Source organism: Psychrobacillus sp. FSL K6-1415 (assembly GCF_038003185.1).
Lineage (GTDB): Bacteria > Bacillota > Bacilli > Bacillales_A > Planococcaceae > Psychrobacillus > Psychrobacillus psychrodurans.
This window is the reverse complement of the sequence record NZ_JBBOOQ010000001.1, coordinates 4,106,040-4,163,710: the sequence shown is the minus strand read 5'-3', so window position 1 is coordinate 4,163,710 and position 57,671 is coordinate 4,106,040. Positions and strand designations below refer to the sequence as shown.

Below are 57,671 nucleotides of genomic sequence, written 5' to 3'. Positions count from 1 at the left end.
TTTAACAGTTCTATCTACCAATCTATACTATTTAACTCTAATTCAAACAACTTCCGGGTTTTTCTTATCTGGTACTGTCCTACTATTATTTAACTTGTTGTTGGAGCAATCACCTGAAAGGTATCGTACGTACTGTATTACAACGTATAATGTGCTTCTAGCCTTCGTAGCGTTTATTGCGCCACAGATTGGGATCTGGTCCTTAGATCTTATTGGCATGAATTCTTCTATGTATATTAGCTCTGGATTGAGATTACTAGGAGCGGGTGCATTTTTGTATGTGTTTTTACTGAATCGTCGATCACAATCAAAAAAAGAAAAGCATGCTTAGCAAATGCTTTTCTTTTTTGTGTTGTAGTTTCATTGCATATGTAAATAGAAAAAAGTATGAGTAGCCATACTCATATCTTCTTTTCTATTTTATTTAATAAGGTGCCTATTTGTTTTGCTGAGGTTCCGTCTCCGTAAGGATTAAGAGTATTGGCCATTTTTGAGTATTCACTTGGATATTTAAGTAGTTTCCTGGTAGCTGATAAAATTTTTTCTTTGTCTGTCCCTACCAATTGTAACGTTCCGGTTTCCACTCCTTCGATACGTTCTGTGCTTTCCCTGACAACTAGCACTGGAACATTAAGTGCTGGAGCTTCTTCCTGTATACCTCCAGAATCTGTAATTATGAGATAGGAATGCTTCATTAGGTGAGAGAAGCATTCGTAGTCCAATGGGTCAATTAAATGTATACGAGAGCTAATATTGTCTGTATATAAATGTTTCTGTACTTGTTTTCTTACATTTGGATTAGGATGGACCGGAAAGATAATTTCTATGTCATCGAAATCCTCTAATAACTGTTTGAGAGCTAGGTAGATACCTTCTAGTTTTATAAAATTTTCGCGTCGATGTGTAGTCACTAAAACAATGCGTCGATTATTATTTATTATTTTTTGTATGTTTGGTGGGAAGGTATATGGTCTACCAGTAACGTCAAGGAGTGCATCTATTACTGGATTCCCTACTACGAAGATTCTGTTCTCTGGAATACCTTCTTGTAAGAGGTTATTTTTGCTTTTTTCCGTTGGGGCAAAGTGATAGCTACTAAGACTAGTGACAAGTTTTCGATACATTTCCTCTGGAAAAGGAGAGTACATTTTAAATGTGCGCAAGCCAGCCTCAATATGACCGACTGGAATGCGGTGTAAGAAAGCTGTATAGGCACCTGTGAAAGTCGTTACAGTGTCACCAAGCACTAACACTAAATCGGGATTTTCCTTCTCATATACTTCTCCAATTTTTTTTATCATTTCCGATGTTATTTCTTCTAATGTTTGATTTGGTTTCATGAGGTTTAATTGGTAGTGGGGGGTAATTGAAAATAGTGATAATACTTGGTCGAGTATTTCTCGATGCTGTCCTGTATTTACCAAAACGCAATCCATTTCTTTCGTATTCGTTAGTTCCTGTATAATTGGTGCAAATTTTATACCCTCTGGACGAGTCCCAAATATAATTAATACCTTCATTGTTTAGTCATCTCTTTTCCAGTGGGAACTAAATTGATTTTCGTTATAGTACCATCAATTACTTCAAAATTTGCTTTATACAGATTCCCCCAACGTAGTAATGTTTCTTGAGCAAGTATACGGAATTGGTTATTTAATATTTCCTTTTCTTTTATAGTTATATTGGTGTTATGTCGACGCTGATGATATAAGTCTTTGTCAATCCAGTGTAGCTTGTAGTGCTCAGCAAGACGTAAGAACATTGCAAAATCATCTGCTAAAAGAGGTTCTCCTTGAATTGTAGACATCCAACCATTTAATTCTTTAAGTGCGGAGTAACGATACATTCTTGGGCAATGCGTTTGAAACTTTTCCAATACCTCATATTTGTCTGCATAGTTAAGTCCCTTGTGAATAGATCCCTCACGTAAAACACCGTTTTCTTCGAACCAAATCTTTCTGTTTGCAAAGACCAAACCTACATTTTCGGCAAGTGAATCCATTTCATTCACCATGGTCTCCAGTGTAGCGGGATCAATCCAATCATCTCCGTCTAATTCTAATACGTACTCTCCAAGAACATATTCCAATCCGATATTGAGAGCATCAGCTTTATGTCTTTTACTTATATGAATGGGAATGATTCGAGTATCGTGCATTGAATAGATTTTACTTAAAGTCGAATCGGTTGAACCTACATCTATTACGACAATGTGAAAATTAGAAAATGATTGGCTTAATACACTTTGTATACATTCTTTTATATACTTTTCGTGGTTACAGGCCGTAATAATAACAGTGACTTTAGGGTTATCACCATTTTTTCTTCTATGATCTACACTTGCGGACATACTTTGGAGAAATAAATCTTCAGAGGCCGTTATCGTCGTTAAAGAATGTTTACCATTTAGACGATAATCCATGAGAGGTTCTGGCAAGAATAAAAATTCACCGAGAGGCATTAATCTAATCCAAAATTCGTAGTCAGAAACTAGTCCATATTTAGGGTCATAGCCATCTGCTTGTTCATATGCTTCTCTAGTAAAGAGAAAGGAAGCACCAATAAAACAAGTTAACATAATTTCTTCTTTTGGCCGTTTCATCATCTCATTGAGTGCTTGATACCAAGTGTTATTTAAATCTCGAGAGAGTCCTTTTTCATCAATAGGATGGTAAAGCGAATATACTAAAACTGTTTCGGGAGTAGCGTTCTTCATCGTTTCTACTAATTTTTCAAGGTAGTTTGGCCATTGTTTATTATCACTAGATATCCAAGTCAAAAGGGGGCAATCAAGCAATTTTTCAAAGCCTTCATTTAAGGAGTAAGCTATGCCCTTATTGAAAACGCGATGAATAATGGAAAACTTACATGTTAAAAGCTTAGATGCTTCATATACTGCTTTTACAGTTTGAGCATTTGCCCCATCAATGACAATTACTAATTCAAAGTTTCGGTACGTTTGGTTCTCAATAGCCTGTACACATTCAAATAAATACTCCCTTTCTTGGTTATACACCGGGAGCACAACTCCTACTTTGTTGCTCGACTTTTGAGCATTACTTATAACTCCTTTTTTTCGTACTCGTAAAGGACGACCTCTCCTAGGCAGCCACTTGTACCATTTGCTATTTTCTAAGTTCATGTTTACCTTCCTTTGCTATTTTTCAGCAACATAATTGTATATAAGAAATGTTGTCTGTCTTGTATACTATGAAAGGGCCGAGAATAGACAGCGGCTATTATCCTTATAAGTATATAAAGATTATTTTGTATAAGTAACGCAATCGAAGTACATGATTGGAGTGGAGGTGTTATTTATCAAGGCTTTAGCTGCTTTTTTAGTCGTTGTTATTTCAGTATTGTTATACTTTAATCTACAAATAGAGAAACCTACTCAATTTAATAAAGAGTTCCACGGGAAACAATTTTCGACATTTTATATGAATTATGGGGAAGAAAAAATAGAGATTGCGATGATTGGAGATGTATTACTACATTTACCGCTTTATAATTATATGAGTTTTATTCCTTCTTTTTCTCCTGTGCTAGATGAATTGAAATCCATTGATTTGTTAATAGCAAATCAAGAATCCTTACCGGCAGGTGGAGCATTTGGAGTGTCTGGTTATCCTAACTTTTCTAGTCCTCCACATATTATTGGAGACTTAAAAGATGCTGGTGTAGACGTTTTATCGATAGCTAATAATCATACACTCGATCAAGGAGAAGAAGGTCTTCTAGAAGCAATTCAACAGATGGAGAAGGTAGAAATGCCGTATATTGGTGCTTATAAATCGATAGAGGATCAACAGGCCGATAGAATATTCCAAGTGGATAATATATCACTTGGACTTCTGGGATATACGTATGGAACAAATGGGCATGAAACTCCAGAAGGAAAGGGCTATTTAGTAAATCAGATAGATGAGAATCGAATTGTAGGGGATATTGAAGAGTTAAAAGCAAAAGTAGACTTTATTATTGTTAGCATCCATTGGGGGGCAGAATATAACCTTGAGGCTAATGATACGCAGAAAAAGCTGGCACAGTCGATTGCAGATGCAGGTGCAGATATTATATTTGGTCATCACCCTCATGTTATTCAACCTTATGAACTGATTATTTCAGAAAGTGGTCATCGGACACATGTGTTTTATTCGTTAGGAAATTTTTTCTCGGGTCAAAAAGATGAGTATACTAATATTGGTGGGATTGCTAAAATAGAAGTTTTAAAGAAAAATGTGAATGGTGAACAAGTAATGACTATAGAGAATCCTAGCTTCATATCGACAGCTGTTTTGATGGGTGAGACCTATACGGTTAACTTTTTAAAAGATGTTGAGGGTGAGATTGGGAAAACAGATGCGTGGGTTCAACAGCATGTATTTGGAGTAAAGTAAGCTGGAGGTAACATGTGAAAGAACAAGAACATGACAGATTATTACGTATTAAGACAGAGGGTGTAAAAGAGTGGCAGCATCAATCGTCTCATTACAATAGATATGAAGCAACACCGTATTCAGCTTTAGAGGTTCTTTTTGACGAATATGAGGAGTGGAAATCTACCGATCGTTTTGTGGATTTTGGATGTGGCAAGGGAAGATTCCCTTTTTACGTTTACCACCATTTACATGCCTCAGCGGTTGGGGTAGAAATGAGTGGGCAACTCTATCAGGAGGCTATGGAGAACTTAGCTAGATATATGGAGCGTGCCAAGAAATCGAGAGCTTCCATTCAGTTTGAACATATATTTGCAGAAGGATATGATATAGAGAAAGAGGATAATCGGTTTTATTTTTTTAATCCATTTTCTCTACAGATTTTTCAAAAGGTTATAGATAATATTCTAAGGTCGGTGGAAGATTTTCCACGTTCAGTGGATGTCATTCTCTATTATCCAACCACAGAATATAGTCATTTTCTTGAAATCCAAACAGTATTTGAATTATGCAAGGAGATTCGACTCCCTGGTTTATACGAAGAAAATAATAACGAACGGTTTTTAATCTACCGATTGGATTAAGTAAAGCACTCTGACAGCAAAAGGAGTGCTTTAGTAGTTTTGCAGAAGTTAAAAAGGCTTCTGTATTATCAATTATTTAGAAGCTCTTTATATTTCTGGAACCAGATTTTCCAATCATCTTCACGCTTAATCGAATTTCCATCTAGCAATGCTTTTATAACATCTAAACAAACATGCCAACCAGCTAAATCTTTCGGAGTATGTTCAGTTATAGTAGAAATTGTTTCTACAAATACTAATTTGCAACCATTGGATAAAGAGGATAATTCGAATCTTGCGATATCCTGGCCCCATTCAAACACTAAAGTCTTTAGTGGTTCATAATCCAGAATCTTCATATCCTCGTATGAACCGTCCTGCAGATCGAACTGAATTAACCCATCTTGGCGTAAATCGACAATCTCTAATTCATCAAACCATTGTTTCAATTTCTCATTATCCGTTAGCATTTCCCAAACAGTTTCCACTGAGTGATCGAACTGTCTTTCGAATCGTGCGAGATAGATTCCCTTTTCGTTATGAATTGTAGCGATCATGAACTATTCCTCCTTAAATTTATAGGCAGTGCATAGCTGCTTCGGCCTCATCCCAGTAGACGGGATATCCTTTTCCTTTAGCACAAAAAATAGAAGTAGATGTATATTCAGGGTCTGCTTCTTTAATGTAACCAAGTGCTTCAATGATTTCTTGTGTATTGTGACAACGATCATAACCACCAAACACTAAGCTAAGAGATCCTTTGCCGTGGGTGAATGAAGCAAAAATGGTGCTATATTTCATAAATGTAGCCACAGGTACTCTTCCTTTTACGAGAACTTTATCTCCAATATTTTCTGGAGGTTCAAAGGTTCCTGCTGCTTGTTGAATATCGGATAATACTCTGCCTATTAAGTCCATATGTACTTTAATCGTAAAGTCATAAAATGGCTCAAGTAAGATGTTTTCAGCTTTTTCTAATCCTTGTCGAAGTGCACGGTACGTGGCTTCTCTAAAGTCACCACCATGCGTATGCTCGTTATGTCCGCGACCAGTTAGCAAAGTAATTTTCACATCTGTTAAGGAGGATCCTGTTAGTAAACCATGATGTTCTCTTTCGAAAAGGTGATGGCTAACTAGATTTTGATGGCCTATGGATAAATCATTCGCATGACAAACATTTGCATAGGTAATTCCACTGTTTCTGGCAGCAGGCTCGATTAATAAGTGCACTTCAGCATAATGTTTTAAAGGTTCGAAATGACCATATCCTCGAACGGAGTTATCAATAGTCTCTTTATATAAAATTTTAGGCTCACCAAAAGATACGTGAAAACCAAATCGTTCCAAAACTATTTGTTCGAGTACTTCTAGCTGGATAACTCCCATTACATGGACATGTATTTCTTGAAAATACTCATCCCAAAATACACGTAGAGAGGGATCTTCTGCATCTAATAGTTTAAAGCTACGCAATACTTCCTTTACATGGATAGAAGTACCAAAGAGAACTTTAGATTTTAACGTGGGAATCATATCGAACGCAGTTTTCTGTGTAAGAGAGCCGAGTCCATCCCCAATGGAAGCGTTCGTTAAGCCTGTCACAGCAACTAGTTCACCTGCTATAGCCTGATCTATGGTTTTAAACTTATTGCCACTATATAACCGAATTTGTGTTATTTTTTCGGTTTGTTCGTTGTAGGTTACACTATCACGGACTTTTAACGTTCCATTAACTAATTTCAAAAAGGTAACACGGTTTCCACTTTCATCATGTCGAATTTTATACACTTGCGCTGCAAATGCATCGTCTGCTTTATAGGAGGTTGTAGTTAATAAATCTAGTTTCTCTAAAAACTCTATTATTCCAAAATCCTTTAATGCGGAGCCACTGGCACATGCGAAGACTTTATTTTCCTTTATCATTTGCTGAAGCGTTTTTGTCCATAAGTCCTTATCAAATCCGCTGTCCATATACGTTTCTAATAAGGTCTCATCTCTCTCAGCAATAAATTCAATTAGTTCTTCGTCGAAAGTATTTGTTATATCGCATACGTCGTCCGATAAGGTGTCACGTATTTCAGCAAGAATGCTTGCTGGGTCAGTCCCTTCATAGTCAGTTTTATTGATAAAGAAAAAAGTTGGTACTTTGTGTTTACGCAGTAATTGCCAGACAGTTTCTGTATGACCCTCAATGCCGTCTACTGCACTAATAAGAATAATGGCATAGTCCATTACTTGAATAGCACGCTCCATTTCTGGAGAAAAATCTACATGCCCGGGAGTATCGATAATATTGTATGTAGAATTATTGTGAGTAAAGATTCCTTGGTCAGCAAAGATAGTAATTCCTCTATTTTTTTCTATTGTATGGCTATCAAGAAACGAGTCTTGGTGGTCAACTCTTCCTCGTTGTCTTATTGTATTTGTATGGTAAAGCAGCTGCTCCGAAAAAGTAGTCTTTCCAGCATCTACATGTGCAAGAATTCCAATGGTTTTATGCATGTTCTCACCTCTGAACTTAATTATAACAAATTACGGTGAAACAACCTGTTCAGTGCTATACTAGGAAGACTAAACAACGAAGGAAGAAGGAATACAATATGCAATATTCGAAATCTAAAATGGAAGAGTTAGTAAAATATAGCCCAGAATTAAGCAAGCGGTTAAAAGAAGTTATGAAGGAGCATGATTTAGAGAAAAGCTTTGCTTTAAAGGCTCTATATCATTCAGAAGTAAAAGACGGCGGTAAATATCAAAGAGATTATCAAGATTTATAAGACATCAAAAAAGTGAACTGATGCAATTCGGTTCACTTTTTCTGTTTGTTGTAATATTCAAATAAATAACTGTGATCTATAATAAAACAAATTGATTTATTATAGGGGGATGGATTTTGGAGAAGCTTGTAAGTAGGATTGAGAAATTGATTGTACCGTCAAAAGGGACTTGGGGAATCGTTTTAGAGGACTTGAATTCAGGGGAGAAATGGGAGCATAACGAACAGGAGCTTTTTTATGCGGCAAGTGTTATTAAGTTACCTATCATGGCCTCGGTATATAGTGCAGTGGAACGGGGAGATTTGGCTCTCACCGATTTAATAATCCTTGATGAACAAGATTATGTGGGAGGCTCAGGTGTAATTCAACATTTTACTCCGGGCTCATCGTTACCTCTTAAAGACATTATTATGCTGATGATTATCCAAAGTGATAATACAGCAACAAATCTATTAATCGACCTGGTAGGAGTAGAAAGTATCCAAAATACGATGAAAGAAGTTGGTATGGTATATAGCACTTTTCTTAACAAGCTTATGTTAAGTAAGCCTAATCCGAAAGGTGCTAATTGCATAGCAGCTGTGGACATAAGTGTCCTTTTACATGAGATGGCTATAGGGGGATTAGTGAGTAATAAAGCTAGCGACCAAATGGTAGATGTCATGAAAAAACAACAAGTACGTGATTGTTTGCCAGAGAAATTACCTTCTCCATATTCTGATTTTGATCATGGAAAGGCACCATGGGAGTTAGCTAATAAGACAGGGTGGATTCCGGGAACTCGTCACGACGTTGGAATTTTTTATGTAGGTGACCGAGAGTTTATCGCAACGGTTTTATCAAAAGATGAAGACGATTTAATATCGAAGCGAATTCTTTCTCATATTGGGGAGGAAATATATAACTACTTACAGTGAGGAAGAGCAGTAATATATAAAAACAATAAAAGACGACATGACTATACTAATCATGTCGTCTTTTAAGTAATGAGTTTTGGAATCCTTCATACTTTTTTTGTATATATTTCAAATCCTCAATCAGAATAGTTTTCTTATTAATTTTGATTTAATCTGCGAACCAGTGCTCTTCCAGCTTCTCTTCCTGTAAAGATACATCCTCCTAAAAAGGTTCCTTCTAAAGAGCGATATCCATGAACTCCGCCTCCGCCAAACCCGGTTACTTCACCTGCTGCATAAAGACCAGGTATGGGAATTCCATTATCATTTAGTACTCGACCATCTAAGTCGGTTTGCAGTCCACCTAATGTTTTCCTAGTTACGATATTTAACCGAACCGCAATTAAAGGGCCGTTTTTAGGGTCTAATAGTTTATGGGGAGATGCTGCTCGTATTAATTTATCCCCTATATAGTTCCTAGCACCTCTAAGGGCAGTAATTTGAAGATCTTTTGTAAATTTATTATCGATTTCACGATCTCTAGCGACTAGTTGTCTCTCAATATGCTCCAAATTTAATAGATTGTCCCCGGTAATTTTATTCATCCCATCTACAAGGTTGGCTAAATTGTTGGATACGACGAAGTCTTCTCCTTTTTCCATGAAAGCTTTTACTGGGGAAGTAGGTCCTGGTAAAATTCGCTTCAGTACTTGTTTAATACTCTTTTCGGTTAAATCTGGATTTTGCTCTGATCCGGAAAGTGCAAATTCTTTTTCAATAATTTTCTCTGTAAGTATAAACCAAGAGTAATCATATCCAGTTTTTTGAATAGCCTCAAGTGTTCCCAATGTATCGAAACCAGGAAAGTTAGGAGCAGAAAAACGCTGTCCTGTGGCATCTAACCAAATAGAAGATGGACCTGGGAGTATACGTATCCCATGATGTGGCCAGATAGGATTCCAATTTTTAATACCTTCTGTATAGTGCCACATACGATCTTTGTTTACTAAGCGACCTCCAGCCTTCTCTGTAATGGCAAGCATACGACCATCTACATGCTCTGGAACTCCAGAAATCATACGCTTAGGAGGTTTGCCAAGTCTAGAAGGCCAGTTTTCCCTCACTAAATCATGATTAGCGCCAATTCCACCACTTGTTACCATAACGGCTTTAGCTACATATTGAAAATTTCCAATCACATCTCTAGGGCTTGGTTCTCCACGAGCAGCAGAACTAGGGGTCAATAATGAACCGCTCACACCAATAACTCGTCCATTGTCCATAAGAAGTTCATCTACCTGGTGGCGCGGTTTATATTCAACATTTCCTTTTGACATGGCAGCTCGAACTCTAGTCTCAAATGGCTTCACAATACCTGGTCCTGTACCCCATACGATATGAAACCTCGGTACCGAGTTCCCGTGGCCATCTGCAAGATAACCTCCGCGTTCTGCCCAACCTACTACAGGGAAAAATCGAATACCTTGTGCATGAAGCCAATTTCGTTTTTCCTCTGCCGCAAAGCGAACATAAGCCTCCGCCCATTTTCTTGCCCAGTGATCTTCATCCTCTTCACGGTCGAAGCCTGCAGTTCCTAACCAATCCTGCCAAGCCAAATCATAGGAGTCATGAATTCCTAATCTTCGTTGTTCTGGGGAATCTACTAGAAATAATCCTCCAAACGACCACCAAGCTTGCCCTCCAAGTGATGCTTCAGGTTCTTGATCTAGCAGTAAAACTTTCTTTCCAGCCTCCGCAAGTTCAGCGGTAGCAACTAGTCCTGCAAGTCCAGCACCGACTATAATGACGTCCCATTCCATCTACATCCCCCATTTAACCAAAAATTCTGAAACTTAATTGTATTATATTCCATTGAATTATGAATTACTATTCACTACACCAAAATGATTTTGAACAGCTACCCGTGGTATAATAGAAGTACTATTGGAGGGAATAACATTGATAAACAACAGCCGACAATCGGCATTTATATATACATACGCATATAATGAGGCCGAGCGTTCTCTATGTCATCTAGAGATGCGCTCTTTTTTTGATATAGACACAGAAATGAAAATTTTAAAGAGTCCTGTAAAAATAGATCCTAGTAGAAGCCCTTTTATGAAAGGAAGATTAGAAGTTTTAGCAGAAGGGGACACAGTAAAGGAAATTATCGCTCAAGCCCCGAATTTCGGTTCCGAGGGTGAAACGAATAAAGTTATTTTCTTAAAAATAAATGATCGACAAGGCATTGATAAGATTGAGAATGCAGAACGACTTCATATAGAAAGGACTATTGGAAGTGAAATGCAAGGTGATTTCGATTTACATCATCCGGATCAGTTGTTTGCAATAGTTCCATTTGGTGATCGTTGGTATTTCGGGTTATACACGAAAAGTGAGCCTATTTGGTTTAATCATATAAAGAAACCGCGTGAGTATTCTACTGCCCTTAGTACAAGAGTAGCCAGAGCGGTAGCTAATATCGCAGTTCCATATCCGAAGGGTGTGAGGGCTATTGATCCTTGCTGTGGAATTGGTACAGTACTGGTTGAAGCATTATCGATGGGTATAGATATTGTGGGAAGAGATATTAACCCACTTGTATGTGAAGGATCTCGAGAAAATATTGCTTATTTTGGTTTGAATGGAGATGTTCGAAAGAGTGCCATTCAAGACATTGGAGAGATGTATGACGTAGCGATTATAGATTTGCCTTATAATTTGTATACTAATGCATCTTGGGAAGAACAATTTACCATTTTAAAGCATGCCCGTAGAATTGCCCAAAAAGTAGTAATTGTAACGATAGAATCGATGGATGATCGATTGGAAACAGTAGGTTTACACATAAAAGACCGCTGTATTACGAAAAAACAACAGTTTATACGCGAAATAGTTGTTTGTGAATAAGCTAATAGGAAAGGGATTCCGATTCACCATCTCTAGGGACACTGTTCTGTAAGGCTATGGAGAAAGTAGATTTTCTTTTATACTAGTGGAAATAAAGAGAAATAATAAGTGTTTACTATATAGAAGTGAAATAGCTCACGAAATTGCATCTTCGTGAGCTTGCTCTATCAATTGGAAAGTCTCTTTTCTCTATTTATCCAAAAACGTAATAACCTCTTTCTAAGAGTTATAGAAGGGTAACGGACAGAAAAATGCCATAAGATAAGATTACCGAAAAAGTGGTATTGGTTGTGACGGACGTCACAACCAATACCACAAAAATTCACTCGGTAATAGTCCAAGGCCCTTCGATAACGATAGAAACAGATTTTGACCTTAAAGGGACGGGCATGTCGTTTAGCTCAGTTTTTCTTAATGTATATCCTTCTTTTTAAAGCGACCACCACGCACCTCGGCGATATTGCCGACTGCTAAAAATGCATGGTCATCTATTTCTTCTACGATAGACTTTAATTTTGCCTCTTCTAATCGTGTAATGACTGTAAAGATAACTTTTTTGTTTTCTCCAGTAAAAGCACCTTCACCATGTAAATAGGTTACACCACGTCCTAAACGATCCATAATAGCATCACCGATATCTTCTATCTTTTCACTAATGATATAGACTGATTTTGACTCATCTAACCCTTGAATGACAATATCTATTGTTTTAAAGGCTATAAAATAAGCTAAAAACGAATACATTGCTTGTTCCCACGTAAAGACAAACCCAGCAATTGTAAAGATGACCAGATTTATAATCATGATGATCTCCCCAACTGAAAATGGGGTAGCCTTATTAAATAAAATTGCAAGAATTTCGGAACCGTCTAAAGAGCCTCCATAACGAATAACTAGCCCAACGCCCGTGCCTAAAACAATACCACCAAAAACAGTGGCAAGTAATAAATCAGGAGTAATAGCATCAATATTATGTAAGAAAGAAGTGCATATCGATAGTATGGTAATACCGAATAGTGTAGATAATGCAAAGGTTTTTCCTATTTGTTTATATCCGAGGAAAAAGAATGGAATGTTCAGGACAAATATAAAGATCCCTAAACGGACTCCAGTTAAGTGGTACAGGATGATGGATACGCCTACAACGCCACCGTCCAATATCTGATTAGGAACTAGAAATAATTCTAATCCAATAGCCATTAATATAGCTCCTATGGCAATCATGAGTAAACGTACGAATACGACTTTCTTGGGGGTGCTACGGTGAGGGGTTTTGACAGGTTTCAATTCACTCGCTAAATCACTCAATGTTAATCTCCTCTTTTCTAAAAGTAATCCTATACTTAGTTTATAGAAAAATTCTGTATATAGAAAGTAGGAAAGCTTTGTAAGAAAGAGAGAATAGTAAAGTTCCTATTCCGCAAATAAATCATTATGAACACAAGTAGCAGGCTATGAAAACGTTGCAAATTGTCCAGTAACAACAGTATAAAATAAATTTTCTCAGTAAATTATTATTGTTGAAATATTTTGTATAGTCTGTCAAAATGAAATGAAGACTATTTTTTATTTTAATAGTTTTGAAAGCGCATACATAAAACGAATCTAGCATACGATATGGAATGTGCTAAATAGATATGAAGGGGAGGAAATAGAAAATGGTTTATGCATTTCCGAATACAGAAGGCTCGAAGGTTTCATTTAAGGACAAGTATGAAAACTATATTAATGGCGAGTGGACACCCCCGGTAAAAGGACAATACTTTGAAAATGTTACCCCAGTTACAGGTAAAGTATTTACACAAGTTGCTCGTTCCACTTCAGAAGATATTGAGCATGCTTTAGATGCAGCTCATGCAGCAAAAGATGCGTGGGGTTCCACTTCAGTTGCTGAAAGAGCAAATATATTAAATAAAATTGCAAATAGAATAGAAGAAAACTTAGAATTACTAGCAGTAGCTGAAACGTGGGATAACGGAAAAGCAGTTAGAGAAACTTTAAATGCCGATATTCCGCTCGCTATTGATCATTTTCGTTATTTTGCAGGTGCCATTCGTGCACAAGAAGGCGGCTTAAGTCAAATTGATAACGATACAGTAGCGTATCATTTCCATGAACCACTAGGGGTAGTAGGACAAATCATACCTTGGAATTTCCCGATTCTAATGGCTGTTTGGAAGCTGGCACCAGCACTTGCAGCAGGTAATTGCGTGGTCTTGAAGCCGGCAGAGCAAACACCGGCGTCTATTTTAGTACTAATGGAGCTAATTGGAGATCTTTTGCCTCCTGGAGTTGTGAATATTGTAAATGGTTTCGGTTTAGAGGCAGGGAAACCCTTAGCATCTAGTCCGCGTATTAGTAAAATTGCATTTACTGGTGAAACAACAACTGGTCGTTTAATCATGCAATATGCTTCTCAAAACTTAATACCGGTGACATTAGAGCTTGGAGGAAAATCACCAAATATTTTCTTCGAAGACATTATGGATGAAGATGATGCATTTTTAGATAAAGCTGTTGAAGGATTCGTTATGTTCGCATTGAACCAAGGGGAAGTATGTACCTGTCCGTCACGTGTTCTGATTCAAGAATCTATCTATGATAAATTCATTGAACGAGTAATTGCGCGTGTAGAAGCTATTAAAATAGGGAATCCATTGGATTCAACTGTTATGATGGGTGCCCAAGCCTCCAATGAACAAATGGAAAAAATCCTTTCATACTTAGATATTGGAAAGCAAGAAGGAGCAGAGTGTTTAATCGGCGGAGAGCAAAACAAATTAGACGGAGTATTGGCAGAAGGTTACTATATTAAACCAACTGTCTTCAAAGGAAATAACAAAATGCGTATATTCCAAGAAGAAATTTTTGGACCAGTCGTTTCAGTAACAACGTTTAAAACAAAAGAAGAAGCATTAGAAATTGCTAATGATACACTATATGGTTTAGGGTCCGGTATTTGGACGCGTAATATGAACACCGCTTATCAATTCGGACGTAAAATTCAAGCTGGTCGTGTATGGACAAACTGTTATCATCAGTATCCAGCACATGCTGCATTTGGTGGATACAAGATGTCTGGTATTGGTCGTGAAAACCATCTGATGATGCTTAACCACTACCAACAAACGAAAAACCTTCTTGTAAGCTATAGTGAAAATAAGCAAGGATTCTTTTGATAAAGTAAACCTTTCATCTGCCTCCGATAATGCGGAAAAAAGAAAGGAAGAGTGTAGATGGTTGAACGTGTAATTGCTACAGACGCTGCACTAGAACTCATTGAACTATTAAAAGGTAAGCACGGACCTCTTATGTTTCATCAATCAGGAGGGTGCTGCGATGGTTCTTCTCCTATGTGTTATACGGATGGTGATTTAATCGTTGGAGACCAAGATGTACTTCTTGGTAAAATAGGTGATGTTCCATTTTATATGCACAAAAGCCAGTTTGATTATTGGAAGCATACACAGCTGATTATAGATGTAGTGGATGGTCGGGGAGGAATGTTTTCTTTAGAAGGTGTGGAAGGCAAACGATTTTTAACGAGATCCCGAGCATTTACATCAGAAGAGAACAAACAATTACAAGAATAATATTAATGAAGCGAAGTAAAGGGCTAATGGCTCTATACTTCGCTTTTCATTTCGTCCAGATGAAAGCATCGGTTATACTATATGTAATCTTACGATGAAAGAGGGTTCTAACCTTGGTTCAAGAGTTATTAAGAAAGCATTCGTCAGTCAGAAAATATAAAAATTACATGTTAACTAAAGAGGAAGTTTCTGAGCTTGTGGAGACGGCGCAACATGCTGCTAGTTCTCATTTTGTCCAAGCATATAGTGTTATATGGGTAAATGATAAACAAAAAAAGGAAGAGCTTGGTAGATTGTCTAAAAACCCTAAGCAGTTTGAAACTGCTGGAGCGGCATTATTATTATGTGCTGATTTTCATCGTTTGCAAGTGGCGGGTAAATTACAACAAACAGATATTGATATAGATACAACTGAAAATGTGTTAGTAGGAGCAGTTGATGTAGCTCTTTTTGCACAAAATTTAGTCATTGCAGCCGAAGCCAAAGGATTTGGTATTTGTTATATAGGTGGGGTACGTAACGAACCAACCGCAATTAGTCATTTGTTTGATTTGCCAACAGGGGTATTTCCTCTATTTGCTATTACTCTTGGTATTCCAGATGAGCAAAACGAAGTGAAACCTCGCCTTCCATTGGAGGCAATATTGCATGAGAATAGCTATAATAGTGCCAAATATGAAGTACTATTACCAGAGTACGATCAAACAATGGAAGCATATTATACAAGCCGTGGTTCCAATCAAAAAACAGCAAATTGGACTAAGTCAATGGCTGATTTTCTGGAGAAGCCTAGAAGACCACATATGGCTGACTTTTTAGCAAGTAAAGGATTTCATCTCAAGTGAAAAAAGAATGGACAATAGCGAAAGTAAAAGATTATATGGAGCCACATCGTAATGAGGAAAATGCATTTCCGATGATTAAGTATATGAAAAGCCATTTTCCGTTCTTAGGTATTAAAACACCAGAGCGACGAATGATTTTCAAAACGATGACTAAAGAAATGGAACTTCCGACATTCGAAGATATGGAAAAGGAAGTATGGGCTTTGTTCCAGTTAGAGGAAAGAGAATATCATTATATAGCAATTGAATTGTTAGGAAAATATAAACAACAATTGACTGTAAAGAATTTATCCTACTGTCAAAGTCTCATTGAAACGAAGTCTTGGTGGGATAGTGTGGATTCTATCGCACCTAAGATAGTAGGAGATATTGTTATGTCTAATAGAGAACAAGGTGAAGATGTGATGGTGGAGTGGGCAAAATCATCGAATATGTGGACGAATAGAGCTTCTATTCTGCATCAGTTAAAATACAAAGAGAAAACGAATGAAGAGCTATTATTTGCGACCATTGAACGGCATGCAGCATCTAAAGAGTTCTTTCTTCAAAAGTCAATTGGTTGGGTGTTAAGAGAATACGCCAAAACACGTCCGAAAGTAGTACAAGAATTCGTAGGAAGTCACACACTTGCCCCTTTAAGTAAGAGGGAAGCATTGAAGCATTTTAAATAAAGTTAAAAACAAGGTTGTCACAGAAATCAGTAAGCACTGACTTTTGGACAACCTCTCAATTTGTAAAAAAGTTTTCTGTGTAGTAAGGAGTTGATTTTTCATCAAAAGCCGTACCGACGCCAAGATTTTCATAATGGACACTTAAAATGTTTTTTCGGTGCCCTAATGAATTCATCAATCCCTCATGAGCAAAGATACTACTGGTTTGTCCATATGCCAGATTTTCTCCAGCATAGGAAAAGCTCAACCCATCTTCTTCCAATCGATTAAACGGAGATTTCCCCTCTAGGTTTTCATGACTAAAATAGTTGTGAATGGCCATATCCTCACTATGCTTTCGAGCGGTGTTGCTCACACTTTCATCGTAGGAGAGGACGGAAAGACCATGTACTACTCGGGCGGCATTTGTGAGATCGAAAAGTTGAAATTCAAACCCCTTTTTCAGTTCGTCGGATGGCTCTCCAAAAGTCGATTCATGGTTTTTCTCAACGGATTTTTCGACTACCTGAATTGCAGTGATAGTATTATTTTCATGAAGATCATAGAAAAATGTTACATAGTTATTATCGATTAAAAACAAATCATATTCACCAGCGTCGGGTAGGAGATAGATGATATTACCTTTTTTCAGTTTCTTAATGGGCTCCTCTAACCGAGAAAGTACCTCTTCTCTAGTACTATTCATTTGTAAACCTAGAAAGGAAGATTCAGAAGGTTGATTGGTAAACATAGCGTTTACCCTGTTGTTACTATCATAGGAAACCATCATGAAATTCCGGTAGTTTTCATGGTAAGTATGCCATACTAAATTATATTCATTTAGACTAACTCGTTTAGCATTACCATGAATTTTCTCAATCTCACTTTTTTTCATGCCCATTTTTATTTGGTCTAACTCAATGCCTGTTCCTGGTAGTGTTTCTTGATCTGACGCAATATGGGTGGCTGGTTCATCTTTTATTTGCATCCAGTACGCTTTTGCTTCATTCAAATATTGTTCTACTTCTAGTGAATCAATCCATTCATCTACTGGCTCTAAAAATGAAAGATCAACGTATTCCACTGTATACTCTTCCCATAATGGTCTAGAAAAGAAAAGTGCTAAAACAAAAAGTAGTAACCAGCCAATTTTTCTCATGTCATACCTCCAAACTACTTGCTAATTTCTCCACAAACAATTCTACCTCCTGAATTGCCAGAAGGGTCGGTTTTATAGTCATCTGCATTTTCATGAATAATAATGGCGCTACCATCTGTATCTAATAATGAGTTACTTTTTCCCGCAGTCAACACTACCGCTGGCGATACCGTCTCTAATTCTACTTTACCATCTTCTCCAACCTCAATGTTTGGTAAATCTCCTAAATGATAGCCTTTTGGGTTTTCAAAACCATGCTCTTTACCAGTTGGATTAAAGTGAGAGCCAGCTGATTCAAAAGTAGGTTTCTCACAGCTTGCTTTTTCATGGAAGTGAATCGCTTTAACTCCAGGAGTAAGACCCTCTGCTTTTAATAGTATATGCACTCCTTTTGAATGCTCTGACAAAGTTGCTTTCCCTATTTCTTTACCTTCTGTGTTTAATAATGAAACCTGCACTGCATCTTTTAAATCAGCGTCTGCAGAAGGGAAATTACATCCTCCTAGTGCCGTGACTGCTAAAAGTAGTGGAATTACGAATTGTTTTCTCATCTAATTGTCCTCCTTGAAATACTATAATGGTACAAGTATTACCAATTAAAGGGCGTATATATACGTAATAGATGAAAAAGTTACCAACAAAAAAGTACAACGCCTCTACTACATAGGACGTTGTACTTTTTTTACTCGTAATATAAATAGAACAAGCGCGATAACAAGGAAAATAATAGAGAATAGATACAAGTTCTGATAGCCGAGCTGAGTGGCAACAAGTCCCAGAATGTAGGAACCTACTGCGAGACCGGTATCAAAAAGTGTAAAAAATGTTGCTGTAGCATATCCACTTCGCTCAGTCTTAGTAGACTGTATCGCAAGTGTTTGAAAACTTGGAACGACTGCACCATAGCCTAATCCTATAAATGCACCGGAGAGTAAGAAAAGGAATGGCGAGTTCATAAAAGCAAGTAGAGCAAGTCCAATCATGAAAGAGACAAGACCGGGAATAACAATATATTTAGGTCCTTTTTCATCAAAAATACGACCTGTAAATGGTCGTGTAGTTAGCATCATGATTGCAAAGACAGCGAAAAAGCTACTTGTTAAGTGAAGTACCCCTTTTTCTTGAGAGTAAATAGAGAGGTATGAAAGTACACTAGCATAAGAAAAAGCGACTAAACTAGCTATTAATGCAACAGGTAACGCTTTTTTTTCAAAAAGATCATTCCACGTTAACTTCGATCTAGGAACGGTAGCTCTGGACTTGTTATCTGCAGGTATCAATAATGCAGCAATAGAACCAATTAGTAGTAAAACTGTTAAGGATAAAAACATCGCATCATATGAGAAGTTTTGCATGAGTGTCAAAGCAATTAACGGACCGACAACAACCGCTAAATTTGTTGACATAGTAAAATAACCAAGTCCAGCACCACGTCTAGAAATAGGGATATTATCCGCAGCCATTGAACCACTCGCCGTAGTGGCGATACTAAAGAAAATACCTTGTACAAACCGAAGTACTAATAAAGCTTCAAAAGGTTCAATAAAATAATAAAGCCCTGTACATATTAGATACAGGAACAAAGTTAGCCATAATACCTTTCGTTTTCCAAATAGTTCTAAGATCTTGCCAGAAAAAGGTCGTGTAACAATTGCGGAAATTAAAAAGATAGTCATTAATAAACCCGCATCTTCGTCTGAACGCGACAGTACATCAGTGGCGTAAAGTGGAAGTGCGGATACGAGTCCGTAAAAAATAATGAAAATAGAAAAGTTTGTAGTAAACAAACTAAGAAAAGCTTTCGTCCAAATAGGCTCTTTATGTTTCAAGGTAATATTCCTCCTGGCTATATCGTTTTAGATGGGCAGTAATACTCCCGCTACAAGGCTCAACCCCAAGCGAACACTGGAAAGAACTGCCCGTGAAAACCACCTAATGGAAATTTTAATTTATCTAATTTTTTTTAGGAGTTCAAACAACTGAACTTCTTCTTCTTTGGATAAACCTGCGACCATTTGATCTTCAAATTCCATCATAGCTGTTTTGATAGCAGGGTACTGCTGTAATGCATGTTCCGACAGTTTTACAATTTTCTCTCGTTTATCTTTACCAGAGCAGATTTCGATCCAGCCAAGCTCAGCTAATCTATTTACAGTTCTTGTAATAGTAGGTGCTTCCACGTTTAAGTATTTCCAAATTTGTGTCAATGTCATTTCTTTATGTCGTTGTATACAGTAAAGAACTGACCACTGAGAAGTGAACAAGTTAAACTTTTTTAATGTATGATTAGCTTCCTGTGTTAAAAAACGAGATCTTTGAAAAAGCTCGTGAATAAGTGGATTCATCGACTGTAGCACTCCTTTAATGTAAATGGATTTTATTTAGCTAGCTAAGTATATCTTACTTTGTATGATAACATTTGTAAAGAGTATATACATGTGTCATATGACAAATACCATGGTTTTTAAAATTCCTAAAATAAAAAAACCGAGCAATATGCTCGGTAGATTCACCGTATTAAAAACATTGAAAAGAGGAAATTCTCTCTAAGTCGGTTCCGTAAAAAGTCCACATGAATCCGTTCCATCTAAATCCTGCAATGGATCTTCTTCCAACATGAGTTGGGTAAAGCCAAAATGCATTGCCGTTATTCAACCATACATACGTATTGCGGAACAAACATCCACGAATAGAACCAGGGTCTACAGCAAATACTCCAACGCTTTGTCTTTGTGGAACGAAAGAAGGTGGGGGACTAGTTGGAGCTCCTTGTTGCCCACCTTGTTGCCCACCAGGTGGAAAACTAGGAGGAAATGATGGTCCCTGTTGTCCACCTGGCGGAAAGCTAGGAGGAAATGATGGCCCCTGTTGCCCGAATGGGGGGAACATATTCCCAGGAAACTGTTGTTGTCCGAATGGAGGCATCATGCTTCCAGGAAACCGTTGATTTCCAAATTGTTGACCTTCAATTGAAGGGAAACCCTGAGGACCTCCTGAATCTTGTGGAAAAGGAAATTGATTGTTCATTGTTAAATCCTCCTTTCATAAAGTAATCAACTTAGTATATGTAAGGAGGATATTTGTGGAACGGTGCCTATCAGATATAGGATATTACCTTTTCGATTAATTGCTCACTTGTTAAAATTTTCTCTCCACCACCTTGAGCCATTCGCTCATTGCCGCCACCCTTTCCATTGATATATGGAAGGACAAGCCCAATTAACTCTTTCATACTTTGTTCTATATAGTTTCCTTTTACAGCAATGATTTGTAATTTGTCCTCATAATTTGAAACCAAAATACATATTGTGTTTGGCATTTCATTAATTACTAATTTTGCAAGTTTTTGAAGCTCCTGCATGGATCTATTTTCAAATATGCAAGTGATTGTATTTCCATCAGCATTTTCTCTTAACTCTTGTGCTTCATATGTTAAAAGAGAATTTGATAAATCTGCTACTTGTTTTGCGAGTCTTGAATTTTGCTCTAAGAGATTTTTTGTTGCATTCATTATTTTATCTTCAGGAGTACTTAATGTGCTAACTAAGTTTGTTAGTACCTTATGCTTTCTATGTAAATGCGTAAGAATCCTTTCTCCACAAATAAATTCCACTCGAACAATCTTCTTCTGTCTCTCTGTTTGCAGAATTTTAATGGCACGTACTTGTCCTGTTGATGTTGGATGAGTTCCACCACACGCATTGTAATCGAAGTCGGGAATTATGACGAGTCTAATATTTTCTTTTAAAGATGTCTCTTTACGTAGATTATAATTGGATAATTCCTCTTCCATTACCCATTTTGTCTTAATAAGACGATCTTCGAGAATGATTTGATTTGCAAGTTGTTCCGCTTCCGTTAATTGTTGTTCGGACACTTCTGTGATATTTAAGTCAATCGTGACTGTATCTTTCCCAAGATGAAAGCTAATCGTTTGGTATCCATATAATTGTTCAAAGGCTGCTGATAGAATATGCTGTCCAGCATGCTGCTGCATATGATCGAAACGTCGCTCCCAGTTAATCTGCCCATTTACATCCGTGGTATTTTCAGGTAAAGGATAAGTAAGAAAATGTCTTATTTCACCGTTTATTACTTCTACATTTGTCACTTCGATACCGTTTAATAGACCGAGATCATGCGGCTGTCCACCTCCAGTAGGGTAAAAGGCGGTCTCGGAAAGTACAACATAATCAGCTTGTTGTTCTATTACTTTCGCTTGAAAGGATTGAATTCTAGAATCATCATAATAGAGTTTATTCGTCATTTGTATGAGCTCCTTTGTAAGTGGATAGTTCGAGCGTTCTATTGAAGTAAAATACATACAATTATACTGAAATCATGATCAATTAGTTGCAGTGTTATTGTTATAGCATACGTTGTACGTATAAATCCACCAAGTTGCAATAGTAATTATGGAAATAGTTTAATATACTGAATTTAACGAAAAAATAAAAGTTGAATGAGGTTTTATATATGAATAAATTAGCGCAAAAGTATTGGGATACTTATTGGAAAGGTAAAGAAACACCATTATCGGTAACTTCTTGGCAGTTTGGTGGAATCCCAGATGAACTGGCTCAGCTAGTAAAGAATGGAGTAAAATCCGCTACATGCTCGTTACATCTACTTTATGAATTAGAGAAAGAGCCACTTCCAAAGGTGGATGATTATAGTGTTGTGCTTAATAGTAAGGATGAACCTGTTTGTATAATACGCACGTCTAACGTGAAAATAATGCCTATGAACGAAGTACCCTCGGACTTTGCTTATGCGGAAGGAGAAGGGGATCGCTCCTACGAACATTGGCGGAAGGTACATATCGAATTTTTCACAAACGAGTTAAAGGGTGTAGGTAGGGTATTTTCAGAAGACATGCTACTTGTTTGCGAGCGTTTTGAACTTATAGACGTTAAGTAATGGAGGGGAAAACATGTTTAAGAAGGTATCACTATATACGAATCAATTAAAACAATTGCGAGGGTTCTATGGAAATGTTTTAGAAATTCCTATAGAAGCATCAACAGACGAACATTTTCAAATATCTATTGGAACTACGACGCTTATTTTTCGGCATTCCGAATTACAGAATTCGTATCATTTGGCTATTAATATACCGGGTAATCAGTTTACACTTGCGAAGCATTGGGCAAAAGAAAGAATAATACTAAATAGAGAAGCAGCAGTTGATGAAATATATTATGCTCGATTTGAAGCAGATGCATTTTACTTTGAGGATCCTGCGGGGAACGTCATTGAACTTATTGCTAGACGAAATGTAGATAAATGGAGTGACTTCAGCATTGAGTCATTTTTAAACCTAAGTGAGGTAAGTATTACTACTCCATTTGTAGAAGAAGCAGGAGAGAAGCTTCAAGAAATTGGTATTCCTATTTCAGGTCATTTCCAAATTGAACCTGATGAGTTAAACTTTTTAGGAAAAAAAGATACGTTTATTTTATTAGTTCCTCCAAAGCGGCGATGGTATTTTTCTAAAAAAGTCAGTGAAACTTCTCCATTAGAAATTGTGCTAGAAGATGGAAAAACAATTCAAGTGAACGTCGAAGGTAGATTAAGGATACAATGAGTAAAATTTAATCCACAGCTGTAAGAATATAGATTCTTCCAGCAAGTTACCCACATGTGGATAACTTGCTGAAGAGCTTTTAGTAGATAAAGAATGTGGATAAGTTCTCATTAATCAATCGCGTAAGTCTAATGAGTTAGTAAGTGTCAGAGGTGAAATATTTGCAGAAGACAATCGGATTAGTTATTGCAATTGCTTTAATATTATTGCTAGGTGTAGTTTATGTGCTAAGCAATAATCAGAAACAAGTAGAGCAGGAAGATGTGGAACAACTCTCTGTAGAGACTCATAACTTTAAAAAAGTACTTGCCTACGAAAATGAATATATGGGTAATAATTCTAATATCACAAATCTATTTAATAATCTTCCTCTTTCTAATTACAAAGATATAGTAGAACTGGAACCAGATACATTCACATCTATTGTAAAGTACAATACTAGTAGTGATGAGAAGTCTGTTATATACAATTCAACTGCAGCTTTTGTTTTGATAAAGAATCTAGAAGTAATTAATATGCGTTTTTCAGACCAATCCTATTCGGTAACAAGGGAGAACGTGGAACGATGGTTTGGATCAGACTTTGATATCTTAATAGATCCTGCTGTATTTAAAGAGAAAGTTCAACAACCGCTGATGAAAAATACAACGACCAATTGGGTAGACCAATATACAAAATAGGGGTGTTTAGTTATGAGTAATTTAACGAATCAATTAGAAAATATTCAAACGGAAAATCAATTTTCAGGATCTATCTTTGTCAAACAAGGAGAATTGGTGCAAGTACAGTCTAGTTTTGGATACGCTAATCGTGCGGAAACCATTTTAAATGAGAAGGATACTCGCTTTGGTATTGCTTCGGGGTGCAAAATTTTCACTGCAGTTGCGATTGTGCAGCTGGTGGAAGAAGGCAAATTGAGTTTTGATACCCTATTAAAAGATGTATTAGATATCTCTTTTCCGCATTTCCATGAAGATGTAACAGTCCATCATTTATTAACGCATACTTCAGGTATTCCAGATTATTTTGATGAGGAAGTAATGGATGACTTTGAAGAGTTATGGATAAAAACTCCGATGTACCATATTCGTCGACTGTATGATTTTTTACCTTTATTTCAGCAGGAGCAGCAGAAGTTTATACCTGGAGAAAAGTTTTCTTATAATAATGCGGGATATATAGTTCTCGGTTTGATCGTAGAAAAAGTAAGTGGAATGCTATTTACTGAATATGTTCAGCAGAATATTTTGGATAAAGCAGGGATGAAGAACTCAGGTTATTTTGCATTAGATGCATTACCTGCTAGAACCGCAATTGGTTACATAGATTTCGAAGATGGAAAGTGGAAAACGAATATGTATTCCCTTCCCATACAGGGTGGATCAGATGGCGGAGCATTTGTCTCTGCTGAGGATATGGTGTTATTTTGGGAAGCTCTTATACAAGGTAATTTATTAAAAGATAAAACCATACTACTGACTCCACATGTTCAGGAAGAAGAGAATAGTTATTATGGGTACGGGGTTTGGATTGAGAAGCAAGAAAAAGAAGTATATAAATACCATGTTATGGGATATGACCCAGGAGTGAGTTTTCACTCAGCCTACTATCCTTCTAGTGACTTAGTACTTGCTGTCTGTTCCAACAAATCTAAAGGAGCTTACGCAATGTTACTTGAAGTGGAAAAATCCTGCTAAAATTTGAGCAGGACTGATCTTATTTGCGTTCTTTTCGTTGTTTTTTTAGGAGTTTATAAGCCAAATAAAGCATAGAGATTCCCAAGACAAAGGAAAGTATAGAGTAAACTACTTCATTTATATTTTTTCCGAACACTAAAAGTAAAAGATATAAAGGAACTAAAATATAAATTAATTTTTCAGGATTTAGACGCATTTTTCCACTCCTTAGTTTATGGGTATTAAGCATATTATATCAATAATAACGAAAATAGATTATTATCTATTAAAAATGATAAACTATAGGTACGGAGGTGGACTTTTTGAAAATAACATCCTACGAGGTTGATAAGTTAAACGATCCAACAGGAATCATAACAGGCGATCGCTTTGAATTTCTGCTTGGAATAGAAGTGCCAGAAGATGATGAACTTTTTGATGAGAGTAATTCATTAGATTTACGTGTGATTCTAGTGATAGAAGAAAGCGAAGCACGCATTGTACAATATCATTTTTTAAATCGAAGCAACGGTAAAGTGTTAGATTTCGGCTTAGAAGAGGAAGAAGAAGCAATAGTTCTTGCATTTTGTAAAGAGCATTATAACGACATTATATAAACAAAAACCGAGAAGTCGTGTACTTCTTGGTTTTTGTTTTTAATAACAAGCCCACAAGTTGACGACTACGGTGTGAACAGCTTGGGGGAGACTATAGTAACCGGTGTGGTGCACTCAGCTGGGTTCCTGTTGTACGTTCCTACGGGGCTCACAGCTCGCGCTATTCCCTCTAGAGTCGCCGCACTCCGCTCCAATCAACAGGATTGACTTTTAAAAAGTAAAAAAAATGTTATATAGCGTAAATATTCGTGTTTTTGACTAATACAAGTATTTAAAAATTGACTCTATATTATATGAGTTTAATTCTTATCGTAATTGAGGTAAACTGATGGAGAAGATTTACTATAAAAGGTGGCTGTTTGATGGAAATTACAAATTTAATGAAGCATATACCTGTTTTAGAAACTAAAAATGCTGGACCTATTGAAATAACGGGACTTGCCTATAATTCGCGCAAAGTGGAAAAAGGGCAGGTATTTGTATGTATAAAAGGCTTTAAAGTAGATGGACATCAATTTGCAGGACAAGCTGTTGGCAATGGTGCAGTTGCTTTAGTAGTAGAAGAGTTTATTGATAGTATTGAAGTACCTCAATATAAAGTTGAGAATGGACGAGTGGCCCTTGCTACACTTGCTGATGCTTTCTATAATCACCCTACTCGTAAGTTGAAAACGATTGGGATTACAGCGACTAACGGAAAGACGTCAACTTCATTTATGACAAATGCAATTTTAGAAAACCATGGCTTGAAAACGGGGCTTATGGGAACAGTAGTAGTGAAAATAGGAGATTATGCAGAGCCTTCTGAATTAACAACTCCAGAATCTCTAGATTTACAACGTTTTTATGCACAAATGGTGGATGAAAATGTAAGTCATGCAACAATGGAAGTTTCCTCATCCGCTTTAGAACTAAATCGCGTAGGCTGTGTGGATTTTGATATTGTTACACTAAATAATATTAGCCGTGAGCATATTGATCTGCACTCGTCTTTTGAAAATTATTTTAATCATAAGTCTAGTCTTATTCGAAATGCTGGTGCTGATAAAGTTGCTATTTTGAACTTAGATGATTCGTATTCAGCTTCACTTGTGAATAGAACAAAAGCGAAGGTTATCACCATTGGAGTCGAAGAGCAATCTGCAGATGTCATTTGTACAAACTTAGACCTATCAACTGGTAGAGCAAAGTTTACAGTAGAAATTCGACAGGATTTAGTGACACAGGATATGGTTATACCACGGCAAAGTTTTACAGTTGAACTTTCTACTCCTGGTTTCCACTCGGTATATAATTCAATGGTCAGTATTGTGATTGGGCTATTATGTGAGGTGCCAGTTGCAACTATCCAAAAGAGTTTGGCGGAGTTTGTAGGAGTAGAACGTCGTTTTGAAATTATTTTTGAAGATGATTTTAAAATTATTGATGACCACTTTGCTAACAGTGGGAATATAGATATTACGTTAGGTACATTAGAAAAGATGGACTTTAAACGTATCAAGCTTGTCTATGCTATTCGCGGTGATCGTGGGGTAACGGTGAACAGAGAAAATGCAGAGACCATTGCTAAATGGGCACCAAAACTTGGTATCCATGAAGTAATTACTACATTAAGTCGCTCCCATGTGACGCAAAAGGATATCGTTTCGGAAAATGAGCTTGCAGTATTCCAGGAAGTTATGGAGGAAGCAGGTATCGAAGTTCAACTTTACGAGGAGTTACCGGAAGCGATTAACCATAGTCTATACGACGTTGCAGATGGAGACTTACTGTTATTAGCTGGTTGCCAAGGAATGGATTACGGTGCAAAACTTGCACTAGAGCAACTAGAAGTCATTCGTCCAAATGTTGATAAAAAGAAACTATTCCAACCGCTTGAAAAGCGAGTTGCTGGAAACTCATAAAGTAAAGAAAAGCAGTCCCATTTTTGGGACTGCTTTTCTGTTATACAACTATAAGTCTACCATTCAATATACTCTGGATATTCTACGTTCATACGGAAGTCATGTATTGTACTTTTAGTTTTGTTTGTCTCTGTTAAAATTTTATTTTTAAAACTACTATAGTCTTTCGATTGGACGACAATATTGTGTACAATCGATTCAAAAGACTGAATACGTCGGTCCCTAGACATATCGATATAGGAAATATTAAGTAAGTCGATGTATTGAATGGCATACTCTTCTGCATTTGCATTAGAGCTTAGCACCTGTTGCATAATAAAGGTATACGATTCTTCTGACATATTCTCTTTCAGACCCTCTGCAATAAGTGCTTGAAACTTACGAGCATTCACTATATGAATTTCTAAATCCGTAGCCTGTTCGTATTTTTTGTGAAGATTGATAAAATCGTTGATTGCAACTAAAGTAAATATAAGCTCTGGCCATAGTATCTCTGTTGAAAAATAAATATTGTTCTGTGATGCGATAAAATCATGATTTTTCATCGTATCTTTCTTCAACCCATTGCCAACACTTTCTACATTACTGTTTCCCTGGTAAGCATTTCTTAGATCGTGCATAATACTTAGCAGACGCATGCGAGCACCTTGCCAATCGAGGTAACGTGATTCTTTCCCTGTTAAACGATGTAGTGCAGTACAAAGTTCATCTAAATCCCAATAATCACCGCTTATAAGTGCTCCAGTTAAGTTCTCGGTATTTTTAAGAGCTAACATATTTTCACCTCCTGATGTACTATTACCGTTTTGGCGAATAGTTAAGCGTCTTAAATAGTTGCGCTTTTTCAGTAGGTGTAAGTTCTCTCCATTCGCCAATAGGAAGACTTTCAATCGAAATGTTCATAATTCGAATTCGTTGTAGTCTTTTCACTGTAAAACCTAAAGCGGAACACATTCTTCGGATCTGACGATTTAAACCTTGGGTTAAGATTATATTGAATGTTTTTGGTCCAATTTTTTTAACTTTACAAGGCAGTGTTTTGGTACCTAGTATATTTACTCCTGTAGCCATATTCTCTATAAATGTATCAGTAATTTTCTCATTGACTGTCACAACATACTCTTTCTCATGACGGTTTTCTGCACGAAGTATTTCATTTACTATATCTCCATCATTTGTTAGTAATATTAAACCATCAGAATCTTTGTCTAAACGACCGATGTGGAAGATACGAAGTGGATGGTTTACGTAATCTATAATATTTCCTTTTATATGACTTTCTGTTGTACTAGTTATTCCTACAGGCTTATTTAATACTAGGTACACAAGTGGTTGTTCAACAACAATTTGCTCACCATCTACTCGTACATCATCTCCAGCTTCTACTTTACTGCCGAGTTCTGCCGTTTTCCCGTTAATCATGACTCTTCCATCAGTGATCCACTTGTCCGCACCTCGTCTAGAAATGATCCCTGCTTCACTTAGAAACTTATTAATACGCATTATAGACACCTACTTTTCTTATTGTATTAATTATAACAAAAGTTGAAACTAAATTAGAGTAATAGCGTAAATTAGGAAAGGAGTGATATAAATGAGCGTTGAAAAAAAGTTAGAACAAACATTTAATGAATTGAAAAAAACATTAGGTTGGGCCGTAGATAAACGAATAACCTTGTCACTTGCAGGGTACTATGTAACTTTAGAGAAGGATTTTGATGAAAATAGATATCGAGAGGTAGCGAGTCATTTGAAAAAGAGAGCAGGAATCTTCTCTGCTTTACGCTCCCACCTAAATCCTTTATTCGTTGCCACATTAGATGTTTCAGGGGCAGAACCAGAACAGGCAGTAAATCTGTTAATGGAAAAAGCAGATGCCTTAAAACAGTTTGGTTTTAAAGTGAATAGCTATACGTATTTGGCAGCACTCATGATGTCGGAGCAAAAAGATCAATGGCCATTTGAAATGAAAATGGCACAAAAATTAATGGATGATATGAAGGCACATCATCGCTTTCTAACATCTACAGATGATTATCCATATGCAATGTTCTTGGGCAAAATGGAAGGTGATACGGCTGTTCGAGCTGAAACGATGAACCGCTATTACAAAGAGTTAAAGCAACATAAATTCTATTCCGGAAATGAACTACAGTGGATGTCCCAGGTCCTTACGTATTCCAACCCAGAGTATGAAGAAAATATGGTGGGCAGAGCAGTAATTATCCGAGACGGATTAAAAAGCGTCAAAATAAAAACTTCTCAGGCACAATATCCGATTATAGGATTTATGGCAGCTTTAAAATTAGGGGAGGAACAATTGAACCAGATTGTAGCAAACTATGAATCCATTGCAAGTATGAAATTATTTTCATGGTATAAAGACTCAGCGCTCCCTATTGCTTTTGGATTGTCCTTAAGATCCTCAAAGGAGGCTTATGCAACTGCCGCGATTTCCATGGCAACTTCGCTAGAGCTTATATTACAGGCGCAACAAGCTATTATGATTTCTACTATTGCAGCTACTAGCGCTGCAACAGCATCAAATTCTGGCTCAGATTAATGAACATGCTATACTAAACATAGATTATCTATATAAGAGGAGTTAGAATAATGAACACCAATCCAATGAGTCAATCAAGAACTATTCAAACACATTTAATATTACCCCCGGATACAAATCATCACGAAACAATTTTTGGTGGAAGAGTGTTGGCATTTATCGATGAGATTGCAGCCATATCTTCTATGAAACATGCACAAGGTGCTGTAGTTACAGCTTCTATTGATTCTGTAGACTTTCTTTCATCTGCAAAGGTGGGAGATGTACTAGAGTTAGAAGCAGTTGTTTCTAATGCGGGGCGTTCTTCGATGGAGGTTTATGTTCGAGTAACATCAACAAACCTAATTACTGGGGAAGAGAAACTAACAACAGAATCTTATGTAACGATGGTCGCAGTTGATGATAATGGGAAGCCTATACCAGTACCAGGCATACATCCAGAAACTGAAGCTGAAAAACGTCTTTATGAAACAGGACCTGCTAGACGTGCTCATCGAAAACAACGCTTAGAAATGAAATACTAAAAGAGTAGGAAGTGGCTAAGTGCTAAAACAAATTGATGAACTATACAAATATCTGATGATTACGCTGCTCGTCTTATATTTAATCAATTCGATTTATCTACAAGAAGTTACTATCACTTTCACAGCAATAATACTCGTCGTTCTTTTGGAATTAACGAAACATCGTCACCATATTAAACAACTAACCTATTCCCAGCTATCTATTATCGGTATCGTATTACTAGCAGGTATTGCTGCTATCATTTATGTGTTAGTTACAATTCAAATTTTCTTAGAACCTATAGGTCTACCGGAAAAAACGGAAAGTGTCCTGTACTTTGTATGTATTGTAGTAGGTATATATATTCTGTGGTATTTTATCGGTAAGCTATTTGGAAGAGCGTTAGAGAAACAATGAACCCCCGTAAAGACTTTAGGTTTATAGTCTTTACGGTTTTTTTTGATCATATTGTAATTGTGTTTTCTATATTATTTGAAACTATATCCTCTATTTCATCGTATGATAATTAGAGGTGAATACTTTGAAGCATATTTACGAAAAAACAGCCAAATATACAAAGTTTGGATCGATACTTTTAATAGGAATATACATAGTTTTACTGATCGTTTTAAAAGACGTTATGTGGAAAGACTTTGAAAATCATTTTGCCATTGGTTTTGCGTTATTTGTTTTGTATAGCTCATCTTTTTTCTTTCAACATGCATCAGAAAAGTTGCCGGATGAGAAGAAAATAGACAGCGATTATTACTCAGCTGATTTTCCGATTCAAGAACTTAATTTTCAACGAGATGTTTCACTAATCCCTCAAACTTATTTAGTATCCAGTACAGGTGAACGCTTATATAAAATCAACCCTACTGAAGAACAGCCTTTTCGAAGGAAACTATCGACATTAAATATTTTTAAAACGGGTATGTTCTTTCCAATTACTTATCAATTAAAAACAATGGACGAGAAGTTAGTTTCTAAATTCACCATTAAAAATAGGCTGAAATTTTTAGAAATAAAGGTGTGTAACCATAATAATCTGCATGTAACTACTATTGTTTTGCCATCAATGTCCATAAAAAATAGAGCTATTGTATTTGATGCAAATAACGAAAAGTTGCTTCAAATGGAAGCTAAAAGTATGTATGGAGATATTGATGTGAATGACTTAGACGGCCATAGATTAGCTAAGTATCGGTTTGGAATATTTCCATATGCTACACATCCTGCCTTTGAAGTACAGGCGATGAATATTCATGTGTCCCTAGCGCATAATTTGACACATGAAGAAAAACTTACATTTACAGCATTGTTTTATTATTGGACAGCCAATCAATAAAAAATGAATAATACCGCTATGATTTCCTCTACCATCAATTAAGTGAGTTTTAATACAAATTAAAGCAAGTCTCTATGAAAGCACGATGAATATGAAGAAGCATTTATTACACAACTATTACATTTCTGCACATTTAAGTTTTGAATGAATAAAGAGTTTTGGAAAAATTATCCGTTTCGCAAGTAATAGACAATAGACCACAAGTAAATATTGACTTAGAGCAAGTAAACTATTCTTGACTGCAAGTAAGCCAGAGATGGAAGCAAGTAAACAATAGGCAAGAGCAAGTAAAGATAAACAGAATTAAATTATTCATGAAAAAAAGAAGATCTAGCAAAACGTCTGTCCAAAGCTCTTCGAAAACAATAGAAATAGATTTTGATCTTAAAGGACCGAGCGTCTTTTGTCAGTTTTGCTTATGTTAGTCTTTAAACAAGTTAAACCACCCTTTGTACTTGAACCAACCAAGCATTGAAATAGCAATGAGAGCTATAGCGCCCAACACTACAAAATAACTATATTTCCACTCAAGCTCGGGCATGTTCTTGAAGTTCATTCCATATACTCCCACGATAAACGTTAAGGGGATGAAAACGGTTGATACAATCGTTAGTATCATCATAATACGGTTCATCCGACTAGAATTTATCGACATATGACTATCCCGGATATCGGCGGTAAGTTCACGGTTCGATTCAATCATCTCTGTCAGTCGTATTAAATGATCGTAAATATCTGCAAAATAGGTGTGCTCAGTTTGTTGTAAATTCATTCGTTCTGAATTTAAAATTCGATAGAGTAAATCTCTCATAGGAATAACTGTACGTCTTAAACGTAGCAAATCTCCTCGAAGATCGAACACCAAATCCATAGAAAAATGGCGCATATCATAAGTGAGCTTATCTTCTACAGCATTTAAATAGTCTTCAATTTTGTAGACAATCGGAAAATAGGCATCCACCACTTTATCGACTATATGATAAGTTGCATGGATAGCACCTCTATCCCAGCCTTGTGGATTTTGTCTAATACGCTCTCGTGCCTGCTCCATTTCATGCATTGGATGGAAATGAAATGACACTACATAATCCTGACCTACAAATATATCTAACTCTTCTGCCTCTAATGTCTCCTCGTTAAGCGTATGTAAAACAAAGAAGTTGTATCCATCATAATAATCTACCTTAGGTCGCTGCAGTCTTTGTAGGCAGTCTTCAATAGCGAGTGGGTGAAAATGAAAAAAAGAACTAAGTATAAGCTCCTCTTCCTTGGAGGGCTCACCAATATCAATCCAGTACCATTCAAACTTTTTTTGTTTTATATCCTCTAATGGAAAGTCACTTACTATATCATGATCGGTCGTTATACCAATCGTGCGAATCATAGGAATCCCTCACTTTCATCACAATCTCTTTTCTTATTAATTAAAATGTATAACCTTTTATTCAGTGTCTGTCTAGCTCCAACGCTTTTCTAGGTTTCCATAGACGCTTGCACTTTTCTTATTATCTCATAGTCTCCCTGTTATAATGAATCTAAAACAAAGGAGAGGTAGTATGGAAAAAAATAATTATGAAGCCTTAATCCCGAATCGCATATTTGTAGGAGGCGTAGATGGGGTTGAACCTCTATTAGCTAATGAACAAATAGATATTATTTTCGACCTAAGGGTTGCATCTAAAGATCATCCTGCTGAAAATTTAAAGGTACATCAACCGATTTTGGATGGACAAAACGAACAGGTTGATTCAATTAAAGCTGGTATCCATGAAGTCGTTCAAGCATATAACCAGGGTAAAAATGTCTACTTTCACTGTAATTCAGGTGGTGGAAGAGCAGGGACAATGGCTGTTGCCACTTTGATGGAGTTAAATCTAGCAGAAACAGTAGAAGAAGCAGAAGAAATGGCCAAAGCAATTCGATCAAAGATAAACCTAAAAGAGGACCAACGAGATTCATTAAAAAGAATATATTCTAAATAAATCAAAAATTATTGTTGACTTATATAATTTCTATTTGTATACTAGGCATTAATCAAATAAAACAACTTTCTTATCAAGAGAGGTGGAGGGACTTGGCCCTATGATACCTCAGCAACAGGCAATTATGTACTGTGCTAATTCCAGAAGCGTTAGCTTGAAGATAAGAAGAGAATAATCACTGGTGACGTGTAAACCTCTTCTTGTTTCTAAGAAGGGGTTTTATTTGATTTAAACTATAAAAATAGGGGGAGAAATCAAATATGTCATCGGAATTATTAAAAGCCTTCAACACTTTAAAAGAAAAGCAGTGGGTAGATTTAACACATATATTCGGAGCAAACTCACCACATTTTTCAGCTTTTAAGGCAGCTGAAATAGACACATTGTTTAATCATGACGATGGATTTTTTGCACAAAGCTTTCAATTTGCAGGGCAATATGGCACGCATATAGACGCACCAATTCATTTTGTTAGAGATTCTCGTTACTTAGAAGAACTGGAATTAAAAGAACTCGTATTACCATTAGTTGTCATTGACCAGTCTAAGGAAGCTGCTGAAGATAATGACTTTACTTTATCAGTGGATGATATTTTAACATTTGAAAAAGCACATGGAAAAATCGAAGAAGGCTCATTTGTCGCACTTCGTACTGATTGGAGTAAACGTTGGCCAGACGAAAAAGCATTTAATAATAAAGATACAGATGGTAATAATCACGTACCAGGATGGGGAATAGAAGCATTAAAGTTCTTATTCCAAGAAAGAAAGGTTAAAGCTATAGGACATGAAACATTTGACACTGATTCAAGTGTGGATTATCTAAAAAATGGCGCATTACATGGAGAATATTACGTGCTTGAACAAGATACTTACCAAATAGAGCTATTAACGAACTTAGATAAGCTCCCTGCAAAAGGAGCTATTATATTCAATATCGTTCCAAAACCAGAGAAAGCCTCTGGATTCCCAGTACGATCATTTGCTATTTTACCATAAAAGGAGATGGATAAATTGCCAGTTAAAACAGCTATTCAAGCACCATTTAGAGCAGACCATGTAGGAAGTTTGTTAAGGCCAGAAAGTTTATTAACCGCGAGAAAAGAATACAAGGAGGGAACGATTACTAGAGAACAATTAAAAGCAGTTGAAACTAAAGAAATTCAAAGAATCGTTGATAAGCAAATCGAGGTAGGTCTAGAGCTTGTGACAGATGGAGAGTTTCGTCGCGACTGGTGGCATTTAGACTTCTTAGAGCATTTAAATGGTTTTGAAGGGTATGTACCCGAAAAAGGGTATATATTTGAAGGGATAGAAACAGAGAAATACGAAGTTCGCAATATCGGCAAAATCTCTTTCAACCCAGATCATCCATTTATCCAAGACTTTATTGATTTTAATGAGATTGTAGCTGGTCGTGCTGTTGCCAAACAAACTATCCCAAGTCCTAACCAATTGTTCCATCCTGGAATCCGAGATGAGAAAGTCTATCCAGATGTAGAAGAATTTGCAAAGGATGTAATTGCTGCTTATCAAGAAACTATACAAGCCTTTTATAAGGCAGGAGTTAGATATTTACAAATTGACGATGTTTATATTGCAGGTCTTTCTTCTCCAGATATTCCATATAAAGAAGGAGAAAGAGAATACTTAATAGATCTCGCTCTAAGGGTCGTCAATGGTATCCTAGAAAGTAAACCAGCAGACTTAGTAGTCACGACACATCTATGCCGTGGAAACTATCAATCTACTTGGGCTTTTGGTGGAAGCTATGCTTTGATAGCTCCGACATTATTTGCAAAAGAAAAAGTGGATGGATTCTTCTTAGAATACGATGATAATCGTTCTGGAGATTTTCAGCCCCTTGCTCATATACCAAACGGAGGAGCAAAAGTAGTTTTAGGTATTTTCACCTCTAAAACAGGTGAATTAGAAAACAAGGACAACATTCTTGCTCGAATTGAAGAAGCAATTCAATATGTACCATTAGAGCAACTAAGTATTAGTCCTCAATGCGGCTTTGCTTCCACCCATCACGGTAATAAGCTTACCGAAGAACAACAATGGGAAAAACTAAAATATATTGTTGATATCTCTAAAGAAGTTTGGGGTTAATCTGTGTAACATCTCGATTACATTCCATACTCATTTGTTGAAGACTGTAAACGAGTAAAATATAACTTTCTTTCTCGCATCTCATTTGATAATGGGTAAGAAAGTAACTTAACAAAAATGCCAAGGGAATAAAACCCTTGGCATTTTTGTTATTTTTTTATTTTCATTGCTTTTGCTTCTGCTTTTAATGCCTTCAAAAGCGAAATAATCATTAGTAGCATTACAAACGAAAATGGTAAGGCAGCAATAATTATTGTATTTTGCAATGCATCCAACCCATTAACGGATAACAATATAATTGCAATTACAGATAGTGCAAATCCCCAAGCAAGCTTTACTTTGTTCGGTGGTGTCAGTGATCCATTTGTCGACTGCATACCAAGAACGAAAGTAGCAGAATCTGCTGAAGTAATGAAAAAGGAACTAATTAATATAACTGCAAATACAGAAATAACGGTAGAGAGGGGCATCAGGTTGAACATTTCAAAAATCGTCAATTCGGTCGAGGCTTGAGCTAAGTCGGAAACTCCTCTTTTTTGAAAATCGATTGCTGTCGTACCAAAAGCCGAAAACCAAAAGGCTCCTAGTATAGTAGGAGCTACAAGAACACCTGTGACAAACTCGCGAATCGTGCGTCCTTTAGAAACTCGAGCGATGAACATACTAACAAATGGTGCCCAAGAAATCCACCATGCCCAATAGAAGATAGTCCAGTTATTAAGCCATTCACGATGTCCAGCATTTAATGGAGACGTTCGGAAGCTCATTTGTACGATATTTGCCAAATAACCCCCAAAAGAATCCGTTAACATATCAAAAATTAATAATGTTGGTCCAAGTATGATGACAAACCCAAGTAGAGCAAGAGCCAATATCAAATTCGTATTGGATAAATATTTTATCCCTTTACTTAATCCTGACCAAGCGGACATTACGAAAAGAACAGTGACAACCGCTATAATGATAATTTGAGACATAATCCCAATTTTAAAGCCGAATAAGTAATTTAACCCTCCGTTAATTTGAACTGCACCGAATCCGAGAGAAGTAGCAACACCGAACGCTGTAGCGAAAACAGCTAGCACATCCACAAGTGTACCCCAAGGGCCTTCCATCTTTTTGCCGAAAATCGGCTTCAATGTAGAAGAAATTAAGCCTGGTTCCCCTTTGCGGAACTGAAAGAAAGCAAGAGACAGGGCAACTACTCCATACATTGCCCAAACATGGAATCCCCAGTGGAAGAAAGTTTGGCGGAGTGATTCTTTAAAAGCTGCACTAGTATTTGGCTCTGTTGTCGCAGGATCGATGGCATAATGTGATAAAGGTTCAGCAGCACCATAAAAGACAAGCCCAATTCCCATACCGGCAGAAAATAGCATAGCAATCCAAGTAATAGTTGAAAACTGTGGACGATCTGTATCTTTTCCGAGTCGGATTTTTCCGTATGGACTAAAGATGAAGAAAATGCTTAACGCTAGCATAAACGTCATAAGTATCATGTAGTACCAACCAAATGACGAAGCAACAAAATTCTTAATAGTTGTGGTAATAGCCTCGAAACTTGCGGGAGCTAAAGCCCCGTAACCGACCGCTAAAACTATTAAACTCATTGTAATATAAAATACCTTTGATAATTTTTTCATGTTTCCCCCTACATAATTAAAGTTAAACAGTTAACTATACTATAAAATGGTATCAAATCAACCAATACACTTTGTCCCGATTCTTTTAAGTATTTCCATTTTAGATGATATTGAAACTTCTATTTCGTAATGAAAGCTAAAATAGCAATTTTTATTTTTAATTTAATGGAGATGTTTGTCTAGTTTGCTTGCTGTCCTCTTGCATTTACTAATAGTAGTGCAAGAAGGAGGTGAATTAACCATGAATCAACATCGTCAACCCTGTTCCTGTAATTCCTGTCATCAAACGCAGTGGCATCAACCAGCTGCGCAACCAGTTGTTTGTCCCCCGCAATACCGAGTGCGTGATTCGTTCTCACCAAGAATGCAACCTGTTATCCACCCAATTGTAAATGTGAATAGAGAACATATCGTAAACGTCCCTCAACATTTTTACACAGTGACCAACCAAAATGTAATGGCACCTGGAAGCCAACAGGCATTTCCTATGCAACAAGGACAGTTTCCACAACAATCTTTTGGTCAGCCATTTGGACAACAGTTTGGGCAACAACAATTCGGACAGCAACAGTTCTTCCCAGGTCAGAATAGATAATTCATCGATATTGTAGTTTCTTCTACGTTATTTAGAAAGTACGAGCAAATGCCTTTTGTAAAAAGTGCATTTGCTTTTTTTATTTAACTTACTAAAAGCCTTACATTTTCTTTAAAAGTATTCGCATAAAATAATATCTATGTATTTAGATATATTGTAATTTTCAGTATATTTTGATAAAGTTTATAATTATTTCGGTTTTCAAAAAGAAAAATAGAATGATATGGGGGAGTAATATGAAGTTATTTTTATCAGTCGATATGGAAGGGATTACTGGTTTACCAGACTATACGTTTGTAGAGTCTAATAAGCATAATTACGAACGGGCGAGACGTATAATGACCCAGGAAGCTAATGCAATTGTAGAAGGTGCTATATCAAAAGGTATAAAAGAAATATTAGTCAATGACAGTCATTCTAAGATGAATAATCTTCTCGTAGAAGAATTACATCCAGATGCATCCTTAATTACAGGAGATTTTAAGCCTTATTCAATGGTGCATGCGCTAGACGAAACGTATTTAGGAGCAGTGTTCGCTGGTTATCATTCGCGTGCTGGACAACCGGGTGTCATGAGTCACTCGATGATTTTTGGGGTTCGGAATATGTACATAAATGATGTAGTGGTTGGAGAACTTGGATTAAATGCTTACGTAGCAGGCTATTATGGGGTGCCTGTTATTATGGTGGCAGGAGACGACGGTGCCTGTAGGGAAGCGCAAGATCTTTTACCCGGCGTAGTAACTGCAGTGATGAAAGAGTCTATTTCTCGTTCAGCTGTAAAAACGTTACACCCTCTAAAATCACATGCCTTGCTTAGAGAAAAAGTAGCCGAGGCTATTGAAAAACGAGAGCAAATAAAACCTCTAACACCACCTGAAAACCCGATATTACGAATCGAATTTGTTAACTACGGTCAAGCGGAGTGGGCAGCTTTAATGCCAGGTTGTGAAATTATAGAAGGGACTACAACGGTGAAGTTTAAAGCTAAAGATATATTAGAGGCTTACCGAGCAATGCTTGTTATGGTGGAATTAGCGTTACAAGCTAAATTCTGTTAAGGGGGATTTTGGATGCAGAAATATATTATTAAGCGTTTTCTCATGATGATTGCAACGATTTTAATCATCGCGACATTGACTTTCGTATTGATGCACTTAATACCAGGTTCTCCATTTGAAGGAGAGCGGACGACTAATCCTACTATTCAAGCAAACTTAGAAAAGTTTTATAAATTGGATGAACCACTTCATGTTCAATATTTAAGCTATTTAAAATCTATTGTCACATTTGACTTTGGTCCTTCGATTAAAAAACCAAATGAATCTGTAAATGATTTGTTGGCACGGGGATTTCCAATCTCCTTTGAACTTGGGATGGTCACTATTTTAGTAGCTTTGCTATCAGGAATAATACTAGGAACGATTGCTGCTCTTCGACATAATGGTCTAATAGATTATTTTGCTATGACATTTGCAGTTATTGGTATATCTGTTCCTAACTTCGTCCTTGCTACATTACTTATCCAACAACTTGCCGTTACTTGGGACTTGCTTCCGGCGGCAACCTGGTCTAGTCCGTTACATATGGTATTGCCCGTAATAGCTCTTGCAACAGGGCCTACAGCTATCATTGCTCGTTTAACTAGATCTAGTATGTTGGAAGTGCTAACACAGGATTATATAAAAATGGCTCGTGCAAAAGGATTATCACCAGTAAGGATAATTATCCGCCATGCATTAAGAAATGCACTTATGCCAGTAGTGACTATTTTGGGGACTATGCTTGCGGGAATACTAACAGGAACTTTTGTAATCGAGCGTATTTTTGCTATTCCAGGAATGGGCAAATATTTCGTAGAGAGTATTAATAACCGAGATTATCCAGTAATAATGGGGACAACTGTGTTTTATAGCGCATTTCTGGTGTTCATGCTTTTCATTGTAGATATTGTCTATGGATTACTGGACCCACGCATAAAATTACACCGTAAGGAGGGGGATGCCTAATGACAAATTCACAAGAAGTAGTGTCCCCTCAGCATGTTAAGGATGAATGGTTTCGACCTCTTCCGAAGAAGCAGGGCAGTGCAGAAACAGTTGTTAGACCCTCATTATCCTATTGGAAGGATGCTTGGCGCCGTTTACGAAAAAATAAATTGGCGATGGGAGGATTAATCTTTCTTATTTTACTAATGCTTTTCGCGGTATTTGGTCCTATTTTTTCTCCCTATTCAGTTACAGCTACTGATTACCCTAGTCAAAATCAGCCTCCATCCGCAGCTCATTGGTTTGGTACAGATGAAGCAGGACGAGACGTATTTACAAGAACCTGGTACGGTGCCCGTATTTCCATATTTGTTGGAGTGATGGCTGCACTAATTGATTTCTTTATTGGCATTATTTACGGCGGTATTAGTGGATATAAAGGTGGACGCACAGATTCCTTCATGATGCGTGTGGTAGAAGTGCTTTATGGATTACCACATTTGTTAGTAGTCATACTATTGATGGTTATAATGGGTGCAAGTTTGACGACCATTATTGTTGCTCTTACAGTAACTGGATGGGTAGGGATGGCTCGAATTGTACGAGGACAGGTATTACAAATAAAAAATTATGAGTTCGTCACAGCATCCAAGTCGTTTGGTGCGAAGAGCTCTAGAATTATCCGGAAAAACTTATTACCGAATACGATGGGTCCTATTATAGTTCAGATGACACTTACAGTTCCGAGTGCTATTTTTGCAGAAGCATTTCTAAGTTTTTTAGGCTTAGGAATAGCGGCCCCATTTGCGAGCTGGGGTGTAATGGCAAATGATGCGCTTCCTGTTATTTTATCTGGTCATTGGTGGCGTTTATTCTTCCCTGCATTGTTTATTTCTTTAACAATGTTTGCATTTAATGTGCTAGGGGATGGACTGCAGGATGCTCTAGATCCGAAGCTGAGGAGGTAGATTGGATGAATGAACATCAATTAGATCATGCAAAGGAACAAATAAAAGAGCGAGTTGATGAAGTAGATAAATCTCTTCCAGTAGGTACCTCTGGGGTGCAAAAGAATAGAAAGAAGTCAAAGAAAGTTAGGTCAGATGTAAAAGTACTACAGGTAAATAATCTTCAGGTTTCTTTTCGAACATATGGTGGAGAGGTTGAAGCGGTTAGAGGGGTTAGTTTCGATTTACATCAAGGGGAAACACTTGCAATAGTGGGTGAATCGGGATGTGGAAAAAGCGTTACTTCTAATGCGATTATGGGGTTAATACCAAAGCCTGCTGGAATTATTAAGAATGGCCGAGTTCTTTTTAAAGGGAAAGAATTGACGAATATGTCGAAGCCGCAACTGCGGAAAATTCAAGGCGTTGATATATCAATGATTTTCCAAGATCCAATGACTGCACTAAACCCAACTCTCACGATAGGGGAGCAGTTAACTGAAGGACTTCGGACACATAAAAAAGTAAGTAAACAGGATGCAAAGCAAAAAGCAATAGAAATGTTGGAATTAGTAGGGATACCTAATCCTACAGAACGTTTAAAGCAATTTCCTCATCAATTTTCTGGTGGAATGCGTCAACGAATCGTAATTGCCATTGCGCTAATTTGTGAACCTGAGCTATTGATTGCAGATGAACCAACAACAGCACTCGATGTAACGATCCAAGCACAAATTTTAGAACTCTTTGAGGAGATTCAGCAAAAAACAGATATATCGATTATTTTAATTACTCATGATTTAGGAGTCGTTGCAAAAATAGCTGATCGAATAGCAGTAATGTATGCAGGGAAAATAGTAGAAATTGGTGATAAGCGTGCAATATTTTACACACCAGAGCATCCATATACGAAAGGACTTTTAAATTCAGTACCACGTCTGGATTTGGTTGAAGAAGAGCTACAGCCAATTGAAGGAACACCACCAGATTTATTTTCGCCACCGCAAGGATGTCCTTTCACGGCAAGATGTCCGTATGCGATGGAAGTATGCGATCATGTATATCCTTCTACGACAACAAAATCTGATACACATGCGGTTGACTGTTGGCTTCAAGACGAACGTGCAAAAGTATTACAAGAGTTATCTTGAATAGGATGAGCGCGCGTAAGTGCATTCACATATATATTACAAAGGGGGAACTAGAATGAAGAAATGGTTATCATTATTTGTAGTAGCGTTATTTGTCCTTGTGTTAAGTGCTTGTACAGCCACGAAAGATGCGGGTGAAACACCGAAAACTAATACAGGTAATGAAGGAGAAGAGAAGGAAACTGCAGCAGAAACGGAAACAGAAAAAGTACTCAAATTAAATAATGGAAATGAGCCAACCTCATTTGATCCATCTGTAGGATTTGATGCAGTTTCTTGGAATGCACTGAATAATTTAATGGAAGGACTTGTACGACTTTCAAAAGACCATGTGGCGGAGCCTGCGACAGCTGAAAAAATTGATGTAACAGAAGATGGACTGACATATACATTTACAATTCGAGATGATGCGAAATGGTCTAATGGTGAGCCTGTATTAGCAAGTGACTTCGTCTACGGATGGTTGCATATGTTAAATCCGGAAACGGCGTCTCCGGCAGCATTTTTGGCATATTTCATTGATGGAGCTGAAGCTTATAATAGTGGGGAAGGTACGGCTGAGGATGTTGCTATTAAAGCATTAGAGGAAAAAGTATTTGAAGTGAAGTTGAATGCTCCAACCGAAGCATTCTTGAATATTATTACAAACCCTAGTTTCTTCCCAGTGAATGAGAAAGTAGCTACAGAGAATGCAACGTGGTTTACTGAAGCAGATACATTCGTAGGGAACGGTCCGTTCAAGTTAACTGCATGGGAACATGATGTTAGCTTTACATTTGCAAAAAATGAAAACTATTGGGATGCAGATACTGTGAAGCTTGATACAGTAGAATGGGCAATGGTAGATGACTCCAATACAGAATACCAAATGTACGAAACAGGGGAATTAGATGTGTCGGGTGTACCATCTGAATTAGCAGATCAGTTAATGAATGACCCTGAACTTAAAAATGAAGACCAGGCAGGACTATATTTCTATCGCTTTAATGTTTCACAAGAGCCTTTTACGAATAAAAAAATCCGTCAAGCTTTTGGTATGGCTGTTGATCAACAAGAAATCGTCGAGTTTGTAACAAAGAATGGTGAAAAACCAGCGGAAGGCTTTATTCCTTACGGATTTGTAGGTCCAGATGGTAAAGAATTCAGAGAAACAGCAGGTAAGCTTGTAGGTTTTGATGCAGAAAAAGCAAAAACGCTTTTAGCTGAAGGTATGGCAGAAGAGGGTTACACAGTGTTACCAGAAGTAAATTTAACTTATTCTACAAGTGATACCCATAAGAAAATAGCAGAAGCGTTGCAAAGTAAATTTAAAGAAGTGTTAGGAGTAGATGTAACACTACAAAATGTAGAAGCAAGTGTGTTTGCGACCGAGCAAAAAGAGTTTAAATATCAATTGTCTCGTTCTTCCTTCTTATTTGACTATGCTGATCCAGTGAATGCATTAGAAAGCTTCATTACAGATTCTTCTATGAATCGTACGACATGGTCGAATGCAGAGTTTGATAAACTAATTGCCGATATTAAAAAGGAAACAGACGAAGTAAAACGTTGGGAAATGCTAATCCAAGCAGACGCGTTATTAATGGATGAAATGCCTATTTTCCCAGTTCACTATTACAATCAAGTGACACTTGAAAAACCAACAATTTCAGGAATCGTAAGACATCCAGTTGGATACATGGATTTAAAATGGGCTGACAAAGAGTAAAGAGCTAATGCTGTGCTTTGGTAGTTAGTCTCAGTTCGCGACATCGTGTCGTAACGACTGACCCCTGTCAAGTAATGGAAGAACTTCACGTAAAGGAGTTATTTGCCTTTTCTAAAATCTTGAAGCGACTCGAGGGGCTATGCGCTAGAAAAAGAATAATTGCACAAGCGATTAAGAAAGACTGCGGTGCCTCTTATGGTGCCGCCCTTTTCTTTCGTAGTAGCTATGTTAAACTTTGCTGTGAGTTAGTTTACAAAGCTTTCATTATAAAGGAGATATTACATATGAAGATTCGTCCGAAACGATTACAAAAAGGGGATACTATTGGCATTATTGCTCCTTCAAGTCCGCCAAATTTAGATAATTTAAAGCGTTCCTTTGCCTTTTTAGAGGAGCTCGGTTTGTCATATCAGCTAGGTAAAAGTGTAGAAAATATACATGGTTATTTAGCTGGTACCGATGAGGAACGTTTAGAAGATTTACATGAAATGTTCGCTAACCCGGATATCGCAGGAATTATTTGTGCAGGTGGTGGCTACGGTTCTGCGCGTTACACAGATCAAATCGATTTTCAATTGATGCATGAGAATCCAAAAATATTTTGGGGCTACTCGGATATAACCTTTCTACATACAGGGATGAATCTATATTCGGATATCGTCACCTTCCATGGACCAATGTTAGCATCGGATGTGGGAAAGGATACATTCTCGGAGCTATCCAAAAAAATGTTTCAGCAACTATTTAATCCGATGGAGCTATTTTATACCGAATCAATCTCTCCATTGACACAAGTTTCTCCGGGTATTGTGAGAGGAGAACTTACAGGAGGTAATTTATCACTATTAGCTAATGGTATAGGTACGAAATATGAGGTTAACACAAAAGGAAAACTTCTCTTTATAGAAGATGTGGGCGAAGAGCCATACAAAGTCGATGGTATGCTTAACCAACTACGCCAAGCAGGTATTTTAGATGCAGCGGCTGGGTTTGTTATTGGAGATTTTAGTGATGCGGAACCTAAAAAAAGACCGGTTACTTTATCTTTAGATGAAGTGTTTGACCATTATATCGGTAAATTAGGTAAGCCTGCGGTGAAAGGATTTAAAATAGGGCATTGCGAGCCTCATTTCGCTATACCACTTGGAATGGAAGCAGAATTGGACGCAAATAACTTATCTCTAACAATATTACCTGGAGTGGAATAAAGGGGGAGAGAAGATTGTATATAAAATCGATTGAGACATTTGATGTGGCAATTCCTCTCACCAAACCTTTCAAAACTGCTCTACGAACAGTGACAACGGCTTACTCAGTGTATGTGACTATTGTGACGAGTGATGGATTAGTTGGTTATGGAGAGGCTCCACCAACACATGTAATCACTGGAGAATCAATGGATAGTATCCGCTACGCTATTAACGAAGTAATAGCACCCCAGTTAATAGGTTTGAATATTTTACAAAGTGAACAAGTATTTCAGAAACTAAACACAGCCTTAGTAAGAAATACGAGTGCTAAAGCAGCTGTAGACATGGCTATTCACGACATACTTGCTAGGTATGCGGGTCTTCCTTTATATCAATTTCTAGGTGGATATCGGGATACGATTGAAACGGATTTTACGGTTAGTGTGAATGACCCGGCCGAGATGGCCGATGATGCGGAACAGTATATAAAGGATGGATTTAAAGTTCTAAAGGTCAAGGTAGGTATTGGTGATATAAAAGATGATATCGAACGAATTCATGCTATTCGAAAACGTGTGGGAATGACTCCAAAGTTAAGACTCGATGCTAACCAAGGATGGAATGCAAAAGAGGCGGTAAAAGCAATTAGTTTAATGGAAGATGCAGGTCTATCAATCGAATTTGTAGAGCAACCAGTCCCTGCTTGGGATCTAGAGGGCTTAAAGTATGTTACTGATCATACTTATACTCCAATTATGGCCGATGAGAGTGTTTTTTCCGTGCAGGACGCTAAACAAGTTCTAAAAATAAGAGCTGCTGATTTGATAAACATAAAGCTAATGAAATCTGGGGGGATTTATCACGGAAAAAAAATAAATGCACTTGCAGAGGCGAATGGTGTGGGGTGTATGGTAGGGAGCATGATTGAAACGAAATTAGGCATCACAGCTGCAGCTCATTTTGCCGCTAGTCAGCCGAATATTCGATATTTCGATTTTGACGCACCGTTGATGCTGGATAATGATTTAATAGTCGGTGGAGTTATCTATGAAAAAAGTAAAATGTCGTTTTCTAATGAACTAGGATTAGGAATAACACATGTAAATTTGGATTAGGAGGCCAAAAGATGCCAGTTGAAACGAAAGAATGGGTTTGCGCTGTAAAGGTTGGAACAATTTGGACTGAACCTAATTCTGCAAGAGAGATAGATAATCCAGGAATATCAAATCCTGTGTTATTGGTGGAATGGCTTGAGGCACTACCATACAAAGAAAGATTAGCGTTATGTAATGAAAATCGTGTGCAAACACAGCTTCTTTACGGAGAGCCATTGTTTCTGGAGGAGATAGAAGGGGAATGGGCAAAGGTTGTTGCTATTTGGCAGCCCTCTAAAAAAGATAATCGCGGTTATCCAGGATGGATTCCACTGTCACAAATAAAGCCGGCTGGACAAGTGAATAACAAAGGAATTGTAAGAGTTTCGTCTGCAAAAGCACAGCTATGGGACTTACAGCATAACCCTTTGCTCGTTTTACCGTTTAATACTATTCTACCGATAATATCAGAGGGGGAAGTATTTTATACGGTTCATACTCCACATGGCAAAGCGCTATTATCGAAAGGCCAAGCTCAATTTGCACTATCTTTGATGCAGCTTCCTAAGAAGTCTGCAGAAGAGGCAGTTGCTCTAGGGGAAAAGTATTTAGACTTGCCTTACCTTTGGGGTGGGATGTCCCCATATGGTTATGATTGTTCCGGTTTTTCCTATAATATGATGAAGGCTTGTGGGTATATAATTCCACGGGATGCAAGTGACCAGGCAAAAATGGGAGAAGAAATTCCTATACACAATCCTTCTCTTTGGAAAAAGGGAGATTTAATATTCTTCGCAAATGATGAAGGTACTGGAAGCGTTAGACATGTTGGTTTTTATTATGGGAATGGACAACTTTTGCATTCTCATTCAACTGGGAAAACAGTAGAAATTTTAGTATTAGCAGAATCTAAGTTAGAAAAGGAAATTTGTGCAGTTAGAAGATATGCCGTTTAGGGGGGAATCACATGACGGAAAAAGTTCTATTATCTGTTCAAGATTTGAAGCGTCATTTTGACATTGGGAGCGGGGAGACGTTAAAAGCAGTCGATGGGATAAGTTTTGATATAGTCAAAGGAGAAACATTTGGTTTAGTTGGAGAATCGGGTTGTGGTAAATCGACAGCAGGTCGAACTATTTTAGGGTTATACAATAGAACAGAGGGAAAAGTTCTGTTTGAAGATAAAAATGTGCATGAGATGAGTAGCAAAGAAAGAACAGGATACTTGAAAAAGATGCAAATGATCTTCCAGGATCCTTATGCATCCTTAAATCCACGTTCCACTGTGTTTGAAATTATTGCAGAACCAATGGAAATACATAAACTATATAAAAAAGAAGAGTTAAAGTCTAGAGTGTATGAGTTACTAGAGGATGTCGGACTAAACAAAGACCATGCTAATCGCTATCCTCATGAATTTTCTGGAGGGCAACGACAACGAATTGGCATAGCTCGTGCTCTTGCATTAGATCCAGAGTTTATAATCGCGGATGAGCCAATTTCAGCGTTGGATGTGTCGGTACAAGCACAAGTAGTGAAGTTGCTCCAGCGGCTACAAAAAGAAAAAAATCTAACTTATTTGTTTATCGCACATGATTTATCGATGGTCAAGTACATCTCTGACCGAATTGGGGTCATGTACCTGGGGCATATGGTAGAACTAACTACAAGTAACCAATTGTATGATGAGCCACTACACCCCTATACACAGGCATTGTTATCCGCGATTCCGATTCCAGACCCTGATATAGAGGAATCACGGGAACGTATACTATTGCAAGGAGAGCTTCCGAGTCCTATCAATCCACCTTCTGGTTGCGTGTTCCGTACAAGATGTGCACACGCTATGTCTATTTGTACAGACAAAAGACCGGTTTGGAAGGAGCAGGAAGCAGGGCATTTTGTGGCATGTCATCTTTATAATTAAATGGCTTCTTTACACCAAGTGTTGGAAGTAGAAATCATTTTTATTGAAGATTTGTTCATTTGTGTAAGGGCACTTAAAGCTTCTATATCTGCATTTTTCTATTCAGGTAGAGGCTAGATTTTTTGTTGATTTCTACTCGTTCAGTTGTCTTAAGGTGGATAGGGTCTGTATATGACCTTGCATATTCATTGTGTTTAATAGAATTTTTTTATTCTAATTAATGATTAATTACTACTCGCTTTATTGATTGCAGTGGAATGCGGCGACTCCAGCGGGATAAGCGAGAAAGTCGAGACTCCACAGGGAGCGTTTATAGGAACGAAGGCTAAGTATTAAAATGCGTATGTCGACAATTTATAATTAGCATCATACTGGCCCAAGGAGGCTCGGCCTCGCCCGCGGAAAGCGTCCGCATGAAACGAAAATCAGCAGTATTATTAAAGTCCTTTATTCAAAATAGCAAGTTGCATAATTATATGTTGACAGATTGCTAATACTTGTAGTATTCTGAAAATAACTTAAAGAAAGGAGTGAGGCATTATGGCAAATCTATATACGTATCCACGAATCAGTAAGTTCATGATGTCCCACTCTGTATGTCTCTAACCAGATACATGCTTCTTTACTAATGACCGGGAAACCATGACTGCTGATTTGTGCAGTCATGGTTTTTTTATACGGAAAATTAGGAGGAAGTAAAATTGAATTTAATCGAACAATATGGATGGAATAATAATTGGGAAGAAAAAATGACAGGTAGTGGAATCGCAGGTCGCGTTTTACTGGAACATAAAAATTTATATAGAGTTATGACCAATGAAGGAGAGTTACTAAGTTCACTTTCCGGGAAATTTAAGTTTGAGCATAATAGGGAAGCATTTCCGGCAGTTGGAGACTGGGTAGTGCTTGATCAGATGCCTGGTGAGGAAAAAGGAATCATTCATGAAGTGCTTCCTCGCAGCTCGCAGTTCTCTAGGAAAATGGCGGGATTGACTACGGAAATTCAATTAATCGCTGTAAACGTTGATTTTGTATTTTTGGTTATGTCACTTAATCATGACTTCAATGTCCGTAGACTAGAGAGATACCTATTGGCGGCATGGGATTCAGGGGCGACGCCGGTTGTGGTGTTAACGAAAAAAGATACCTGTGAAGACCTAGAATATTATATTAAAGAAGTTGAGGCTATTGCATTTGGTGTAGATATATTTGCAGTGAGTAGTGTTACAGGAGAGGGTATTGATCTTCTGGGGAATCTGTTGGCTGCACATAAAACTGGCGCACTTTTAGGATCTTCAGGAGTAGGGAAATCCTCTTTGATTAACGCATTATCAGGTGTAGAAGTAATGGCTGTAAATGATATAAGGACAGATGATAGTAAAGGGCGCCATACGACTACACATAGAGAACTGACGCTGTTACCACAAGGGGGCTTATTAATTGATACACCTGGTATGAGGGAGTTTCAGCTTTGGGATACGAGTGAAGGAGTTAGTGCTAGCTTTCAGGACATCGAAGACCTAGCGTTAGCGTGTCGCTTCCGTGATTGCCAGCATGTAAAAGAGCCGGGCTGTGCAATTCAAGAGGCTATTTACAATGGTACGCTCAAACGAGAACGATACAAAAGTTATGTAAAACTAATGAGAGAGCTTGCACATATCGATCGTAAAAACGATGCAATAGCTAAAAAAGCTGAAACGAATAAATGGAAGCAAATAGCGAAGTCCCAACGAAATAATTATAAAAAGAAAATCTGATTATAGATAGGTGATAACGAATGATTCAATTAGTCAATCACAATGATGAAAAAGTCGCTGAGAGTATTCTATCAATTCAACTACCAGCATATAAAGTTGAAGCTGATTTAATAGGATTCGATGGAATACCACAGCTTTTAGATACAGTAGAAAATATAAAAAGTTCTAAAGAACAATTTCTCGGGAAGTTGGATGGCTCGAAATTAGTAGGTTTTCTTTCTTATGAAGGTACAGAGGAACTAATTGACATTTGTAGGCTTGTAGTAGATCCTAATCATTTTCGAAAAGGAATTGCATCAGAGTTATTAAGTTATCTATTAAACGTCTATGGAAATGAAAAAAAGATAGTTGTATCAACTGGTGCAAAAAATACACCAGCAATCACATTATATGAAAGACATAATTTTACAAAATTAGTGGATGTCGAAATAGAACCCGATTTCTTTATTACTCAACTAACGTATGAACGAAAAAAGATTTAATGAATAGGAATATTCATATTAATATATCCTAAACTACAAACGACTGTTTGTAGTTTTTTTCTTTTTTCAGGGCAAATCGTATCAATTGCACATGCGAAAAATTCTCGTTATAATATAGTCAAAGTTAGTCAAAGTCAGTTTGTGAGAAGAGGTGAGAAGATGAAAAATATATCTGACATAATTGAAGGGTATTTAAAGGCTATTATAGAAGAAGGAAGTAAGGAACAAATTGAAATTAAGCGAAGTGAAATTGCAGAAAAGTTTCAGTGTGTTCCATCTCAAATAAATTATGTTATCAATACAAGGTTTACCCAAGATCGAGGATACTTAGTAGAAAGTAAACGAGGTGGAGGGGGATATATTCGAATCCTCCGCGTTCGAGCTCATACGAAAGCTGATTTAATAGAGCATATTATACAGACACTAGAAAACGGGGCTTCTGAATCCGTTACCGAAGATATTGTTTTCCGGTTAATCGATGAGGATGTTATATCTAAACGTGAAGCTAAACTTATTTTAGCAGCTTTAAACCGAACGACTTTAGCAATTCCGCTTCCTGCGAGAGATGAACTACGATCACGTATACTATGTGCCATGTTATTAACGTTAAAATATGAAAAAAGTGAAAAATGAACGGGGTGTGTTGAAAGGTGATTTGTGAAAATTGTAAGCAAAGACCAGCTAAAGTAACGGTTACGCAAGTGCATAACGGTGAACACTTTGAAAGACATTATTGTGAGGTCTGTGCAAATAGCCTCCACCCGTTTTATGTAGAGTATAAACAAGATCCGTTATCTCTACATCAGCTATTATCGAATTGGTTTGGTCAAACAGAACAGCAGCCAATGCAACAAAAACAACCTAAAAATATGATCGTATGCGATGAATGCGGTTGGTCGATACAGCATTTTTTAGATGAAGGGAAATTTGGTTGTGCAAATTGCTATAACAGTTTCCGCAAGCAGTTGCCTAATGTATTTAAGAGACTACATAACGGCAATACAACGCATATTGGAAAGGCTCCAGGTGCGCTTGGGGAGAAAATTGCTATTAAAAAACGAATAGAAGCAATTCGTTCTCAAATGAAAGACGCGATTGACACTGAAAGTTTTGAGGAAGCCGCAAAGTTAAGGGATGAAGCGAGAGATTTGGAAAGTCAGCTTTCTACAGGAGGTGACCAAACTGATGTCAATTGAACGTTTTTTAGACAACTCAATTTCTAGTTGGATGGCGGGAGAGGGTAAGCATTCGGATATTGTTATGAGTACAAGAATTCGCTTAGCAAGAAATCTGAATGGCTATCGTTTTCCTTTAGCATTTACAGAAGATGAGGCGCATAAAATTGACCAATCTGTTTCCTCCACTTTGTTGGACGCAAGTGACGAATTACAGATGCAATTTTCTTCCATCCATATAAAGGATGTATCTGAACTAAGTCGTCAGGTGTTAGTAGAAAAACATTTAATCAGTCCAAAGCTTGCTAACTCGCCAATGACTGGCTCTGTTTTATTGTCAAATGATGAATCCGTTAGTGTGATGGTCAACGAAGAGGATCATATTCGTATACAATGTCTTTTTCCAGGGCTTCAAATTCAAGAGGCCTATGCTCAGGCAGATATGTTAGATCGTGTTTTAGATAAGGAATTACCATATGCTTTTGACGAGCAGTTTGGATATTTAACAAGCTGCCCTACCAATACAGGTACTGGTTTACGTGCATCTGTAATGATGCATTTACCCGCATTAACGATGACGAAGCAAATGAATAGAATCGTCACTATCATTTCAAGACTAGGAATGGTTGTAAGAGGAATCTACGGAGAAGGTAGTGAAGCGCTCGGTAATGTATACCAAGTGTCCAACCAAACCACACTTGGTAAGTCAGAAGAGGACATACTTGCTGATCTTCAGAGTATTACCGAACAAATTATTCAAAAAGAAAGAGAAGCACGGGATGCACTTCTAAAGCATTCGGCCAATACACTAGAAGACCGACTATATCGATCTTTAGGAACTTTATCATTTGCCCGTATTATGGCGACAGATGAAGCGGCAAGATGCCTATCGGATGTGCGATTAGGGATAGATATAGGACTCATTGAAGATGTGGATGTGACTATATTGAATGAATGTATGGTGTTTATGCAACCAGGATTTCTACAAAAATATGCAGGTACTTCATTGAACACCTCTGAGCGGGATATGTTTCGCGCAAAGCTGTTAAGGGAACGATTGCAAAAAGAAGAAAAACAGAAAACAAAAGGAGAGGAATCTGAATGATGTTTAATCGTTTTACACAAAGATCTCAAAAAGTATTACAACTAGCACAAGAAGAGGCTATTCGCTTAAAGCATGAATCTATAGGGACAGAACATATATTACTTGGTCTTATCCGAGAAGGTAGTGGAATTGCTGCAAAAGCATTAGAAGCAATAGAAGTAGATCTAAAAGTAATCGAAACAGGGATCGAGGAACTAGTAGGAGCTGGTAAGGAAGAAGTTGGACCAATTGTTAACTATACACCTCGTGCGAAAAAGGTGATTGAGCTTTCAGTAGATGAGTCTCGAAAACTAGGTCACTCATACATTGGAACAGAGCATCTATTACTAGCGTTAATCCGTGAAGGAGAAGGAGTAGCAGCTCGTGTTCTAAATAATGCAGGAGTAAGTTTAAACAAAGCTCGTCAACAAGTTCTTCAATTATTAGGAAGTACAGAGCAAGCACATGGTAATGGGAACAATGGGACTGCTCCAGCTAGTACACCTACACTGGATGGTCTAGCTCGTGATTTAACGCAAATTGCAAGAGAAGGTACGCTAGATCCTGTAATTGGACGTAGCAAAGAAATTACAAGAGTAATTGAAATATTGGCTCGTCGTACAAAAAACAACCCAGTTTTAATTGGTGAACCAGGTGTTGGGAAAACGGCTATAGCAGAAGGGCTTGCGCAGCAAATCGTACAAAATGAAGTGCCAGAAATCCTACGTGATAAACGAGTAATGACGCTGGATATGGGTACAGTTGTTGCTGGTACAAAATATCGTGGAGAATTTGAAGATCGTTTGAAAAAGGTGATGGATGAAATTCGTCAAGCCGGCAATGTTATTTTATTTATCGATGAACTTCATACATTAATTGGAGCTGGTGGAGCAGAGGGTGCTATTGATGCTTCGAATATTTTGAAGCCTGCTCTTGCTCGTGGAGAAATACAATGTATAGGTGCGACAACACTGGATGAGTATAGAAAATATATTGAAAAAGATGCTGCACTAGAACGTCGTTTCCAACCAATTCAAGTAGACGAACCTTCAGTAGATGAAGCTATCCAAATTATTTACGGTTTACGTGATCGTTATGAAGCACATCACCGTGTAAAAATTACAGATGCAGCGGTAGAAGCTGCTGTCAAAATGTCTGACCGTTATATTTCTGATCGTTTTCTACCAGATAAAGCAATTGACTTAATAGATGAAGCGGGATCTAAAGTACGTTTACGTTCGTATACAACACCTCCTAATTTAAAAGAGCTAGAAGCAAAACTAGAGGCGATTCGTTCTGAGAAAAATGCTGCAGTGCAAAGTCAGGAGTTTGAAAAAGCTGCATCATTCCGTGATAAAGAACAAAAGCTTAAAGATGAACTAGAAAAAATGAAAAACAATTGGAAAGAAAAGCAAGGAAAAGAAGAGTCTGAAGTTACAATAGAAGATATTGCAGCAGTGGTGTCTATGTGGACTGGTGTACCAGTATCCAAGCTAGCGCAAACAGAATCTGAGAAGTTATTAAAACTGGAAGATAAATTACATGAAAGAGTTATTGGTCAAAGTGAAGCAGTGGACGCAATTTCAAGAGCTATTCGTCGTGCTCGTGCAGGACTGAAAGATCCAAAACGTCCTATTGGTTCCTTTATCTTCTTAGGACCTACTGGTGTAGGGAAAACAGAACTTGCTCGTGCTCTAGCGGAAGTGATGTTCGGAGACGAAGATGCGATGATTCGTGTAGATATGTCCGAGTACATGGAAAAACATTCAACTTCTCGTCTAGTTGGTTCTCCTCCAGGATATGTTGGTTTTGACGATGGTGGACAATTAACAGAAAAGGTACGTCGTAAACCATACTCTGTTATCTTATTAGATGAAATTGAAAAGGCTCATCCTGATGTCTTTAATATTCTTCTTCAAGTGTTAGAGGATGGCCGATTAACAGACTCAAAGGGCCGTACAGTAGATTTCCGTAATACGGTAGTTATCATGACATCGAATGTCGGTGCGGATGCACTTAAATTCAACAAATACGTTGGGTTTAACTTACAAGAAGGTGGCAAGACAGACTATAAAGATATGAAAGGTAAAATGCTAGAAGAGTTGAAAAAAGCATTCCGCCCAGAGTTCTTAAACCGTCTAGATGAAATGATCGTGTTCCACTCTCTAGAAAAAGACCATTTAAAACAAATTGTTTCATTAATGACAGACCATTTAGCAAAACGTTTGAAAGAACAAGGTATTGAATTAGAAATCACAGAAGCAGCACAAGATAAAATTACAACCGAAGGATATGAACCAGAATATGGTGCTCGTCCTTTACGCCGTGCAATACAAAAACATGTAGAAGATCGACTTTCCGAAGAGCTTTTAAAAGGGGAAGTATTAGATGGGCAACATGTAATATTTGATGTTGAAGACAATGAGTTCGTCGTTCGCACGAAAGCTTTGGTTACCGAAGGTTAATATAGCGGGCATTCCGAAAAATAGTTCGGAATGCCCTTTTTTTATAAAGAGTAAGAAAATAGGTTTTTCATAGCTTATTGCTTAGTTGGTAAGATTGGACAAAGTTACTATAGTGATAAGACCGTTGAATCAAATGATACTATTCTGTAGGATGAAGAAAGTAGATTTTCTTTTAAGTAGTGGAAATACAGTGGGATATTAAGTGTTCACCTAATAAAGAAGCGAAATAGCAAACGAAATTGTATTTTCGAGAATAGGAAAGTGTCTTTTTACTAGTTATCTAAAAATGCACTTACCTGTTTCTAAAAGTTGTAGAAGGGCGACGAATAGACAAACTAGCATTCCTAGAAATGGACTCGGATATAATATAGCAAAATGTCTGTGCAAAGCCTTCGAAATTGATAGGAATAGGTTTTGTACATATAGGACAGGGTGTTTTTTACCCGATTTTTCTTATTACATAGGAGGTATTATGGCTAAAAAGAAAACGAAGTTTATGTGTAATTCATGTGGATATGAATCCGCAAAATGGATGGGAAGATGTCCTGGATGCGGCGATTGGAATACAATGGTAGAAGAAACAGAAATAGTTTCAAAAGGTCCGAAACGTTCCTTTCAGCATTCGGATGGCGTAGCGCAAAAGGCTACCCCGATTATTTCGGTGGTAACAGCAGAAGAACCACGAGTGACAACCGACTTTGCGGAATTGAATCGTGTTCTTGGTGGGGGTATTGTACCAGGATCCCTAGTGTTAATAGGAGGAGATCCAGGTATAGGGAAATCTACTCTTCTTTTACAGGTTTCAGCTTTACTTGCCAATAAAGGTGAGCGAGTTCTATACATTTCGGGAGAGGAATCCATCCGTCAGACAAAGCTTCGTGCAGAACGTTTAGGAGTTACCTCAGCTGAGCTTTATATCTACTCTGAAACTAATTTAGAACTTATTAATGAAACAATTGAGAGTGTAGAGCCTAAATTTGTCATTGTGGATTCTATTCAAACTGTTCATCATCCGGAAGTAACTAGTGCACCTGGGAGTGTATCGCAAGTTCGTGAATGTACAGCAGAGCTTATGCGAATAGCCAAAACAAAAAATGTAGCAATCTTTTTAGTAGGACATGTAACAAAAGAAGGTCAAATTGCAGGGCCGCGTATATTGGAACATATGGTGGATACCGTTTTGTATTTCGAAGGAGAACGTCACCATACGTATCGTATTTTAAGGTCTCAAAAAAATCGTTTTGGCTCTACGAATGAAATTGCTATATTTGAAATGATTCAATCTGGATTAAAAGAAGTACTTAATCCGTCTGAATTATTTTTGCAGGAACGATCTCACGGAGCAGCAGGTTCTGCAATTGTTGCCTCTATGGAAGGTACCAGACCTATTTTAGTAGAAATTCAAGCTCTAGTGACGCAGTCTAGCTTTAACTACCCGAAACGTATGGCCACTGGTATTGATCAAAACCGGGTTTCATTGCTAATGGCGGTACTGGAAAAAAGAATGGGATTACTACTTCAAACGCAAGATGCCTATATAAAAGTTGCAGGTGGAGTGAAATTAGACGAACCTGCAATCGATTTAGCCGTCCTAGTAAGTATCGTATCTAGTTTTCGAGATACAGGAGTTACACCGACAGATTGTTTTATCGGCGAAATCGGTTTAACTGGAGAAGTGAGAAGGGTGTCTAGGATTGAACAGCGTGTGCAAGAGGCTGCAAAGCTTGGCTTTAAAAGAGCGATTGTTCCTGCATCTAATTTAGGCGGTTGGGATTACCCTAAAGACATCCAAATTATAGGGATTGAAACAGTTAACGAAGCGATGAAAGAGGCATTCTCGTAACAAAGAAGAGAGCGAATACTCTAGCAGATAATCACCTTAGGATTTGGCGTAAAGGCAAAGAACGCCTTTACGTGGAATCCTTGCTACTGCGCAAAGATTTTCGCAGTAGAATGTTGTCGGGGCGCGGGAGGGGGCAAGTGCTTTTCTTATTAGACTTATTGTGAAAGATGGAAGTATAATGAAATAAATGGAGGTGGCATACTTGTTAAAATGGATTATTCAAATTGCTTTTGTTTTAATTGGTGGAACATTGGGTTTATTATTCTTACCGCACTTATACGAGCTTTTTAATTTATCTGAGAACCCATGGATTCACAATCCGTATGTATCTGTTTTAGTTGGAGCGATATTGTTATACGTGGCTGCATTATTTATGACTGACTACTTAGTGAACTTTATCAAGTGGATGGAAGAACGGTTATTAAAAGCGCCGATTGGAGACTTGCTGTTCGGAACACTTGGGCTGGTTATAGGATTAATCGTTGCCTTTTT

57 protein-coding genes and 1 riboswitch (2 of these 58 cut by a window edge) are annotated in these 57,671 nt (G+C 37.4%); of the genes, 41 read left to right on the top strand and 16 right to left on the bottom strand.

What is annotated here, in order from left to right; genetic code table 11:
- Nucleotides 1–331 carry the 3' portion of an MFS transporter gene (locus MKY60_RS20550; RefSeq protein WP_093495496.1) on the top strand. The gene continues 893 nt to the left of window position 1, outside the view, so 331 of the gene's 1,224 nt are visible here — the last part of the coding sequence; its start codon lies beyond the left edge, outside the window; the stop codon is at nucleotides 329–331.
- A 70-nt stretch (nucleotides 332–401) separates the two neighbouring features.
- On the opposite strand, the gene wecB is transcribed toward MKY60_RS20550, so the two are convergent.
- Together wecB and MKY60_RS20540 are read right to left on the bottom strand one after the other, a co-directional pair.
- The gene (wecB, locus tag MKY60_RS20545; protein ID WP_093495495.1) at nucleotides 402–1,520 is read right to left on the bottom strand and encodes a non-hydrolyzing UDP-N-acetylglucosamine 2-epimerase; all 1,119 of its coding nucleotides are present in this window, start codon (nucleotides 1,518–1,520) and stop codon (nucleotides 402–404) included.
- Nucleotides 1,517–3,142, bottom strand: coding sequence for a glycosyltransferase family 2 protein (locus MKY60_RS20540; protein ID WP_241598604.1), 1,626 nt, complete (start codon nucleotides 3,140–3,142; stop codon nucleotides 1,517–1,519). Before MKY60_RS20540 ends, wecB begins: the two co-directional genes overlap by 4 nt.
- A 166-nt stretch (nucleotides 3,143–3,308) precedes the next feature.
- Here MKY60_RS20540 and MKY60_RS20535 point away from each other — a divergent pair, with 166 nt between their 5' ends.
- Together MKY60_RS20535 and MKY60_RS20530 are read left to right on the top strand one after the other, a co-directional pair.
- Nucleotides 3,309–4,400, top strand: coding sequence for a CapA family protein (locus MKY60_RS20535; RefSeq protein WP_340931011.1), 1,092 nt, complete (start codon nucleotides 3,309–3,311; stop codon nucleotides 4,398–4,400).
- A 14-nt stretch (nucleotides 4,401–4,414) separates the two neighbouring features.
- Nucleotides 4,415–5,023, top strand: a complete 609-nt coding sequence (locus MKY60_RS20530; RefSeq protein WP_093495492.1) for a class I SAM-dependent methyltransferase — start codon at nucleotides 4,415–4,417, stop codon at nucleotides 5,021–5,023.
- Nucleotides 5,024–5,091: 68 nt separating this feature from the next.
- Here the strand turns inward: MKY60_RS20530 and MKY60_RS20525 are convergent, their stop codons facing one another.
- Together MKY60_RS20525 and MKY60_RS20520 are read right to left on the bottom strand one after the other, a co-directional pair.
- The gene (locus tag MKY60_RS20525; protein WP_093495491.1) at nucleotides 5,092–5,559 is read right to left on the bottom strand and encodes an SRPBCC family protein; all 468 of its coding nucleotides are present in this window, start codon (nucleotides 5,557–5,559) and stop codon (nucleotides 5,092–5,094) included.
- Between the two features lie 19 nt (nucleotides 5,560–5,578).
- Nucleotides 5,579–7,504, bottom strand: coding sequence for a translation factor GTPase family protein (locus tag MKY60_RS20520; protein ID WP_340931010.1), 1,926 nt, complete (start codon nucleotides 7,502–7,504; stop codon nucleotides 5,579–5,581).
- A gap of 98 nt (nucleotides 7,505–7,602) precedes the next feature.
- On the opposite strand from MKY60_RS20520, the gene MKY60_RS20515 reads away from it, so the two are divergent.
- Nucleotides 7,603–7,779 carry a hypothetical protein gene (locus MKY60_RS20515; protein ID WP_090567581.1) on the top strand — a complete coding sequence of 59 codons (177 nt, stop codon included), beginning with the start codon at nucleotides 7,603–7,605 and terminating at the stop codon, nucleotides 7,777–7,779.
- Nucleotides 7,780–7,895: 116 nt separating this feature from the next.
- Nucleotides 7,896–8,696 (top strand): serine hydrolase, encoded by an 801-nt coding sequence (locus tag MKY60_RS20510; protein WP_340931009.1) that lies wholly within the window; start codon nucleotides 7,896–7,898, stop codon nucleotides 8,694–8,696.
- A 137-nt stretch (nucleotides 8,697–8,833) separates the two neighbouring features.
- On the opposite strand, the gene MKY60_RS20505 is transcribed toward MKY60_RS20510, so the two are convergent.
- Nucleotides 8,834–10,495: an FAD-binding dehydrogenase gene (locus MKY60_RS20505; protein WP_340931008.1), complete on the bottom strand. Its 1,662-nt coding sequence runs from the start codon at nucleotides 10,493–10,495 to the stop codon at nucleotides 8,834–8,836.
- A 142-nt stretch (nucleotides 10,496–10,637) separates the two neighbouring features.
- On the opposite strand from MKY60_RS20505, the gene MKY60_RS20500 reads away from it, so the two are divergent.
- The gene (locus MKY60_RS20500) at nucleotides 10,638–11,588 is read left to right on the top strand and encodes a TRM11 family SAM-dependent methyltransferase (protein WP_340931122.1); all 951 of its coding nucleotides are present in this window, start codon (nucleotides 10,638–10,640) and stop codon (nucleotides 11,586–11,588) included.
- A 411-nt stretch (nucleotides 11,589–11,999) separates the two neighbouring features.
- Here MKY60_RS20500 and MKY60_RS20495 read toward each other — a convergent pair whose 3' ends face one another.
- Nucleotides 12,000–12,812 (bottom strand): YitT family protein, encoded by an 813-nt coding sequence (locus tag MKY60_RS20495; protein ID WP_090567937.1) that lies wholly within the window; start codon nucleotides 12,810–12,812, stop codon nucleotides 12,000–12,002.
- 434 nt (nucleotides 12,813–13,246) lie between these two features.
- On the opposite strand from MKY60_RS20495, the gene adh reads away from it, so the two are divergent.
- The 4 genes from adh (at nucleotide 13,247) to MKY60_RS20475 (ending at nucleotide 16,697) form a co-directional block, all read left to right on the top strand.
- Nucleotides 13,247–14,767 (top strand): aldehyde dehydrogenase, encoded by a 1,521-nt coding sequence (gene adh / locus MKY60_RS20490; RefSeq protein WP_090567596.1) that lies wholly within the window; start codon nucleotides 13,247–13,249, stop codon nucleotides 14,765–14,767.
- A gap of 57 nt (nucleotides 14,768–14,824) precedes the next feature.
- Nucleotides 14,825–15,181: a DUF779 domain-containing protein gene (locus MKY60_RS20485; RefSeq protein WP_093495485.1), complete on the top strand. Its 357-nt coding sequence runs from the start codon at nucleotides 14,825–14,827 to the stop codon at nucleotides 15,179–15,181.
- A 113-nt stretch (nucleotides 15,182–15,294) separates the two neighbouring features.
- On the top strand, nucleotides 15,295–16,026 hold the full coding sequence (nfsA, locus tag MKY60_RS20480) for an oxygen-insensitive NADPH nitroreductase (protein ID WP_093495484.1): 732 nt from the start codon (nucleotides 15,295–15,297) through the stop codon (nucleotides 16,024–16,026).
- On the top strand, nucleotides 16,023–16,697 hold the full coding sequence (locus tag MKY60_RS20475) for a DNA alkylation repair protein (protein ID WP_241598592.1): 675 nt from the start codon (nucleotides 16,023–16,025) through the stop codon (nucleotides 16,695–16,697). Before nfsA ends, MKY60_RS20475 begins: the two co-directional genes overlap by 4 nt.
- A 55-nt stretch (nucleotides 16,698–16,752) precedes the next feature.
- On the opposite strand, the gene MKY60_RS20470 is transcribed toward MKY60_RS20475, so the two are convergent.
- The 6 genes from MKY60_RS20470 to MKY60_RS20445 form a co-directional block, all read right to left on the bottom strand.
- Nucleotides 16,753–17,835, bottom strand: coding sequence for a CAP domain-containing protein (locus MKY60_RS20470; protein ID WP_090567607.1), 1,083 nt, complete (start codon nucleotides 17,833–17,835; stop codon nucleotides 16,753–16,755).
- Between the two features lie 14 nt (nucleotides 17,836–17,849).
- Nucleotides 17,850–18,386: a superoxide dismutase family protein gene (locus tag MKY60_RS20465; protein WP_093495482.1), complete on the bottom strand. Its 537-nt coding sequence runs from the start codon at nucleotides 18,384–18,386 to the stop codon at nucleotides 17,850–17,852.
- A gap of 108 nt (nucleotides 18,387–18,494) precedes the next feature.
- Nucleotides 18,495–19,664, bottom strand: a complete 1,170-nt coding sequence (locus MKY60_RS20460; protein ID WP_269915785.1) for an MFS transporter — start codon at nucleotides 19,662–19,664, stop codon at nucleotides 18,495–18,497.
- A gap of 120 nt (nucleotides 19,665–19,784) precedes the next feature.
- Nucleotides 19,785–20,180: a MarR family winged helix-turn-helix transcriptional regulator gene (locus MKY60_RS20455; RefSeq protein ID WP_093495480.1), complete on the bottom strand. Its 396-nt coding sequence runs from the start codon at nucleotides 20,178–20,180 to the stop codon at nucleotides 19,785–19,787.
- 172 nt (nucleotides 20,181–20,352) lie between these two features.
- Nucleotides 20,353–20,862, bottom strand: a complete 510-nt coding sequence (locus MKY60_RS20450; protein ID WP_093495479.1) for a hypothetical protein — start codon at nucleotides 20,860–20,862, stop codon at nucleotides 20,353–20,355.
- Nucleotides 20,863–20,932: 70 nt separating this feature from the next.
- Nucleotides 20,933–22,102, bottom strand: coding sequence for an alanyl-tRNA editing protein (locus MKY60_RS20445; protein WP_340931007.1), 1,170 nt, complete (start codon nucleotides 22,100–22,102; stop codon nucleotides 20,933–20,935).
- Nucleotides 22,103–22,311: 209 nt separating this feature from the next.
- Here MKY60_RS20445 and MKY60_RS20440 point away from each other — a divergent pair, with 209 nt between their 5' ends.
- From MKY60_RS20440 to MKY60_RS20415, 6 genes are all read left to right on the top strand, one after another.
- Nucleotides 22,312–22,755: an ASCH domain-containing protein gene (locus MKY60_RS20440; RefSeq protein WP_090567625.1), complete on the top strand. Its 444-nt coding sequence runs from the start codon at nucleotides 22,312–22,314 to the stop codon at nucleotides 22,753–22,755.
- Between the two features lie 13 nt (nucleotides 22,756–22,768).
- Entirely contained in the window at nucleotides 22,769–23,422 is a 654-nt protein-coding gene (locus MKY60_RS20435) for a hypothetical protein (RefSeq protein WP_340880699.1), read from the top strand.
- A 143-nt stretch (nucleotides 23,423–23,565) separates the two neighbouring features.
- Nucleotides 23,566–24,102 (top strand): DUF4825 domain-containing protein, encoded by a 537-nt coding sequence (locus tag MKY60_RS20430; protein ID WP_340931006.1) that lies wholly within the window; start codon nucleotides 23,566–23,568, stop codon nucleotides 24,100–24,102.
- A gap of 12 nt (nucleotides 24,103–24,114) precedes the next feature.
- Complete coding sequence (locus tag MKY60_RS20425; protein ID WP_340931005.1) at nucleotides 24,115–25,119, top strand: serine hydrolase domain-containing protein; 1,005 nt, start codon at nucleotides 24,115–24,117, stop codon at nucleotides 25,117–25,119.
- A gap of 302 nt (nucleotides 25,120–25,421) precedes the next feature.
- Nucleotides 25,422–25,715, top strand: coding sequence for a DUF6509 family protein (locus MKY60_RS20420; protein ID WP_090567636.1), 294 nt, complete (start codon nucleotides 25,422–25,424; stop codon nucleotides 25,713–25,715).
- 362 nt (nucleotides 25,716–26,077) lie between these two features.
- Nucleotides 26,078–27,619, top strand: coding sequence for a Mur ligase family protein (locus MKY60_RS20415; protein ID WP_340931004.1), 1,542 nt, complete (start codon nucleotides 26,078–26,080; stop codon nucleotides 27,617–27,619).
- A 56-nt stretch (nucleotides 27,620–27,675) separates the two neighbouring features.
- On the opposite strand, the gene MKY60_RS20410 is transcribed toward MKY60_RS20415, so the two are convergent.
- Nucleotides 27,676–28,395: a DUF6904 family protein gene (locus tag MKY60_RS20410; RefSeq protein WP_340931003.1), complete on the bottom strand. Its 720-nt coding sequence runs from the start codon at nucleotides 28,393–28,395 to the stop codon at nucleotides 27,676–27,678.
- Nucleotides 28,396–28,417: 22 nt separating this feature from the next.
- The gene (rluF, locus tag MKY60_RS20405) at nucleotides 28,418–29,122 is read right to left on the bottom strand and encodes a 23S rRNA pseudouridine(2604) synthase RluF (protein WP_340931002.1); all 705 of its coding nucleotides are present in this window, start codon (nucleotides 29,120–29,122) and stop codon (nucleotides 28,418–28,420) included.
- 91 nt (nucleotides 29,123–29,213) lie between these two features.
- Here rluF and MKY60_RS20400 point away from each other — a divergent pair, with 91 nt between their 5' ends.
- From MKY60_RS20400 to MKY60_RS20385, 4 genes are all read left to right on the top strand, one after another.
- Nucleotides 29,214–30,182 carry a DUF4003 family protein gene (locus MKY60_RS20400; protein ID WP_093495469.1) on the top strand — a complete coding sequence of 323 codons (969 nt, stop codon included), beginning with the start codon at nucleotides 29,214–29,216 and terminating at the stop codon, nucleotides 30,180–30,182.
- A gap of 50 nt (nucleotides 30,183–30,232) precedes the next feature.
- The gene (locus tag MKY60_RS20395) at nucleotides 30,233–30,706 is read left to right on the top strand and encodes an acyl-CoA thioesterase (RefSeq protein ID WP_093495468.1); all 474 of its coding nucleotides are present in this window, start codon (nucleotides 30,233–30,235) and stop codon (nucleotides 30,704–30,706) included.
- 19 nt (nucleotides 30,707–30,725) lie between these two features.
- Nucleotides 30,726–31,103, top strand: a complete 378-nt coding sequence (locus MKY60_RS20390; protein WP_093495467.1) for a hypothetical protein — start codon at nucleotides 30,726–30,728, stop codon at nucleotides 31,101–31,103.
- Between the two features lie 124 nt (nucleotides 31,104–31,227).
- A complete protein-coding gene (locus MKY60_RS20385; RefSeq protein ID WP_241598576.1) occupies nucleotides 31,228–32,034 on the top strand; it encodes a hypothetical protein in 807 nt (268 codons plus the stop codon).
- Between the two features lie 421 nt (nucleotides 32,035–32,455).
- Here the strand turns inward: MKY60_RS20385 and corA are convergent, their stop codons facing one another.
- The gene (gene corA, locus MKY60_RS20380) at nucleotides 32,456–33,418 is read right to left on the bottom strand and encodes a magnesium/cobalt transporter CorA (protein WP_093495465.1); all 963 of its coding nucleotides are present in this window, start codon (nucleotides 33,416–33,418) and stop codon (nucleotides 32,456–32,458) included.
- A gap of 172 nt (nucleotides 33,419–33,590) precedes the next feature.
- Between corA and MKY60_RS20375 the strand changes: the two genes are divergently transcribed.
- The 3 genes from MKY60_RS20375 (at nucleotide 33,591) to MKY60_RS20365 (ending at nucleotide 36,130) form a co-directional block, all read left to right on the top strand.
- The gene (locus tag MKY60_RS20375; RefSeq protein WP_090567662.1) at nucleotides 33,591–34,016 is read left to right on the top strand and encodes a protein-tyrosine phosphatase family protein; all 426 of its coding nucleotides are present in this window, start codon (nucleotides 33,591–33,593) and stop codon (nucleotides 34,014–34,016) included.
- A gap of 67 nt (nucleotides 34,017–34,083) precedes the next feature.
- A riboswitch (SAM riboswitch) is annotated at nucleotides 34,084–34,183 on the top strand.
- A 93-nt stretch (nucleotides 34,184–34,276) separates the two neighbouring features.
- Complete coding sequence (locus MKY60_RS20370) at nucleotides 34,277–35,014, top strand: cyclase family protein (RefSeq protein ID WP_241598569.1); 738 nt, start codon at nucleotides 34,277–34,279, stop codon at nucleotides 35,012–35,014.
- A gap of 15 nt (nucleotides 35,015–35,029) precedes the next feature.
- Nucleotides 35,030–36,130 carry a 5-methyltetrahydropteroyltriglutamate--homocysteine S-methyltransferase gene (locus MKY60_RS20365; protein ID WP_269915784.1) on the top strand — a complete coding sequence of 367 codons (1,101 nt, stop codon included), beginning with the start codon at nucleotides 35,030–35,032 and terminating at the stop codon, nucleotides 36,128–36,130.
- A gap of 149 nt (nucleotides 36,131–36,279) precedes the next feature.
- On the opposite strand, the gene MKY60_RS20360 is transcribed toward MKY60_RS20365, so the two are convergent.
- Nucleotides 36,280–37,773, bottom strand: a complete 1,494-nt coding sequence (locus tag MKY60_RS20360) for a glycine betaine uptake BCCT transporter (protein WP_093495462.1) — start codon at nucleotides 37,771–37,773, stop codon at nucleotides 36,280–36,282.
- 241 nt (nucleotides 37,774–38,014) lie between these two features.
- Between MKY60_RS20360 and MKY60_RS20355 the strand changes: the two genes are divergently transcribed.
- From MKY60_RS20355 to MKY60_RS20270, 18 genes are all read left to right on the top strand, one after another.
- Nucleotides 38,015–38,368, top strand: coding sequence for a hypothetical protein (locus tag MKY60_RS20355; protein WP_241598566.1), 354 nt, complete (start codon nucleotides 38,015–38,017; stop codon nucleotides 38,366–38,368).
- Nucleotides 38,369–38,604: 236 nt separating this feature from the next.
- Nucleotides 38,605–39,429, top strand: a complete 825-nt coding sequence (locus tag MKY60_RS20350; protein ID WP_093495461.1) for a M55 family metallopeptidase — start codon at nucleotides 38,605–38,607, stop codon at nucleotides 39,427–39,429.
- 12 nt (nucleotides 39,430–39,441) lie between these two features.
- A complete protein-coding gene (locus MKY60_RS20345; protein WP_093495460.1) occupies nucleotides 39,442–40,377 on the top strand; it encodes an ABC transporter permease in 936 nt (311 codons plus the stop codon).
- Nucleotides 40,377–41,324 carry an ABC transporter permease gene (locus tag MKY60_RS20340; protein WP_093495459.1) on the top strand — a complete coding sequence of 316 codons (948 nt, stop codon included), beginning with the start codon at nucleotides 40,377–40,379 and terminating at the stop codon, nucleotides 41,322–41,324. The genes MKY60_RS20345 and MKY60_RS20340 overlap by 1 nt, the downstream gene beginning before the upstream one ends.
- Nucleotides 41,325–41,329: 5 nt before the next feature.
- Nucleotides 41,330–42,454: an ABC transporter ATP-binding protein gene (locus tag MKY60_RS20335; RefSeq protein ID WP_090567680.1), complete on the top strand. Its 1,125-nt coding sequence runs from the start codon at nucleotides 41,330–41,332 to the stop codon at nucleotides 42,452–42,454.
- A gap of 55 nt (nucleotides 42,455–42,509) precedes the next feature.
- Nucleotides 42,510–44,162, top strand: coding sequence for a peptide ABC transporter substrate-binding protein (locus MKY60_RS20330; RefSeq protein WP_093495458.1), 1,653 nt, complete (start codon nucleotides 42,510–42,512; stop codon nucleotides 44,160–44,162).
- Between the two features lie 284 nt (nucleotides 44,163–44,446).
- On the top strand, nucleotides 44,447–45,370 hold the full coding sequence (locus tag MKY60_RS20325) for a S66 peptidase family protein (protein WP_093495457.1): 924 nt from the start codon (nucleotides 44,447–44,449) through the stop codon (nucleotides 45,368–45,370).
- 14 nt (nucleotides 45,371–45,384) lie between these two features.
- Nucleotides 45,385–46,467, top strand: coding sequence for a mandelate racemase/muconate lactonizing enzyme family protein (locus MKY60_RS20320; RefSeq protein ID WP_093495456.1), 1,083 nt, complete (start codon nucleotides 45,385–45,387; stop codon nucleotides 46,465–46,467).
- Between the two features lie 11 nt (nucleotides 46,468–46,478).
- Nucleotides 46,479–47,402: a C40 family peptidase gene (locus MKY60_RS20315; RefSeq protein WP_093495455.1), complete on the top strand. Its 924-nt coding sequence runs from the start codon at nucleotides 46,479–46,481 to the stop codon at nucleotides 47,400–47,402.
- 11 nt (nucleotides 47,403–47,413) lie between these two features.
- On the top strand, nucleotides 47,414–48,373 hold the full coding sequence (locus tag MKY60_RS20310) for an ABC transporter ATP-binding protein (protein ID WP_090567693.1): 960 nt from the start codon (nucleotides 47,414–47,416) through the stop codon (nucleotides 48,371–48,373).
- 749 nt (nucleotides 48,374–49,122) lie between these two features.
- Entirely contained in the window at nucleotides 49,123–50,130 is a 1,008-nt protein-coding gene (rsgA, locus tag MKY60_RS20305; protein ID WP_093495579.1) for a ribosome small subunit-dependent GTPase A, read from the top strand.
- Between the two features lie 20 nt (nucleotides 50,131–50,150).
- Nucleotides 50,151–50,612, top strand: coding sequence for a GNAT family N-acetyltransferase (locus MKY60_RS20300; protein WP_093495454.1), 462 nt, complete (start codon nucleotides 50,151–50,153; stop codon nucleotides 50,610–50,612).
- A gap of 159 nt (nucleotides 50,613–50,771) precedes the next feature.
- Complete coding sequence (locus tag MKY60_RS20295; protein ID WP_090567701.1) at nucleotides 50,772–51,245, top strand: CtsR family transcriptional regulator; 474 nt, start codon at nucleotides 50,772–50,774, stop codon at nucleotides 51,243–51,245.
- A 17-nt stretch (nucleotides 51,246–51,262) separates the two neighbouring features.
- A complete protein-coding gene (locus MKY60_RS20290; protein WP_090567704.1) occupies nucleotides 51,263–51,808 on the top strand; it encodes a UvrB/UvrC motif-containing protein in 546 nt (181 codons plus the stop codon).
- Nucleotides 51,798–52,892 carry a protein arginine kinase gene (locus tag MKY60_RS20285; protein WP_093495453.1) on the top strand — a complete coding sequence of 365 codons (1,095 nt, stop codon included), beginning with the start codon at nucleotides 51,798–51,800 and terminating at the stop codon, nucleotides 52,890–52,892. Before MKY60_RS20290 ends, MKY60_RS20285 begins: the two co-directional genes overlap by 11 nt.
- Nucleotides 52,889–55,336, top strand: a complete 2,448-nt coding sequence (locus tag MKY60_RS20280) for an ATP-dependent Clp protease ATP-binding subunit (RefSeq protein WP_090567710.1) — start codon at nucleotides 52,889–52,891, stop codon at nucleotides 55,334–55,336. Before MKY60_RS20285 ends, MKY60_RS20280 begins: the two co-directional genes overlap by 4 nt.
- A gap of 472 nt (nucleotides 55,337–55,808) precedes the next feature.
- Complete coding sequence (radA, locus tag MKY60_RS20275) at nucleotides 55,809–57,179, top strand: DNA repair protein RadA (RefSeq protein WP_090567713.1); 1,371 nt, start codon at nucleotides 55,809–55,811, stop codon at nucleotides 57,177–57,179.
- A gap of 202 nt (nucleotides 57,180–57,381) precedes the next feature.
- Nucleotides 57,382–57,671 carry the beginning of a PIN/TRAM domain-containing protein gene (locus MKY60_RS20270; RefSeq protein ID WP_090567716.1) on the top strand. It continues 799 nt past the right edge of the window, so only the first 290 of its 1,089 coding nucleotides appear in the window; its start codon is at nucleotides 57,382–57,384; the stop codon falls past the right edge of the window.

What these genes read in the sequence shown, in the direction of transcription:
- MKY60_RS20300 (WP_093495454.1), top strand. Translation starts at nt 50,151, where the DNA reads ATGATTCAATTAGTCAATCACAATGATGAAAAAGTCGCTGAGAGTATT.
- MKY60_RS20465 (WP_093495482.1), bottom strand. Translation starts at nt 18,386, where the DNA reads ATGAGAAAACAATTCGTAATTCCACTACTTTTAGCAGTCACGGCACTA.
- corA (WP_093495465.1), bottom strand. Translation starts at nt 33,418, where the DNA reads ATGATTCGCACGATTGGTATAACGACCGATCATGATATAGTAAGTGAC.
- rsgA (WP_093495579.1), top strand. Translation starts at nt 49,123, where the DNA reads ATGACAGGTAGTGGAATCGCAGGTCGCGTTTTACTGGAACATAAAAAT.
- MKY60_RS20450 (WP_093495479.1), bottom strand. Translation starts at nt 20,862, where the DNA reads ATGAACAATCAATTTCCTTTTCCACAAGATTCAGGAGGTCCTCAGGGT.
- MKY60_RS20425 (WP_340931005.1), top strand. Translation starts at nt 24,115, where the DNA reads ATGAGTAATTTAACGAATCAATTAGAAAATATTCAAACGGAAAATCAA.
- MKY60_RS20410 (WP_340931003.1), bottom strand. Translation starts at nt 28,395, where the DNA reads ATGTTAGCTCTTAAAAATACCGAGAACTTAACTGGAGCACTTATAAGC.
- MKY60_RS20360 (WP_093495462.1), bottom strand. Translation starts at nt 37,773, where the DNA reads ATGAAAAAATTATCAAAGGTATTTTATATTACAATGAGTTTAATAGTT.
- MKY60_RS20515 (WP_090567581.1), top strand. Translation starts at nt 7,603, where the DNA reads ATGCAATATTCGAAATCTAAAATGGAAGAGTTAGTAAAATATAGCCCA.
- MKY60_RS20345 (WP_093495460.1), top strand. Translation starts at nt 39,442, where the DNA reads ATGCAGAAATATATTATTAAGCGTTTTCTCATGATGATTGCAACGATT.
- MKY60_RS20520 (WP_340931010.1), bottom strand. Translation starts at nt 7,504, where the DNA reads ATGCATAAAACCATTGGAATTCTTGCACATGTAGATGCTGGAAAGACT.
- MKY60_RS20525 (WP_093495491.1), bottom strand. Translation starts at nt 5,559, where the DNA reads ATGATCGCTACAATTCATAACGAAAAGGGAATCTATCTCGCACGATTC.
- MKY60_RS20315 (WP_093495455.1), top strand. Translation starts at nt 46,479, where the DNA reads ATGCCAGTTGAAACGAAAGAATGGGTTTGCGCTGTAAAGGTTGGAACA.
- MKY60_RS20325 (WP_093495457.1), top strand. Translation starts at nt 44,447, where the DNA reads ATGAAGATTCGTCCGAAACGATTACAAAAAGGGGATACTATTGGCATT.
- MKY60_RS20330 (WP_093495458.1), top strand. Translation starts at nt 42,510, where the DNA reads ATGAAGAAATGGTTATCATTATTTGTAGTAGCGTTATTTGTCCTTGTG.
- rluF (WP_340931002.1), bottom strand. Translation starts at nt 29,122, where the DNA reads ATGCGTATTAATAAGTTTCTAAGTGAAGCAGGGATCATTTCTAGACGA.
- MKY60_RS20375 (WP_090567662.1), top strand. Translation starts at nt 33,591, where the DNA reads ATGGAAAAAAATAATTATGAAGCCTTAATCCCGAATCGCATATTTGTA.
- MKY60_RS20340 (WP_093495459.1), top strand. Translation starts at nt 40,377, where the DNA reads ATGACAAATTCACAAGAAGTAGTGTCCCCTCAGCATGTTAAGGATGAA.
- radA (WP_090567713.1), top strand. Translation starts at nt 55,809, where the DNA reads ATGGCTAAAAAGAAAACGAAGTTTATGTGTAATTCATGTGGATATGAA.
- MKY60_RS20355 (WP_241598566.1), top strand. Translation starts at nt 38,015, where the DNA reads ATGAATCAACATCGTCAACCCTGTTCCTGTAATTCCTGTCATCAAACG.
- MKY60_RS20495 (WP_090567937.1), bottom strand. Translation starts at nt 12,812, where the DNA reads ATGATTGCCATAGGAGCTATATTAATGGCTATTGGATTAGAATTATTT.
- MKY60_RS20280 (WP_090567710.1), top strand. Translation starts at nt 52,889, where the DNA reads ATGATGTTTAATCGTTTTACACAAAGATCTCAAAAAGTATTACAACTA.
- MKY60_RS20455 (WP_093495480.1), bottom strand. Translation starts at nt 20,180, where the DNA reads ATGAATCCACTTATTCACGAGCTTTTTCAAAGATCTCGTTTTTTAACA.
- MKY60_RS20470 (WP_090567607.1), bottom strand. Translation starts at nt 17,835, where the DNA reads ATGAGAAAAATTGGCTGGTTACTACTTTTTGTTTTAGCACTTTTCTTT.
- MKY60_RS20295 (WP_090567701.1), top strand. Translation starts at nt 50,772, where the DNA reads ATGAAAAATATATCTGACATAATTGAAGGGTATTTAAAGGCTATTATA.
- MKY60_RS20400 (WP_093495469.1), top strand. Translation starts at nt 29,214, where the DNA reads ATGAGCGTTGAAAAAAAGTTAGAACAAACATTTAATGAATTGAAAAAA.
- MKY60_RS20350 (WP_093495461.1), top strand. Translation starts at nt 38,605, where the DNA reads ATGAAGTTATTTTTATCAGTCGATATGGAAGGGATTACTGGTTTACCA.
- MKY60_RS20485 (WP_093495485.1), top strand. Translation starts at nt 14,825, where the DNA reads ATGGTTGAACGTGTAATTGCTACAGACGCTGCACTAGAACTCATTGAA.
- MKY60_RS20370 (WP_241598569.1), top strand. Translation starts at nt 34,277, where the DNA reads ATGTCATCGGAATTATTAAAAGCCTTCAACACTTTAAAAGAAAAGCAG.
- adh (WP_090567596.1), top strand. Translation starts at nt 13,247, where the DNA reads ATGGTTTATGCATTTCCGAATACAGAAGGCTCGAAGGTTTCATTTAAG.
- MKY60_RS20445 (WP_340931007.1), bottom strand. Translation starts at nt 22,102, where the DNA reads ATGACGAATAAACTCTATTATGATGATTCTAGAATTCAATCCTTTCAA.
- MKY60_RS20505 (WP_340931008.1), bottom strand. Translation starts at nt 10,495, where the DNA reads ATGGAATGGGACGTCATTATAGTCGGTGCTGGACTTGCAGGACTAGTT.
- MKY60_RS20335 (WP_090567680.1), top strand. Translation starts at nt 41,330, where the DNA reads ATGAATGAACATCAATTAGATCATGCAAAGGAACAAATAAAAGAGCGA.
- MKY60_RS20415 (WP_340931004.1), top strand. Translation starts at nt 26,078, where the DNA reads ATGGAAATTACAAATTTAATGAAGCATATACCTGTTTTAGAAACTAAA.
- MKY60_RS20540 (WP_241598604.1), bottom strand. Translation starts at nt 3,142, where the DNA reads ATGAACTTAGAAAATAGCAAATGGTACAAGTGGCTGCCTAGGAGAGGT.
- MKY60_RS20285 (WP_093495453.1), top strand. Translation starts at nt 51,798, where the DNA reads ATGTCAATTGAACGTTTTTTAGACAACTCAATTTCTAGTTGGATGGCG.
- MKY60_RS20435 (WP_340880699.1), top strand. Translation starts at nt 22,769, where the DNA reads ATGTTTAAGAAGGTATCACTATATACGAATCAATTAAAACAATTGCGA.
- wecB (WP_093495495.1), bottom strand. Translation starts at nt 1,520, where the DNA reads ATGAAGGTATTAATTATATTTGGGACTCGTCCAGAGGGTATAAAATTT.
- MKY60_RS20440 (WP_090567625.1), top strand. Translation starts at nt 22,312, where the DNA reads ATGAATAAATTAGCGCAAAAGTATTGGGATACTTATTGGAAAGGTAAA.
- MKY60_RS20395 (WP_093495468.1), top strand. Translation starts at nt 30,233, where the DNA reads ATGAACACCAATCCAATGAGTCAATCAAGAACTATTCAAACACATTTA.
- MKY60_RS20310 (WP_090567693.1), top strand. Translation starts at nt 47,414, where the DNA reads ATGACGGAAAAAGTTCTATTATCTGTTCAAGATTTGAAGCGTCATTTT.